Genomic DNA, 57,671 nt, shown 5'->3' with positions numbered 1-57,671 from the left:
TTGATGGACTACGACGAGGACGACTTCTACGACGGCGTCACTACCGGCGTCGGCGCGGCCACTGCGCTACAACACATGGCCGACTCCGACATTCAACTCTTCGTCTAGGAACCCGTCCGACTCGGTACGCGCCAGACGCGTTCGTTTTCGATCGCGGTGTTCCGACTTCGGTATCGTGAGTGGTGTTATTGTATGTCACGATTCTTGGTTCTGAATTAAAACCGATCGCGATTATGGACAGGACATCCCAATCACGTTCTATCCTTCCCACTTTGCATTCTGAAATAATTGATCGGGTAGATATTTAACGCATGAATTTCCAACCACTGTCTTATGCCAGTTCAGAGCGACATGACGTTGCTTTACATCGTGGCCGGATATCTGGCCGTAATGCTCGGCGTCGGTGTCTGGGCGTACGGCGAAACGGAGACGGCGGAGGACTTCATGGTTGCCGGTCGAAGCCTCGGCGCGGTCGTCATCGCCGGGACGCTGCTGGCGACGTGGATGGGGTCCGGGACGGTGACCGGCGGCGCGAACTCGATCGCGTACGATAACGGCCTGATTCCCGCGATCCTTATGGGGACGGCTTCCCTCATCGGTATCGGCGTTTTGAAGATGCTCGCACCGCGTATTCGGCGGTTCGACAAGCTCACGGTCCCCGAAATGATCGGGGAAGAGCTGGGCGACGAAGGGCGGATCATCAGCCTGCTCGTGATCGCGTTCGCGTACGTCGGGATCGTCTCCTACCAATTCATCGGTATCGGGTTCGTGTTGAACGTGACGACCGGGCTCTCGGTCATGCAAGGAACGCTCCTCGGAACGGTCCTCATCATCGCACTCGCGGCGATGGGCGGTCTCATGTCGGTCGCGTATACTGACGCGATCAGCGCGTTCCTGATGCTCGTGGGTCTCGTCATCGCGGTGCCGTTCGTGTTCTTCGAGGCCGGCGGCTGGTCGGGCATTACAGCGAACGTTCCCGCAACCCACCTCGATACGTTCGGGGACCTGTCGTTCGTCGAGTTTTTCGCACTCTGGGCACCGCCGCTCCTGTTGATCCTCGCCGACCAGAACATGTACCAGCGGATCATCGCCGGCGAAACCGACGACGGAACGAACGCGGGACTGATCGCCTGGTTCGTCGGCGCGATCGCGACGATGACGCTGGTCCCCCTGATCGCGTTCGCTTCGCGGGCGATGTTTCCCGAACTCGACCCGGGAATGGCCCTGATCGCGACGACGACCGCGCTCCCGACGTGGGTCGGCGGTATCCTTCTCGCCGCCGCGACGGCGTTTATTATCACGACCGGGAGCTCCTACCTGCTGTCGGCCTGTACGAACCTCTCCCAGGACCTCTACAAGGGGTTCGTTAATCCCGACGCGCCGGACGGCCGGATCTTCTGGCTGACGCGGGTCCTCGTGATCGTCCTCGGGCTCTTCGCGTTCGTCCTCGGCCAGTACTTCCCGACCATTCTCGAGGTCCAGATGTACTCGTACACGGCGTACGGGGCCGCGATCACGCCGCCGCTGCTTTCGATCTTCCTGTTCCGGGATCGGCTGACGAAAATCGGCGGGCTCACCGGGATGGTCACCGGTGCCGTGCTCGCGGTTTCCTGGGACACGGTTCTGGGCAGCCCGTACGGATTGGACGCGGTGATCGTCGCGGCACCGATCGGGTGCGTGCTCATCGTCCTCGTCAGTTACCTCACGAGCGCGCTGTCGTCGCCGTCGCCGACCCGGGCCTGAGCGTCCGCCGACGGACGGTCGGCCGTTTCGTCGATGGCTACAGCCCTCCGACCGTTCTTTCCGAGTGAGATCGGCTGTGTCCGAATCACGGCGTCCTGTTCGACATGCGGCTCTCGTTCACTGCTCACCGAGGCCGTGACCTCGACGAACTGTTCGCGCCGGCCAACGGCGGGCGCTGCGGTACCTCGACTCCGTCTCCTGGGACGGCTGTCCCCACTGTACGGGGTCTCTCGAGGAGGTGACGTTCGCCACGCCTCGCCTGGAGCCGGATGCCCGACTCGAAACGCTCAGGTGGGCCACTTCGACGATGGTGATGGCCGGTCTGTGCTGGCGGCAGTGTGGCGTCTCGGTCCGGCTTCCCACGTGCCACTACGCGCTGACGCGAACGTCCACCATCGCGTGCCTGCGCGATCACGACATCGACTACAGAACGTTCGAACTGGCGTACGGTTCACCCTCCCGGACTACGAGAGAGAAGTACTCGACGACGGCGTCGTGGGCCGATTCGCGAGCGGCGACGACCAACCCGACAGGGCGCTGAACACTCGATCGGACCGACGCACGTCGCTAACCGAGGAGCAGTGACCGTTCCGGGAAGACGCCTTCGAGGGGGCGAACGGATCAGTCGCTTCGTCGACCGATAGTGCGGATCGGGCGTTCATTCGCTAGTTTCCTATCAGGAGTGCGCTTGATACCCTGAACGCCGATTTTTCATAACCGCACCAGAATTTTTTATACCGAAATCGTCGGTACATCGAGTGGGTGTAACACCCATGACAGAATACGACATCGAAGAGGTCGACGACGAGGAAGCACCGGCGCTCCATCAGCATCACAAGGTCGTCGAATCCGACGACTGACGACCTTCGGACGATCCACGGGGACGCTACCGGGCGTCATCGGACGCCGGCGGCCGGCGGAATGACGTCGGCCCGGTAGCGCCCGTGGGTGTCCGATTTTCGGGACCGGACGAGAGAAACTGAACGATTCGACGATACGTATGAAGGTTAGAACGAACAACCTCGTGCAGTTCGACTGGAACGGACCCGCGGACGGTGGAATACGCGGGACCGTGTTCGTCGACGGAACGACGAACACGTACGAACTCGACGACATCGACGTCGTCGAACTCCTCGAGTACGCGTTGACGGCCCGTTCGAGGGACGACCTTCGAACGTTCGCTCGCGACTCCCTCGGGTGTGATACGACGGCGGCCGACGACCTCCTCGACACGCTGATCGAGACCGGATTCCTGCTGCCGGACGATCACGAGAACTTCGTCGCGTATCGGACGTGGATGGAAAAGGGCTGGCAACGGGCGCTTTTCTACCATCTCCGTACCCGGACGGCGAACGTCGAACGGCCGACGCCCCCTGACGACCGAGAGGGAACGACCCGGTGCGGCGAGTCCCTCGAGCCGCCGTCCGCGAGGGCTCGAGACGGGCCGCGTATCGACGTTCCCGACCCCGACGACCTCCCAGACGAGTCGTTTCGAGCGGTCGCGTTGCGGCGACGCACCCATCGAAACTTCAGCGGTACCGAGATGGACCTGACGACGCTCTCGACGGTCTTACACCACTCTTTCGAGCCGGTGAGAGCCGCCTTCGATCACCTCGAAGAAACGCCGCTCGCCGAAACCGAGCCTGGTGCGGTCCGGCGAGCGGGACTGCGCGTGTATCCCGTCGTCCAACGGTGTCGGGACGTTCCGCCTGGCGTCTACGAGTACGACATTCGAGAGCACGCCTTGTTCCGAATCCGCAAGTTCGATACCGTTGAAACGGCCGACGACGCGGTTACCGATGCTGCACACCGGCAGAATCACCACACGGATGCGGCCGTCTCGTTCGTTTTCGGTTCGGTATTCGACCACGATCAGCGGTGGTGTCCGAAATCCCGCGGGCTTCGGAACAGTTACCTTCACGTCTCGGAACACGCGCACCGACTCGTCCTCGTCGCGACGGCACTGCGATTGCGGAACTTCGTGACGCCGGCGCTCAAGGACGAGCGGATCGACGCGCTCGTTGGAGTCGACGGGGACGACGAGGCGATCACGTACCTGGTCGCGATCGGTGAGTGACATGCGGGGACGCGTTCGGAGTGATCCGCGATGAGGCGAGTCGTGGTCGTCGCCGGCGTCGGACAGGGACTGAGCGCCGCCATCGTTCGCGAGTTCGCCGATCACGGGTGGTCGGTCGGCTTACTCGCCCGGACCACCGATACGATCGACTCGCTCGCCCGGGAGATCGAAGACGATGAGACCGCGGCGATTCCCGTCCAGGCCGACGTGACCGACCCCGGGGACGTGGAACGGGCGTTCGACGAGATTCGGACGGAACTCGGAGCCGTCGACGCCCTCGTCAATCACGCAGCCACCGTTTATGCCGGGGGCGTTTCGGATGTCACCGCCCCACAGTTCGAGGAGATGTGGCGGGGGTGTGCCTTCGGCGCGTTCCTCTGTGCGCGGGCGGTCGTCCCGAACATGCGCGATCGGAACGACGGCACGATTATCTTCACCGGTGCCGACGCCGGAACGCGTGCTCGAGCGGACGCGGTCGGGTTCAGCAGCGCGAAGTTCGCCGTCCGTGGACTCGCCCAGGGACTGGCGAAAGAACTGGGTCCGGACGGGGTTCACGTCGCTCACGTCGTTCTCCACGGCGGAATGGATACGCCGCGTACCCGACGGGCGATGCCGGATATCGATCACTCGTCCCTTCTCGATCCGGAGGAAATCGCGACGACCTACCGGCACCTCGCCCGTCAACCGCCGCGCTCGCGGACGACCGAAGTCGACATCCGGTCGTACTGAGCCGCGTGTTACGGCCCGCGAACTCGAGTACTCGGTTACCCGGCTTCGGTGCCCGCTCCGTCCCCGGAGCCGGCGGACGGAACGACGTCCTTCGGGACGGGCGATTCGACGGCGACGAGGAGCCACAGTCCGACGAGCATCGCGACGTTCGTAACCGCGATCATGGTGATCGGAGACGTGACATCCGCTATCAGCCCGCCGAGAACCCTGAATCCGATCATAAACGCCATCGAGATCATCACGACCGTCGAGAGGATCGTCGCGCGGCCGATCGAATCGGCGTGGGCGTTCAAATACTGCTCCTGAAGCGGTTTACTGACGTTTCGAGCGACCCGACAGGCGAACAGGGCGGACAGCGCCACGAGCGGAGACAACGGGGCGACGACGAACAGGACGCCGACGCAAAGCGGCGCGCTCAAAAACCACCACCTGATCCCGACGATCCGTTCGAGAGTTCCCGAAAAGAACGTGATGGCGGCTGAGACGAGCGAAAACCCTGCGTAGAGCCAGCCGAGTTTGCTGATGTCGATACCGATGCCCGTCGCGATCGGTTGCGTAAACGTCGCGACGAGACCGAGGTACGCGGTAAACAGACCGCTGTAGACGACGAAGGACCTGAGACCCGGAGTCGACAGGAACTCGCGGACGACCGGGAGTGCGTCCAACGGCGTGAACGACTCGGCGTCGGCCCGGTCGCCGACCGATGTCGACAAGCCGAAGACGGCGACGATACTGCAGAGATAGAGCCCGGCGTTTCCGACGAACGGATAGAACCAGTTTCTCGTCGCCATCCACGCGCCGAGCAGGGCCGTACCGGCGCTCACCGCTAACTCGAGCGCCTTCGCCCGCCCCTGAACGGCGGTAAACGAATCGCCCTCCCCGGCTCGAGTCAACGTGTCGTACAACCAGGCGGAGGCGACTCCGGAGCGAAAGACGATGCCGACCGCCCACACGACGTACGCGACGAGAAAGCCGGCGAACGTTCCCGAGACCCCGAACGTAAGCATGGCGACGATCGTGAGCGCACTTCCGGCGACGAGCATGCTCCGTCGGCCCAGCCTGTCGCCGAGATAGCCCGCGGGCACTTCGCCGAGCAACGTCGTGAGCGTAAAGAGCGCGGTCAGGAGTCCGATCGCCGAATAGGACAGCCCGCGGTACCGAACGTATTCGATGATGACCGGGGCGATGAACCCTTGACTCATCGTCGCCCGATAGAAATAGTATCGGCGGACGTCGCTTCGAGCGCGTTCGACGGTATTCGCGAGCAGCGACTCGGCCAGCACGGGTGTCAGGGATCGGCGGACAGCGCAGCGTAGGCGAGCAGCGGTTCTTCGGCGTGGTCGACGCCGAAGCAGTCCTCGAGGTACTCGTCGTCGAATTTGAACCCGGCCATCGTCGACAACCCGTACGCTCGAGCGGTGATCCTGAGCGTCTCGAGGACGTGCCCGAGGTCGTGTAACAGGACGCGATACGTTCGCGGCTCGCGGTACCGCCACATGCTTCGTTCGACGACCGACGTACAGCCGATGAGAGCCGCCGGGTCGGAGTCGATACCCCACAGCAGGGGCTTTGTGAGGTCGGTGTCGGTCGGGAGCCGTTCCAGCGCGTGCTCCCGAACCGAATAGTGGTAGATGCCGGCGGGGAGATCCGTCGCTTCGAACACGGCCACGTACCCCTCTGTCGGGTGACGCGCGCCGCCCGACGGGACCGGCTTTCTGAGCTTCGGTCCCTGGTGTTCCGTCTGCAGTTTGCCCGTCTCTCCGAACGCGAAGTACAGGATCGCAGAGAGGGTCCGCGCGTCGAGCGCGCCCCGGGTCGAATCGGCGCGTCCGAACAGCGATGTCGACAGGGCGTCGGCGACGGACACCCGTTCGGCATCCTCGATCGGCGGTAACTCGATCCGCTCGTCGACGTCGTAATCCTTGTAGATCGCCGGCGGGTCCTCTCGCGCCCGGTACTCCCGCATGAGTTCGGTTTCCATTCCCTCGACGCCCTCGTACTCGGAGTTTTCGACTGCCTCGTCGATGAACGGATAGTCGCGGACGTACTCGTGATACGCCAGCGCGGCCCGCCAGCCGGTGGCCTCCCAGGAGGCGGTTCGACTTCCGTGCCGGTCTGCCGGACGGAGAAAGCCGGCGTCGATCAGGTCCGCGACGAGGTCGGCGGCGGCGTCCGCCGAGAGATCGAGCGTCTCCAGCAGCGTTTCCTCGAGGTCCTCTCTCGAGTACCGCCCGTCTATCTCGTCGAGACCACGAAGGATCTCGGCGCTCGAGAGTTCGAACGTTCGGGTGGCAAGCGGGTCAGCGGCCAGTAGCGACGGCTCCTCCGTCCGACCCGCCTGTTCGGTCGTCACGGACAGGAGTCCGTTTCGCGTATATTCGACTGTTCCTGTCATGGTTCCCCAGCCAACAATTAGTGCTATAACCCTTCTGGTGCAACTCTCACAACGGCGGCCGGGACGGTACTCGACGGAACGGACGGTCGCTAGGCGATCGGGTAGGAAACGCCGGTTACCACGCCGACGACCAGGCCGAAGGTGCTGATCGTCATCAGCGCGAAGTGCGGGGCAAACGCCTTCGCCGCGCGCCGTTTCGAGTCGGTCAACGCCGTCGCGACTTGCCAGGCGATCGCTCCGCTCCAGAGGACTGCGAGCCAGAGCCAGCCGGTGACGAAGAACGATACCCAGGCCGAAACGATCCCGGAACTCGCTCCCGGGGGGAGCGACAGAGGAATCCCGAGCCCCTGCGCGACGACGTTCACGGTATGGCCGCCGTTTTCCAACAGTCCCGCGATAACGAAGTCCCCGAGCGCCCACATTAGACCCAGCGGCGCGTAACTGAGTCCGAACTTCGTGAACGACGGTTCCCAGTCGAGGCCGCTCCAGTCGCTCGCCAACTTGTTGGCGACGGCGAACCCGACGAGTGCCACGACGACGCTCGCGAGATAGGCCGTCGTCGAGACGAGCAAGCCCGGCAACTGTCCACCGAGGGCGGTCAGGATGGCGCTGCCGAGGACGAAGTTGATCGGGATCGCACCCCAGATGACGAGTGCGATGATCGCTTCGTCGACCAGCGGGATCCGCTCGGTAATTACCTTGGCCCCGGGCCAGCGAACCCGGAGTTCCACGTCTTCGTCCGGCTGTTCCGACGTACACCTCATGCAGGCGGTACACCGGCGATCGGTGCTCAGATAGTCGCTCTTGTACTCGAGCGTGGCACATTTGACGCCGGTTTCCGTGTTCTGGGCGACCTCGAGCGGGGAGAACTTCGCGGTGACGCTCATCACGCCCGTGGCGGGGCAGACGTACCGACAGAACGCCTGTCGCTGGTAGACAAGACTCACGGCCACGGCGACGCCGACGATCGCGAGCCAGTAGTACGGAACGCGACGCGGCATATACGAGACGCCGAGGTCGGCCATCCCCCACCGCGCGAGGACGAACGTAAGCGTCGTCAGCGACAGGATCGAGAGCGACAGGCCGAACGCGACCCGCTTCGATCGTGTATACATCGGGAAATGGCGCTGGAGACCGAACCGCTGCGTGAACCGGACGATCGCTCCCAGCGGACAGAAGTAACACCAGATCCGGCCGAAAAAGAGGAGGCTAAGTATCATGATCGGGGCCCACCAGAACCCGAAGAACACGACGCTACCGAAGTTCCGCCCGGAATCCGTCGGTCCGACCGCAGCTCGGTAGAGCGCATAGAAGAACACCGCGACGGTGAGCAGGTTGACGGCGTGCTGTACGTTCTTGTTCGTAACGAGGTACCGGACGACCCTGTTTTTCGTGATCGTGATTCCCCGTTTCGAGGTGCGATCCGCTGTCATCGGCGGTTTTTTTCTCCGGACGAGTGTCAATCGTTTGGTGCGATACTCGAAGGAACTCGAGCGAACGGAGTGGTCCCCTCTCCGGCGACAGTTGCATGGACGAGCGAGGCGGTGTGAGTAGTGAAGCGGCGAGTGAGACGGCACGCGATCGACTTTTCTCCCCACTCCACGGGAATCGGTGTCGACGCAGCGGTGATCGCGGGCCCTGGACCTGGCCGGTGATCGATACGGAGCCAAACCAGAATTCTTACAAACACAGTTTCAGTAGAACAATTCAGCTTTCACATGGCCAGCATCGAACCGTTTGCACGGAGTGTCAGCCGCGACTGCCGCGGCGTATCGGTACCGTCGGCTGATCGAGCGTCCCGCGCCGGGGGGCGCTTTCGACGGAGTGACTCCCGTGACGACCGTCGAACCCGGCATTCGACGGGACGATACTGATGGACTGTTCACGTCGACGACTGCTCGCCGGCGTCGCCGGTGGGGGACTCGCGTCCCTCGCCGGGTGTGCGGGGGACAGAGCAGCCGACGAGACCGCATTTACGATCGGGCTCGCATCGGATCCGACCGACACCAGCCGGTACGACAACTGGGGCGGCATGGCTCCGTACTGGACGCGCGTCATCGAGCCGCTGGTCTGGGGCACCGACGACATGCAACCCAAACCGTGGCTCGCGACCGACTGGACCGCGACCGACGACACCACCTGGGTGTTCGACCTCCGGAAGGGCGTCCCCTTCCACAACGGCGAGGAACTGACCGCCGACGACGTCGTCCACACGTTCGAGGAAAACATCCTCACCGAGCGCGGCGACTTCGTCTACGGCTGGCTCCACCTCGAGCCGGGCAGCGTCACGAAGATCGACGACTACACCGTCGAATTCGAGACGACGGACCCGTTCCCCGGGTTCCCCGGAACGATCGCCCACAACATGATCGACATCCAGCACCCGGACGCCGATCGGCGGGCGGGGAAGATCATCGGCACCGGACCGTTCACCCTCGAGGAGGTCCGGCGCGGCCAGCACATCCGTGTCGAACGGTTCGCTGACTACTGGGGTGGCGACCCGACCCCGACGGCACTCACGTTCCGGGCGGCCGAAGACGAGACGACCCGAACCGACCTCCTCGAGAGCGGCGAGGTCGATCTAATCTATAACCCGTCAAAGGGACGTCTCCCGGCGCTTCGCGAGAGCGACGACGTTCGCGTCGACGCCCAGCAGTCCGCGGGGGCGATATCGGCCTGGATCAACATCCACCGCGAACCGACCGACGACGTGGATCTTCGGCGCGCACTCAATCACGCGATCTCCCAGGAAGAACTCGTCAGGACGGTGCTCGAGGGGGTCGGCGAACCCGCTCGCGGCCCGATTTCGCCGGTCATCGACTGGGTCGACGAGGACGAACTCCCGACCTACGAGCGCGATCAGGACGCCGCCCGCGAGTTCGTCGATCGGTCTGCCTATGACGGCGAGGAACTGACCTGTCTCGTCAGCGCCGACATGGACGACGGCAGGACGATCAGCCAGGTCCTCGAGTCCCAGTTCGACGAGATCGGTGTCGACGTCGCCATCGAACTGCTCGAGAACGCGTCCGTCAAAGATCGGACGGACCGCGGCGAGTTCCACCTCCAGGTCGGGAGTACGGGTTCGAACAGTCCCGGCGCGGACTACATCATGTGGGAGAACTTCCACACGATGGGCGTCGACAACAAGGACCTCTACGAGGCCGAGGGGACCGGGCTGTACAACCTCGGCGGCGAGGTCGACGACCTCATCGAGACCGGCTACCAGTCGTACGATCCGGCCGCAAAGCGCGACGCCTACGTCGAAGCCCAGCGGCGGATCATGGACGCGGCCGTCGTCGTCCCGCTGTTCTACCAGGAGTACGTCGTCGCCGCCGACGCCGCGGTAGAAGGCCTCGAACTCCACCCGATCGAACGGTTCGCCGAGTGGCGCGATCTGACGCGAACGGCCTGACGAAGAGATGATCGGCTACGATTACCTCGCGTCCCGGCTCGCGACGTCACTCGCCGTTACGTTCGGCGTCTCGGTCGTCACGTACGGCCTGATCTTCCTCACGCCCGGGGACCCGGCCGAGATCATTCTCTCCCAGCAACTCGACCGCCAGCCCTCGGCGGCCGAGATCGAGGCGTTCCGAGCGGAACACGGGCTGAACGATCCGGTCCCGGTTCAGTACCTGAACTGGCTGACTGACGTCTTCAGGGGCGATCTGGGGACCTCCTACTACAGCGACATGCCCGTCTCGACGCTCATTATCGAAGTGGTACCGTTTACCCTCGAGTTGGCCCTCGCCGCGATGCTCGTCGCGCTCGTGATTTCGATCCCCGCCGGCGTCGTCAGTGCCGTCAACCGCGGGTCTCCGATCGACCATGCGAGCCAACTGGGCGCGCTGCTCGGCGTTTCGATGCCGAACTTCTGGCTCGCGTACCTGTTGATCCTGCTGTTCCCGCTGACCCTCGGCGTTCTCCCGGTCGCCGGTGCCGGCAGTGTCGGCCATCTCGTGTTGCCGGCGATCACGCTCGGGTCCGGCATGGCCGCCGTCGTCACGCGGCTCGTCCGAAGCTCTATGCTCGAGGTCCTCGACGAAGCGTACGTCGACACCGCCCGTGCCAAGGGGTTGCGCGAGCGGATCGTCGTCTACAAACACGCGTTGCGAAACGCGCTCGTGCCGGTCGTGACGATCCTCGGGCTCCAACTGGGGACGCTGCTGAACGGGGCGGTCGTCGTCGAGATCATCTTCCAGCGGCCGGGGTTGGGTTCGTTGCTCGTCGACGCGGTGTTCGAACGCAACTACCCGGTGGTGCAAGCCGTCACCCTCGTCACCGCGATCGTCTTCGTCGCGACGAACCTGCTCGTCGATCTCACCTACCGGTATCTCGATCCCCGCGTCCAACTTGGAGGTGAGACGGCGTGATCGCCGCTCTCGATACCATCGTGACGGGCCTTCGACGCCGGTACCGGGCGGTCCGCACGTCCCGTGCGCTCGCGGCGTTTTTCGCGAACCCGCTCAACGTCGCGGGGCTCGCGATCGTCGTCACCCTGTCGATCGCCGCCGTACTCGGCCCCGTCGCCGCCCCGTACGACCCGGCGAGTCAGGACCTCGCGAACCGGTTACAGCCCCCGACGCTGGCCCATCCGATGGGAACCGATCAGCTCGGACGGGACGTCTTCTCGCGACTCCTGTACGGGGCCCGACTCTCGTTCGGTATCGCCGTCGCCGTCACCGCGATCAGGCTCGTCCTCGGGACGGCGATCGGTCTGCTCGCGGGCTACGCCGGTGGCTGGGTCGACGAGTTCCTGATGCGACTCGTCGACATCCAACTCGCGTTCCCGGGCCTGGTGCTCGCGCTCGTGGTCGCCGGCATCCTCGGCCCCAGCCTGCGAAACGTGATGCTCGCGCTCGCGGTCGTCGGCTGGGCCTCCTACGCCCGCCTCGTCCGCGGCAGCGTTCTCTCGACGAAAGAACGCGAGTTCGTCAAGGCCGCCAGGTTGATGGGCGTCTCCCGGATTCGCATCGCCGTCCGCCATCTCCTTCCGAACGTCGTCGGCCCTGTTATCGTCCTCGCCACCATGAATCTCGGGACGGTCATCCTCGGAACGGCCGGCCTCTCGTTTATCGGCCTCGGCGCACAGCCGCCGACGCCCGAGTGGGGAACGATGCTCTCGGCCGGCCGCCACCACCTCCGTGGGGCGTGGTGGCTCGCGAACGCCCCGGGTGCGGCGATCATGCTCACCGTCTTCGGGTTCAACCTGCTCGGCGACGGGCTCCGCGACGTACTCGATCCGAACCACGATACGACCCTCGAGAAACCAACGTGATCACGACGATGACAGCACAACCACCAAATTCCGCACTTCTCTCCGTCGAGAACCTCCACACGCGCTTTCGGACCAGTGAGGGCCCCGTCCACGCGGTCGAGGGCGTCTCGGTTACCGTCGACGAGGGTGAGATCGTCGGCCTGGTCGGCGAGAGCGGGAGCGGCAAGTCCGTGACCGCACGCTCGATCGTCGGCCTGCAGGACCCGGGCGAGATCGTCCGGGGATCGATCCACCTCGACGGCGTGGCCGTGACCGACGCGACGGACCGACAGCTCCGCCGGCTCCGGGGGGACACCGTCTCGATGGTGTTTCAGGACCCGACCGAGACGCTTAACCCCGTCTTCGACATCGGCGAGCAGATCGCCGAATCCCTCAAGGTCCACGATCAACTCGACTCCCAGTCCCTGCTCGAGTACCTCCACGTCCCGCCGTTCAGCAGCCGATCGGAGTGGCGCGAGTACCGCGAGCGGGCGATCGAACTCATGGCGCAGGTCGGCATCGCGAACCCCGAAGACCGCGTCGACGCCTACCCGCACGAACTCTCCGGCGGGCTACGCCAGCGGGCCGGCATGGCGATCGCTCTCGCATCCGATCCGGACCTGCTGATCGCCGACGAACCGACGACGGCGCTGGACGTGACCACGCAAGCACAACTCCTCGAGCGACTCCGGCGGCGCAACGCCCAGCGCGGAACGGCGATCCTGTTGATCACGCACGATCTGGGCGTCGTCGCCGACATCTGCGACCGCGTCGTCGTGATGTACGCCGGCGAGGTGATGGAAACCGGCCCGACCGACCGTATCCTCGAAGCCCCACGCCATCCGTACACGAAGGCGTTGCTCGAATGTCTCCCCCAGCGCGTCGATCGCGGCAGCCGCCTGCCGACGATCGAGGGATCGGTTCCCGAACCGACCGGCGACCGGACGGGCTGTTCGTTCGCGCCCCGGTGTGACCGGGCGACCGACGCCTGTCGGGACGGTGAGATCCCGACCGTCGATCTCGGCGACGCTCGCGGAACCGTAACCTGTGGCGAGTCGAGCGCGCTCGAGTCGCACGCCGCGCGTTCGGGGACGGCCACATCCGACGGAGCCCCCGAATCCGGTTCGGCGACCACCGGGAGCGCTCCCGGCGGCGGTCCGGACCGGTCGACAGCCCCGCTCGTCGAACTCGAGGGAGTTTCCAGACGCTACTCGCTCGCGAACGGGCCGATCGAACGCCTCCTCGGGACCGACGACACGCTCCGAGCCGTCGACGACGTCGACCTCGAAATCCGGGCCGGGGAGACGCTCGCGCTCGTCGGCGAGAGCGGCTGTGGCAAGTCCACGCTGGCCTCGCTGCTCACCGGCCTCGAGACACCGACGACCGGCACGGTTCGAATCGACGGCACGCCGGTGGGAACCGCCGCCGACCGCGATGCCGAGACCCTCGCCGACGTCGGCGTCGTGTTTCAGGACCCGCGCTCCAGTCTCAACCCCCGACTGACCGTCGAGCGGGCGATCGGCGAACCCCTACGGAGCAACGGCTGGGACCGGTCCCGTCGTCGGGAACGTGTTCAGGAGTTGCTCGAGCGCGTCGGCCTGGCGGACCGCCACGCGACGAGCTACCCGCACGAACTCTCGGGCGGCCAGGTCCAGCGCGTCGCCATCGCACGCGCGATCGCGCTCGATCCGTCGGTGGTCGTCCTCGACGAGCCCGTCTCCGCGCTCGACGCCTCCGTCCAGTCCCGTCTCCTCAACGTGCTCGCGGACCTCCAGGCCGACCTCGACCTCGCGTATCTGTTCATCTCACACGACCTGACTGTCGTCGAACACATCGCGGATCGCGTTGCGGTGATGTACCTCGGGGAACTGATGGAGGTCGGCCCCGCCGACCGCGTGTTCGACTGTCCGACCCACCCGTACACGAGGGCGCTGCTCGAGGCGATTCCGTCGCTCGACCCAGGCGGTTCGACGGGGACCTCGCTCGAAGGCGATCGTCCGAGCCCGGTCGATCCGCCGGGCGGGTGTGTCTTCCGGAACCGCTGTCCGATGGCCGAGCCGAAATGTGCGGAGACCGATCCCGACCAACGTCAGTTCGGGCCAGTACGCGCAAAATGCCATATCGTCCGTGAGTGACGACTGGACAGCGTCTCGCTAGACCGGTTCAACGAACGGGTCAGCCGCGTATTTAATTCGGCCCTATTATATAAATACAATAGTGTGAGTTTTATAATAGTAGCTGTTTTAGAGTTGGAGGCGTGGAACGATCGGATAAGCGTCGTTGCGGGTCACCATTGACGAAATGACTGTCGGGATCAACGACAACCAGTCTTGATGATATAATGCAATATTGAATAGATGTCTAGTTTTCAACAGTACGTTATCTAATTACTTCAGTACTGGTTCAATAGCCGTGCTTCTGCAGAAATTTCGCGAGAATCATAGTTACTCCGATGATTTTCGTATCGATTCGGGTACTGTACCGCATCTCTCGATTAGGCTGAATGATCAGGGGAACTATATCGACCGAAATCCGATCGAAAAGTGGTTTTACACGCTCAAAAAGCGGATCAACTGCTTCGATAACTCATTAATTGGTAGTCGAACAGGTGTGAGAGTATTGTCTAAATTGAACACTACTCGGGAAGTTTGATAGTCGACAGTATCAAAAAATGTGAATTTCATTTAATTATATTATAAATATTAGGCTGGGAGTTATTTCAGTCACCACGAGCGGTAACAGATGAACCGCACCTCCAATCCTTTGCCCGTTGGCGTAACTCAACTAACGAAACACGATGTATTGATAAGCAGATCATATATTTTGTCCGTAGTGTACGCTGTACACTTCCGTACGTGAGATGAAGGAAACCACGGGATACTATACTCCGCAGCAATTATACGCTAGCAATGGACCAACACGCTGCAGTTGAACCGGCACGTCTCCGAGTGGAAAACGTGGGAGGTATCGACGAATGCGAAGTCGAGTTCTCTCCCGGAGTTACGGTTCTGACAGGGCGAAACGCAACCAATCGAACATCCCTTCTAAAGGCGTTGAATAGTGTACTGGGCGGATCGGCAGCGACGTTGAAGAGCGATGCGGATGCGGGCAGTGTCGAGTTACAACTCGGCGAAACGAAATATTATAGACGATTCACGAGACGGAACGGGTCGGTCTCGGTCGACGGGGATCCCTTTACCGAAAACACCGACCTCGTCGACCTCTTTGCCGCGCTTCTCGAATCGAACCCAGCACGACGTGCGATCGATCAAGGAAGCAACCTTCGGGATATTATTATGCGTCCTGTGGATACCGAAGCGATCGAACAACGGATCAACGAACTTGAGCAAGAACGATCACGGCTCGGCAATCGCATCGCAGAGTTGTCCGAGGAAATCGAACACTTGCCCGCGCTCGAAGAGCGCCGAACGAAACTCCAGTCCGAACTCGCGGACTTGGACGACGAGATTCGTGATCTCCGCAAAACCGTCGATGAGCACGAACTCGACCCTGCCAATGCCGATGCCGCGAGGGAGGCCGTCACCGAACTCGAGGAAGTACGCCACGAACTCCAGCGGAAACGAGAACAAGCCGAGACACAGCGTGACAGTCTCAACGCGCTTCGAGAGGAACGGACCGAACTCCAGGACGAACTCTCGGAGTTGAAGGAAAAAACCCAGTCATTTTCCGATATTGACGATCGTCTGGATCGCCTCCAAACCAAAGAACGGTCACTCTCCGATACGATCTCCGACCTCTCCGCGATCGTTGAGTTCAATCAGAGCATTCTCTCCGGCGACATGAATCCGGTAACTCCGGACGAGGAACGGAAGGTGACTGCGAAACTCGATCCCGCAAGCGAATCCGTCGAGTGCTGGACGTGTGGGAGAACGGTCGAGAGAAACACGCTCGAGGAGAAACTCGACGAACTTCGAACGGTCGTCTCCGAGAAACACCAAGACCACCAGGAGATCACGGACGAGATCGAACAACTCCGACAGCAGCGAACGAAGCGGACGGAACACGAACAGCGACTGACATCGATCCGGCAGTCACTCACGGAAGTCGAGAGCGAAATCGAGCGCCAGGAAACGAAGTTACAGTCCCTCGAAGCGACGATCGAGGACCTGGCCGACGAGCAGGACGTCGCTCGAGAGCGCGTCGAGCGGACCGAAGAACTCCGGGACAGCGATCTCCTGGATTCGTACGAACGGTTGAGCCAACTGGAATACGAACGCGGGCAGCGGGAAACGGAACTCCGTGACGTAGCGGAGGAGATCGACCGACTCGAGGAACTGAAACAGGAAACTGCTCATCTCAAGGCCCAACAAGACGAAGTTCGCGACGAGCTCGAGTCCCAGCGCACGCAGATCACCGACCTCGAAACGGAGGCGATCGACGCGTTCAACGAACACATGAACGCCGTTCTCGAGTTGCTAGGATACGAGAACATCGAGCGAGTGTGGATTCAGCGCAAGGAGGGAGCGGAGTTTCACTCGAGTCGCGGGGGTTACCGCGGTGGCTCCGTGACGAAATTCGACCTCAACGTGGTTCGCGAGACCGAAACCGGGTCGGTGTACGAGGATTCGATCGAGAATTTCAGCGAGAGCGAACGCAACGTCGTGGGACTCGTCGTTGCGCTCGCTGGCTATCTCGTTCACGACGTGCATCAAGTGGTGCCAATGATGTCGCTCGATTCGCTCGAAGCGATCGATTCGGAACGGATCGCCGCGCTCGTCGATTACTTCAGCGACTATTCACCGTACTTGCTCGTGGCCCTACTACCGGAAGACGCGGCGGCGCTCGATGACACCTATACGCGGCTTCCGGCCGATCGCCTCTCTCCCTGACAGTGGGTCGAGCCTGTTTCCCCGTCGGCAGGATCACAGCGTCCCGCCATTCCTTTACAATACATTGTTCGTAAAGATCACCCCGAAACGTCCCGGCAACGGAACGACAGGACACGCTGGAATGCGATTTCGTGTATACCCCTACCATTCGGGTCCTCGGGCGGGCTGAGAAGAAACTCCCGGTAGTGCCGACGGACACACCCGTGACGACGATCAGGGTATGCCGTAACACCTATTGCTGATTGTCAGACACGTAATCATATGCGCATCATCATCGTCGGAGCCGGACGTACAGGGAGTGCCGTCATTGACCTGGCGACGGTAGACGGACACGATGTCGTCGTGATCGACGACGATCCCGATGTCATCGAAGCAGTCAGAAAGAAATTCGACTGTGACGTTCTCAATGCCGATGCGACTTCGTTCGATGTCCTCGAGAACGCGGGCGCGTCGAACGCGGACGCGGCTATCGCGACGACCTCCGACGACTCGACTAATCTCATGGTCACGATGCTCGCCGATAAACTCGGTGTCGAATCGTTGGTCTGTTCGGTCAACGATCCGGATAACATCGATGTGTTTCGCGAACTCGGCGTGAACATCGTCGAAAGTCCCCACGAACTCAATGGACGGTATCTCTATCGCGCGGTCCAACGGCCGGCGATCAAGGACTTCATGGAAGTCGGCGGCGGTGCGGAGGTGTTCGAAATCACGGTCTCGAAGGACGCGCCGATCACCGGGCGGACGCTCATCGAGGCGGATAGCGAGGGACTACTTCCCGAGGATACGATTCTGGTCGCGATCCAACGCGACGACGGACTACATATCCCTCGCGGCCAAACGAAAGTACTCGAAGGCGACTTGCTCACTGTCTTTTCGAGCGACGGAGCGACCGCTGAGATCGTGTCCCCGTTCACTGACGCGAGACCGGAACCATGACCGCTGGTCTATTTTCGGTCGCAAAATCCGCCAGATCCGTCTTCCGAACCCCCCACCTCATCGCAGACGAAACGCAGCCTGAACAGCGGAATCACACCCGAGCGTCGTGAGCACGTACGTGAAACAATCGGGTTGACCAAGGTGCATGGCCGGAATTAGACGCCTTGAACTGGCAGTACTGCTGCCCCAAAGCGAGACGATTGTCGAGTTCACACAACAGCTTACGGAGTCGACGGGAATCGGAGCAGTCACCACCAGTCTGCTACACGCGGAGCAGCGGGTTTGCTTCATCGCGGTCACGATCGAAGGCCACGATGTCGAGTACGAGAGCCTCCGCGACCGGATTCGAGAACGCGGTGGTGTCGCCCACGAATCCCTCGAAGTCAGCTATGGATCGCCCGTTCCCGAACCGAACGACAGTTACAACGTCGATCTCGAGTGGAAGGCCATCGAACACGAGCACGAACTCGAGCCGTGAAGTAGGATGGGACTGGGGGTTCAGCCCGCAGTCGATCAGTGGGGAGGGTTGTTGTAATCCCTCTAGCTTTTGGTCTCGTGCCCGCTAGCTGTATCTAATGAGTCAAGACGCAACACCCGACTGTTGTAAAGTCGGCCGGACGATCACCAGCTACGACCTCTTCGACTTCAACGCGGAACTACAGCGTCGGAGAACGACGGGCAGTAGTCTGCGAGGGTTGGCCGAATTCACGAACACACGCGTCGTCGAACGGGCACTCGAGGAGGCAAGCGTCGACCTCATCGGCGATCCGGCCGACATCTACGAGACGCTCACTGCTGACGAAATTCGACCGAGTCAGCGGAAGGGACTCGAATCGAAACTGCGACAACAGGATGTCGACGTGGAGCAACTCCGATCTGATTTCGTCTCTCACCAGACCATAAAGACGCATCTCAACGAGTGTCTTGAGATAGACACGAGTCGCGCTTCGACCGTCGACTTCGAGCGCGAACGCGGGACGATCGAATGGTCACAGGCGCGGTGTGAAAAGGTGATTACACAGTCGATCGACCGGTTACAGCAAGCCAACGAACTCCAAACCGGATCGCTCCACATCACACAGACGGTCCGTGTCACGTGTGCCGATTGCAATCGAACGTATAAGCTAAACGATCTTCTCGAGGAGCAGACGTGTGACTGTTACGACCGGGCGCGTCTCGGTAACAATACCGATTGAGCGACCCACGGCTAAAGCCTGGGTTTTCTTTTGGCTGTCGTATACTCCTGAAATCGTCCTCCGTACGCGGTCGATGGACCGTGGCCCTGCTGTATACTCGTCCAACCGGAATTCTCTTTATCTTCCCTCGTATGTCGTGTGATAATGAACGCTCACGAGTGGACTCGCGTCTTAGTGTCGATCCGACGATGACGGCGAAAACGGCGCATATCGCGACACGGATGATGGCGATGCGATTCGATCGATCGATCAATTCGATCTCCGACGCATGTCCGTTATGAGACGCGATTTCCAGTCGGATCCAGAGCAACTTCGTTCCGTTCTCCAGCGAACCGAGTCACTGCTGATCGTCTGCCACGACAACCCCGATCCCGATTCGATCGCGAGTGCGTTCGGATTACAGCGTGCTGCGGAGTTCGTCGGTGTTGATCGCATTGCGATCACGTTCGGCGGGGAAATATCCCACCAGCAGAATCGGGCAATGATCAACACGCTCAATATCGACCTGCACCACTTTGACGCCGTCTCTCTCGACGAGTTCGATCGACTCGCGTTCGTCGATCACAGCGTTCCGGGTCGAAACAATCCCATCCCCTCGGACACAGAGTTGGATATCGTTCTCGATCATCACGCTGTCGATGACGTTTCGGCTACGTACGTCGATCATCGGCCGGGCGTTGGCGCGACTGCGACGATCGTTTCGCGTTCTCTCTCCGCACTCCCGTTCGAGCCCGACGAACGGCTCGCAACGGCGCTTTTGTTCGCCATCCATCGGGAGACACTCGGATTCACACGCGGGACAACACCGGCCGAACACGAGATGGCCAGATATATTCATCCGATCGCGGATCACGATACGATCCAGACCTTACTGGACTCGGTTTTCACACCCGAGACGCTCAGCGGTATCGGCGAGGCGATCATCAACCGGGAAGTCCGTGGCTCCTGTCTCGTCTCGACCGTCGGCCGGACGACCGAACGCGATACCCTACCGCAGGCTGCGGACTATCTCCTGAAGTTAGAGGGCGTGAGTACGACGGTGGTATCCGGCATCGTCGACGATACCGCTCACCTCAGTGCCAGAACCAGAAACCCGCAGTTGGATATCGGATCGTTGATGACCGAGACGTTCGACGACATCGGGAGCGCTGGCGGACACAGCGAGATGGCAGGCGGACAGGTTCCACTCGGCCTGTTCGCCGCCAACCATTCGAACACCGATATCATCGACGAGATGACAGTCGAAGCAGTCCGTACACGAGTCTTCGACGCACTCGAAGAGTGGACGTAGACGATCGAGTTTCGACCTTGCGTGCCGACGGGTTATGGGAGCAGCCACACGACCCCGACGACGGCGATACCGGCTGTGATCGTCTGCGCACCGAGCACGAATTCGGACTCCTCGAGCAGTGAGCCGATGGTTGCTCCTGCTCCGAACAGTAACGTCAGTCCGATCAGGACAACGAGGCCGATCGCTCCCCGTATCCCGAAGAGCACTCCGTCGAGTGTATAGGGCCACGTCGTCGCTCCGATGCCGGCGAGGGTACCAAGAGCACGGATCGGTCCGATCCAGCCGGGACGGATACTGGCCTCCGCCGTCTCACGGAGTTGATCGGAGTGGGACGGAGCCTGTCGGTTCGGTTCCAGATCGTCGCCGACTGGCGAGCAGGCCGTCCAGAGGTGGCCGATAGCGAGGCCCGTTGCGACGGCGAGTCCGAGTCGAACGGCTCCCCGTCCGGTCAGTGGCCCTGCAGTCGTATAGAACCCGATAGCGAAACCGACGCCCGTGAGGAGACCGTGGACGCTCGCCGTGACGAACACGTATCGTCCGAACGGGTGCCTGTGTGCGACTGTGAACGGCTCGAACATGGATGGGCTCATCTGTTCCTCACGTCATCTGGCATCGCTCGTTCGGTGCCGAACGGATCTACCACACTCGAACGTCGGATTGTGGGACCGTTTCGAACGGCTATCCGACCGCGAGTATTACTCGCGGTCGGTAGCACATCGCTGGAGTTGTCCGTTCCGATTCCGCTACTCGAGTCGGCAGCGCTACTGGAAGTCATGTGCGGTGTAACTATCCGAGACAGGTGCTGAAACCCATGCATCATCCGTCGACGTGTCAGCGATGACGAACAGTGGTCCTGTCGCCGCCTCATCGACTGCACCCATGATTTCCGACTCGGTTCGGTCATCGCTGGACGCATTCCGAAGGATAGCAATAATCTCGACATGAGCTCGTTCGGCTTCGCGTCTCACGCCATCGATAACGGTTTTCGGACCGACGACTGCATCGTAGTCACCGTCACGTAATATCGCCCCAAGTTCGTCGGTCAGTGATGTCGCCGTAGTCATGTGCCGGACGTACTGTGAGAGCGCCGTCCGTTCGATCTCCTGGGGCCGACACGCAGTGTCATCTCGGTAGACGATATCGAGCGACGCCCTGTACTTGTGGGCGATCCCCCGACCGACGTTCGTGGCCAGTGGGACGTTCGCGAGTGGTTCGTCGACGGCGAGCAGCAGACGGTCCGGTTGCGATTGTGCTGAGACTAACTCGACTCCGTGGCCGCCGAGACGCGGGACATAGACCGGATCGTCCGCACGGGTCGAACTGGACACGATTACGTCACACGGGATGTGTTTCGAAGCGTTGTCGCGGGCAGGTCTGCCAGCTATTGGCATTCGGTGTCGCAAGATGATCTTCCCGACCGACTGATGCCTCTCGAGCGCGTCGATCGCCGTCTCGACTCGAGGTGCGACGAGTAAACTGGCCGTCACGGAGCGAAACTCGGGCGGGAGTTCCGCGACGACCTGCTCGAGTCGACGGCATTCGGGCTGAAGGTCAACCACCGAGCCAACGGTATCGACAGCGGTGGGGCGACCACACTCTGATCGGCTCCGGGTGCAGATCCCGACGAGGACGATGGGCTCGCGTCGTTCGATTGCGATCGCACTCGCGACTCGAAGCTGCCGAAGGGTCGCCGCTTCGTCGAGGGATTCGTCGATGGGGACCGGGACGACGATCCGGGATAAATCGTCGCGCCAGCCGAACGCCGTCTCCGGCAGTTGGTGATCGGCGGACTGTCTCGGACTGATACTCTCGATCGGGATCGAACGAGTATTGGTACTCATCGTCGTGTCTCAGTAGTTGATCAGTTTCGTCGGTGTTTCTCGTGACGATGCGTCGTGGCTTGGGCCTGTGGAAGTCATACCGGTTGTTCGTGCGGTCGGTACAGATCGCGTTTTGCAACGAGGTAAATCGCAGTGAGGGCCATGACCGTGACGACCGGAAGTGAGATCGGCGGGTGAACGGACGCACTGATCGCCCCGAGCACGGCGAGTCCGAGTCCGGCGTTCCACGCCCACGGTTTGAACTTCCAGAGTCCGACGGCGACGACCACGTAGCCGAGAGCCAACACGACGATCGTTCCGACTGGCACCAAGAGGTGTCGTGGAACTGCTCCCGTGGCAGCCAGATACAGGACGCTGCTGCTGTCGAGAAGGGCAATGATGACCCAAACGGTACAAATGACTTTGATACCGGTCGGTGGGGCTGAACGCTCCATACGGTTCCATTCAACCCGAACACAATAACTATTATGCGTCTTGCCGGCAGCAACGTCTCCGCTACAGAGGAGACGTCCTCCGACGGAGAGTACAGTTACCGGCCCGTTCTACGAGTCGAACTCGGCCCGATATTGAAGACCGCCGTCAGGCTATCGGTGCCGCCAAGGAGTTTACAATCTATTGAATGTAAAATAACGTTCCCTGTCACATAACGCTGGCGAGTTCCGACCGACTCGGACCGGATCCCATCCGCGATAAACGGAAATTGGGCTCTCCTACCGCTGGTCTTCTGTCGGAACGGGCAGCGGTATGGCGTTTCCCCTTCGATGAATCAGCCCGTCCGCCAGCGAGGGCGCGGTGTTGACGATCGCCCCGCGCACATGACCGGGCCGGCCGCTATTCAGGAGGAACCTCCCCCTGCCATTTGTGCATCAGCACCGAACACTGTGCTTCCGTGGCGATCTTGTCCGTTTTCCGTCCGAACAACGATTTCCTGAGCCACCACCCACGCGAGGTGCCAATGATCATGATGTCATGGCCGGTGGACAGCCGACCGAGTTCGGCGATGGCATCACTCGCTCTTGTGAGTTCGGTTTCGGCCTGCACGCCGTATTCGGCGAGTCGATCGACCGACTCCTCAAGGATGTCGCGCCCGGCTTGCTCGGAGCCGTCGCCGCCAGCGACGTAGGCAGTCGTCACCGACGCTCCGGTCCGCTGACTCATGATGGCGATCAGTTGCAGCCGACTCTCGTCCGGCGAGACGACCACTGGTACCAGTATCGACTCGATATCTGACGGGTCCCTGTCCGCACTGAAGACGATAACGTCGCAGTCCGCCTTTCGGAGCAGTTTGTCTACGAGACTCGAGACCGAGTCTTTGTTCGTCCAGCCGATCAGGATGGCATCCGCGTCGTACGCAGCCGCTTCTTCTAGGATGCCGCCGACCGCCGTTGAGCCGGTCCGGATCGTGCCGGTGCTCTCGATACCTTCCTCTCGGAGTGCATGTTGACTTTCCGCGACGCTTTCCGAGCCAGTGCGCCAGTTCTCCTGAGAGCTGACGAAACTCCGACCGGTCGTAACGTGAGTGAATCGAACGGTACCGATCCGCGGATCGACGAGCACACTCGAAAGTTCCGTGAGCATGTTCGGATCCGACTTGTCACCGACCGGGACGAGTACGTGTTCGTATCCAATGTGAGTCTTGGGTGTCATATGTGTGGGTCTAATCGTTCGGTCGCGATCCCGTGTGGTCGACCGCTAGTCTTCGAGTTCGTCATGGACCATGCGGTTGAGTTCGAGGACGTTTACCCGCTCGTGGCCGTATACTCCGAGCCATGGCTCCGCGGTCGCCTCGTCGATCATCCCGTACAGCCGGTCTTCGGAGATGCCGGTCTGATTGGCGACTCGAGGGACCTGATACTCGGCGGCCGCGGGTGAGATGTGTACGTCGTAGGCTGAGCCGGATTCGGCGACCAGATCAGCCGGGACCTCGTCATCCGGCGTCTCGTATCTCGAGATGTTTTCCAGCGTCGCACGAACGCGATCGGAGAGGGCGAGGTTCGTCGGCCCTAGATTTGCACTCCCCGAAGTCATCGCGTCGTAATCGGTCGACGACGGCCGCGACCAGAAGTACTCCGGGTCATCCGGGCCGAACTCCTGGCCGATCTGCTCGGAGCCGACGACAGTTCCGTTGTCGGTCACGGGACTCCCGGACGCCTGATGCGGGAAGACGGTCGCACCGATCGCCATCAGCGATCCCTGATAGACGAGTCCCAACAGCAGGAAACTCACGAGTAGGAGTCGCACCGAGACGGTGAGGTCGTCTCGGTTCATTATTGGAACACCCCCATAGCGACGAACAGGAGGTCGATACCTTTGATGAACACGAACGGTGCGATGAGACCGCCGAACCCGTAGACGACGAGGTTCTTCCGGAGCAGCGCGGAACCGCTCTGTGCCTCGTAGTCGACACCGCGAAGCGCGAGCGGGATGAGCAACGGAATGATGACAGCGTTGTACACCAGCGTCGCCACGACCGCGCTCTGTGGACTCGAGAGGTTTAAGATGTCCATGCCTGCGAGGCCGGGCAGTGCCGCCGCCAGTATCGCGGGCAGCAACACGAAGTACTTCGCGACATCGTTCGCAACGCTGAACGTTGTCAGCGCCCCGCGAGTCATCAGCAACTGCTTGCCGATCCCGACCACCTCGATGATCTTCGACGGATTCGAGTCGAGATCGACCATATTGCCGGCTTCTTTGGCGGCGTTCGTCCCCGCGTTCATCGCGAGTCCCACGTCCGCCTTCGCCAGCGCCGGGGCGTCGTTCGTCCCGTCGCCGGTCATGCCAACAAGCTTTCCTTCGGACTGTACTTCTTCGACCAGTTCGATCTTCTCTTCGGGGTCGAACTCGGCGTAGTGCCGGTCGATCCCGACCTGGTCAGCGACCCACTGCGCGGTTCGCGCGTTGTCGCCGGTCGCCATGATCGTCTCGACGCCCATTTTTTGAATCTCCGCGATCCGGTCCGCGATACCGGGCTTGAGTTCGTCCTGCAGTTCGATGATGCCGATGACCTCCCCGTCGACCGCGACGGCCAGCGGCGTACCACCACTCTCGCTGATACGGTTGGATACCTGTCGGAGCTTCCCGGGAACACTCGTGGCGTACGCTTCGACGGCATCGACTGCACCCTTTCGGACCTCGGTGCCGTCCGGAAGGTCGATCCCGCTCATCCGCGTCTCCGCGGAGAAGGGAACGAAGTCGTCTTCACTGAGTCGCTCACCTTCGAGGTCGGTCTCGACCCATCGGGGCGAGTCGATTGCCGCCCCGATATCGCCGGCGTCGCCGCCGTCGGCTCGAGCCTCTCCGTTCATCTTCTCGGCCAGTTCGATGATCGAGCGCCCTTCGGTCGTTTCGTCGTAGAGCGAGGACTGATAGCTCGCCCGAACGACCGCTTCGTCTGTCGTGTCGCCGAGCGCGTGGAACTCCTGTGCGACCCGTTCGCCGGTCGTGATGGTTCCTGTTTTGTCGAGGACGAGCGTATCGAGGTCGCCTGCGGCTTCGACGGCCCGACCGGACTTTGCGATCACGTTCCGTCGCGTCACGCGAGTCATCCCGGCCACGCGGATCGCTGCGAGCAACGCACCGATCGTCGTTGGCATGAGGGCAATGAGCAACGCGATGAGTTCCGCCACGTCGAGTCCGGAAAATCCAGTGACGAAACTCGCGAGATACTGCCCGAAGAAGTACATCGTACCGACTGCCACGACGAACACGAGCGTTAAGCCGGACAGGAGGATCGTCATCGCGATTTCGTTTGGCGTCTTCTGTCGCGTCGCGTCCTCGACGAGACCGATCATCTTATCGAGGAACGACTCGCCCGCTTCGGAGGTCACTTCGACCTTGATGCGGTCGGAGAGGACCTCCGTCCCCCCGACGACTGACGTTCGGTCGCCGCCGCTCTGCCGGATGACCGGGTCGGATTCACCGGTGATAGCCGACTCGTCGACGGACGCGCTGCCCTCGACGACCGTGCCGTCACGGGGAATCACATCACCTTCGTCGACGTAGACAATGTCACCCTGCTCAAGCGAGCCACCATCGACCGTTTCGTAGTCGTCGTCGGTGATGGCTTCGACGTCTACCCCTGTGTTCCGGAGTCGTTTCGCGTCCGTTTCGGTCTGTAATTCGCGAAGACTATCCGCGTGTGCCTCGCCCTCGAGTTCGGCGTACGCCTCCGCGTAGTTCGCAAACAGGACGGTCGCTGCAAGCAACACGGTGATAAGGCCGTAGTAGACCCTCGAACCGCCCGCATCGAACAGGGACGGGTACACCGTCAACAGCAACGCGATAACCGTCCCAACCTCGACCACGAACAGCACCGGGTTCTTTACCAGGTGTCGCGGATCGAGGCGTACTGCCGACTGCTTGATCGCCTCACGTTGTTGTGTCGTATCGATTGTTATCCGGATTTCGCTCATGTTACACTCCTCCGTTCAGGAAGACATCTGCACCACTGAAGAACTCGCCAATCGGACCGAACACCAGCGCCGGGAGGAACGTCAATGCACCGACGATGACGACGATTCCGATCAGCAGGACGAGGAACGCGGGGCTCTCCGTATCGAGCGATCCAATGCCCTCGGGACTGATCTTCTTCTCCGCGAGGTAGCCCGCGATCGCCAGTTGTGCTACGATCGGGACGTACCGCGCGAGCAATACCTGTAGTCCGTTGACGATGTTGTAATAGGGTGTATCGTCGGCAAGTCCCTCGAGACCGCTCCCGTTGTTCGCGGACGCCGAGAAGAACTCGTAGAGGATCTCGGAGAAACCACGGAACCCGGGGTTCGCGATCGCTTCAGTACCCAGCGACGACGTGACCGCATGTGCCTGTGGTATCAGTACGATGATCGGCAACCACAGAATCACCAGAAAGACGTATCGTATCTCCTGCCACTCCAACTTCTTGCCGAGGTACTGTGGTCGACGACCGATCATCAGCGCTCCGATGAAAGCGGTGACGATGACGAACATTAGGATGTTCAATAGCCCGGTCCCGACCCCGTTGCTGACGTTGTTTATCGCGAACGCGAACAGCAACGAGAACGTGCCCAGTGATGTCCAGCTATTGTGCATGCTGTTGACACCGCCGTTCGTCGTTGATGTCGTCGACAATCCCCAGATAGCGCTCCCGGTCGGACCGAAGCGGACTTCCTTGCTTTCCATATTGCCGACCGATTGGTCGACGGTCAGGCCATTGGATTCGACATCCATTGCCGGGTTCGCGCCCGTTTCACCGGCGATACCGACGCCGGCAAGGGCTGCGAAAATGAGGAAGAACGCCGCGACGAGAACGATCCCGTGGGTTCGCTTGCCGACCCATGCACCCCACGCATAGATGCCGGCGAACGTCCCGACCGGCATCGCCAACGTCAACACGAGGTTACTGAACGGCGTCGGATTCTCGAATGCCGTCGACGCGTTCGCGGCGTTGATCCCACCACCGTTCGTCCCGAACATCTTGATCGCCTCGATACCCGCGTGCGGACCGACGCGGATGTTCTGGATCCCCATCGTTAGCGTCTCCGCGGTCATCTGGCCGCTCAGGATGGTCTGTACGGCTCCCTGTGATATCAGGAGAACCGCGATGAAGGCCGAGATGGGAAGCAGGAACCGCACGGTTCCCTTGACGACGTTCACGTAGAAGTTACCCAACAACGGGTTCTCCTCGTTGTTGAATGCTCGAGCGAACGCGGGCATCAACCCGAGCCCGGTCGCCGGCGTCAGGAACATCGTGATACCGATCGCGAACGTGTGCGTGAACACCGACAGCGATTCGCCGCCGTAGTGTTGCTGGTTCGTGTTCGAGGTGAACGAACTCGCCGTGTGGAACGCGAGATCCCAGCTCTGGCCGTCGACGCCGACGTAGTTCATCGGCAAACCGTCCTGGAAGAACAGTACAACGTACAGCCAGACCCAGATCACGGCGTTGAACAGCACCACTGCCGCCGCGAATTGTTTCCAGTTCATCTCTCGAGTGGGGGTGATTCCAGCCACTCGATAGATGAAGCCCTCGATGCGTCCGAAGATTCCATCGAGCCGCTCCAGCCATTCGAAGTGTCTGGGGAGCGTGTGCGTGCTGTGCGCCTCGTCGCGGTAGATCCAGGCCAGGTACTCGCCGACCACGTAGATGAGGACGGCGGCGAGCCCGAAGAAGACCGCGTACTCAAGCAGTGGATGTGGGTTCGCCATGCTAGAACCTCGTCGGATAGAGCAGTACGTACGTGAGATACACTATCACGCCGATCGTTACGACTGCCAACAGCAGTTGTCCGATTGCCATGCGAGAGTGGGTGGTTGCTTAGGAGGACAAAAAGGTACCGGGACGAACCCAAATTTTTACAACACTTGTTTTGTAAAGTGTTGTTATATTTTCAGCACATACGAATAGAAGAAAATTGGGACGAGAACGAGCTTTACGGAATATACTTTGTAAAAATTAGATGTGTCTCAATCGCTCGCGTCATCCACGAGTCGTTTCCGTCGATAGTACAGCGATAAACTGCTATCGGACCGGCGCTCGACGACGAGAACGGGGTTTCTGGCCCGTTCTCGGACCGGACGTTCGACTGATCACCATCGGAACACTCGACGTCAGAGTCACCCCTGTCGTTACTCATCAATCGGCGAGCCGACGTACTCGATCAGTTCGGGGAGGTCGTCGCCGTATTCGCGATCCGCTCGAGCAGTCCCGGACGGAACGAAGTGACGGATATCGAGGCGAACATCGGCGGCGACGGCGATCGCTCGCACGGTCTCCGCCGCGAGAATCGTGTTCGGGCCGTACGCAACTGCGAGTAAAACCGCGTCGGTCTCACCCGGCGAAAGACCGGCTGCCGCCTTCGCTCCGCCGTCGTCCCAGTCACTGTCGATGGTCTCCGTAATAATAGAACAGTCCGTCCCCTGACGTATTTTGTCGACCGCTCGACGGGACAGACGACCCCCGCTACTGGACCGCGAGTCCAGTGCGAGTACGATCGCAGTGCAGTCGTGCCTCAAGCAGGTCCAGCGACCGGTCCATGCAGGTGCTTGTCCGAGCGCAACAACGCCGCCAACTGGGACAGTCCCAACCGCGTCGGCTCGCGTACGGATCCCCGCGATCGTTTCTCGAGCGGTTTGCAGCCACTCCGGGATCGGCTCGCGGACCGTCGTTCCATCGATAGCCGTCGCCGGCGGGAGGGCAGCCTACATACCGACCAGCAGAATCGAGTCGTTCTGATCGAGACCAATCGGAACCGCAACTCGGTCTCGAGCGGTTTGAATCGAATGTCGCGAACCGTGCTGTGCGTCCGGCATGTCGGCCTGGACCTGCCCGTCGACGATTTCGATTCCGATCCGAGTTTCAGTGATCATAGTGATCGCTGTGGTCCAGCGCTGTCGCCGGAATGACCGCTGCTGATCGCTGGACCGTTCCATCAAATGATACAGAACCAATAAGAAAATTATCCCGCTGTGTCGGGTCTGAACACGGCACCGACGGCCGTTTCTCACATGCACCGACCGATGTAGTGATCCCAAGCGGTCAGCGGTAGAGATCGAACCGACGGAAAACCGCCCCGAGTAAGACGGCGACCGGAATGATTTCCAGTCTTCCGACCCACATATTGACGATCAGCATCGCTTTCGCCGTTTCAGGCATGGTTGGTCCGGTGATCCCGGAATCGAGGCCGACATTGCTCTGGGCGCTCATCACGTCGAAGGGAACGTATTCTAACGGATGCGTCGCTGAAGGACTCGCAAAAGGACGGCGATGCCGATCATAAGGAAGACGATCCACAGGAAGAACACGACCGCCGCTTCCGTGTACTCCCGCTCGATCTGGTCCCGGTCCAGCGTTCGTTTTCCGAGCTGGACGTGTCGTACCGCAGTATCAGGGACAAAGACGCTGCTGATCTGCCACAGTGTCCCCTTGACGAGCGTGATGACGCGGATGAGTTTGAGCCCGCTAACCGTCGAGCCGGCCGCCCCACCGGTGAGCATCCCGAGACACGTCACCAGCACCGGTCCCGCCGTCCAGACCCGTTCCGCTCCTGCACCGACCGTGGCCGTTCCGAAACCCGTGTTCGAGGTCGCGGAGACGAACTGGAACAGCGAGACGCGAAATGCCTCCTCGAGCGTGCTATACCTTCCGTTGAGCGCCAATACCGTGGTTAGTGCGAGCGAGCCGAGGCCGAACCAGAGGAACACCCATCGAGTCTGGAGATCCGCATAGAAGTTCCGTAACTCGCCTTTGACGATCAGGTAGTGAATCGGGAACGCGATACTCCCCACCACCATCACAGGAACGACCGCATACTCGATAAGTGGGCGGCCGTAGTGGCCGATTGAGTCGGCGTGGACGGAGAACCCTCCCGTTGCGATTCCGGTCATTCCGTGATTGATCGCATCCCACAACGGCATGCCGACGATGGCGAACAGCGCGATCGACGCAAGGGTCAGGCCGAGGTAGATCCGCCAGATTTCAATCACTGTATTGATGATACTTGGATGGGTCTTCTCGGACCGAGCCTCGCTCTCGTAGAGTGTCAGCGAACCGCTCCCCGGGCGTGCGAGAATGGCAACCGTGAGAACGATCACTCCGACGCCACCGATCCACTCGGTGAACGATCGCCACCAGTGTAGCGAACGGGGCAACTTCTCTTCGACTGCAGCCATCGTCAGGCCAGTTCCTGTAAACCCGCTTATACTCTCGAAAACCGCGTCGAGTGGGTCGAGGAAGATCATGGTTGTCTAGTCTGTCGGTGGCGTATTCGTCCACGCCGGCAACGGATCGAGGGAAATCGTCCACGCGATAAGCAGGAACGGTAACCCGCCGAGAACCCCGATCATCGCCCAGGCACCCGCCGCCGTAATCATCGCCTCGAGCTTTCGAGGCGACGGTCCGCCGACAAACCACCGTGCAAGACCGATACCGATCCCGGCCATTATCGCAGCCGAAACGGCGAACGCAGGCACGGCGTAGAATTCCCGGTTAACGATCGCAACCACGATCGAGACGACCGCCATGAGCGAAACAACCTGCAAGATCCGGCCGACGTCCCGACCGATCGTATCGTGTCGAACATTCATGTCGAATTGCCAGTGAATGCCGTGACAGCATCTGACAGTGTCGCATCGTCAGTGAATACTGTCACGTTGTCTCCTGCACGAACGGTCGTTTCCCCTCGTGGGGCCCGTATATCACCATTCCGTTGAAGCGCAACAACGAGACAGCCATCCGGAAGAACACCCGATTCGTGCGATTCATTGAGGATTTGACCGTTCATCGGTGCGTCTTGGCTGACAGTTAATTCCACGAGTTCGGTTTCGTCGTCGAGATCGATGAAATCACTCACACCGGGATAGCGAACGGAGTGATAGAGATATTCCGCAATGAGCCGTTGTGGATTCTCGATCAATGTGACACCGGTTTTTTCGAATACTGGTAGGTTTTCCGGATCGTGGACGACACTAACTAAGTTCGGAACACCGTGTTCCTGTGCGAGTAACATGACCATGATGTTCGTTGCACCGATATCTGTCGTACTAATAACCGCGTCTGCACGATCGATATCGGCGTCTTTCAGCACGCTATTGTTCGTTGCATCCCCGTTAAGCACGAGACAGTCGTGTTCCGAGGAGACGGCGGATGCACGTTGTGGGTCTTTTTCGATGACAACGACATTGTTTCGGTCCTTAACTGCCATATCTATCAGATTCGATCCAATACTGCCCGCACCAATGATAATTATATACATACTGTGTCACCCATGATTCGAAGCTGTGACTCGTGATTTCGACGTACTCGGTGCAGTGCCGAGACGAACACTTGCCCTTCGTTCGCGGAAGTTGGTTGATTCATCTCAGTCACGTCAGTAGCGTCCGCATCGACGCGGCACGCTTGGTGCTCTCAGACCTTGCCAGCGATGGCACGAGCGAGAGGGAGCGGAGTTCGCAATCGACTCCCTGCACAGTAGCGGATCACGACCCCGAACTCGCCCGCGCTGCCACTTTGCAAAGTGGACAGTCGTCCACAGGTTTTTAATTCATACTCATAAGCCTATCTAAACTCGCGACGGCGCTGTCCGTGTCGATTACCTCGGTTCACATCATGAAACGACCGTTTCCACGATGCGGTTGCAGATACGGTCCCAAACGGGCCGCGTTCGGAGGGCAGTATTCAGATAAGCTGACTCCATGCGAAGACGAATGATCACAACCACTCATCAACAGTTTTTGCGTTAGCGTTACCAAAACAGGTGAAATATGGTACAATTCATTATTTTATCCTTCTAAAAGATATGTTTGACACTGGTTCGGTTTCCATGACATTCGTATCTGAACTCGAGGCCGTATCGAGGACGCTGTTCACATAAGGTCTGAAAAGTGGGGCGATCAGAGTTTTAGGAGTTTATCCACGAATTCAGCCGCCTCACCGGCTCTGGTAGCGGCGTTCAACTAGATTTTGTGGAGCGAGAAGCGACATCGCACGAACTGATACGATTGAGTATCCAGTTCCATTTGCCAGAGCCATCACTTTCGAATACTGTTTTTCTTTGGAGAATTTCGGTGTCAAGTGTCGAGATCAACAGTCCATAATTGGGTACAGAAAGCCAATCTACAGTCAACAGACGAGAAACAATCGGACCACGTTGCGCTCGACGAAACGGAGATCCAACTCGACGATCAGCGCTACTGACTATATGCTGCTGTTGCTCCCGAAGCGAACGAATTTCCACACATCAAACTCTATTCTACGTACAACCGATCTTACTGAGATGTTTCTGAAGGAGAAACACGATGTCCAAGACTCCGTGTTTCTCATCGATTCAGCCTCATGGCTCAAAGCTGTACTCCATCATCTTGGACTCCGATTTTGATACGAAAAACATAGAACTCGGTACGCCGTCAAACATCCATCTCAAGTGATAAAACGGTGTACCTTTCCGTTTAGAAACTGTTTCAGAAACGCCGACCCAGCAACCGCTGAAACATGGTTGCAGAGCTACGCATACTGCTGGAACCAGCGAGTCTGAACAATGTTGTATCGAGAGCAAGCATCTTGAAGTGAGGCTGTTCTATCGACGAAAAACGCAGCGTCATCGGCATCGTGTGTCTCGCATAGTTCAGCGAAGAACGTGTGAGCGAAAACGTCTTTTCTCATTATAGTACTGTTTGTATAGAGAAAACAATTTATTTTAGAAGCGGCTGCGACGGATATCCAATATCGCTCAACATCAAGTTGGATCACTGTCTCGTCGACCGCAACGTGATCCGGGCTTCGTCCGTCTTCCGGCTGTAGATCGCCTTTGTGAGCCCAGTTGTGAACAATTGGATATGTTCATCCAATATTGAGCATTTCAAAAATAAAAATATTTAAAATTATAATTTATCATAGTGGAAAATGTGAAACTTCATCGTCAGTTTCGTAGTTGCTTCTCGCTCCACGAATCCAATCCGGTCAGGTGGATGTAACCGCTGAGACTACCGTCTTCCGGCATAGACACTCAGAAAACGCTACGCCTCATTCTTCGATCCTAATCTGAACACAGACCATAGTACTTGCCAGTCAGACTATTAAAATTAAACAAGCACATCCCATTATAGAGGTGTTATAATATTCTAACTAATTCTTTACCCAAGCGAACAGCGACCATCACGAACCCACCCGCTAATCGACTCGTCCGTTTCGGAAAACCGGACGGCTTAATCGGGAGACCTGCCAACGAATACTATGGTTCGTCGAAGCGTTTTGTTCTCGCCCGGTAACAAACCAGAGCTCATGCGGAAAGCGACCGAGAGCGAGGCCGATGTCGTCGTCTTCGACCTCGAGGACGCAGTTGCACCGGCGGACAAGCAGGATGCACGCGAGGCCGTCCGCGAAGTGCTCGCCGAGATCGACTTCGACTCTGAGCGGGAGATTTGCGTTCGTGTGAACCCGATCGGAACGTCGGCTGCCGCCGATCTCGAGGCGATCCTCCAGGGGACACCCCCGGACAGCCTGATGCTTCCGAAAACGGAGTCAGCCGCTGACATCCAAACGGCCGACCGGCTCCTCGCGGAACACGACGCTTCGATCCCGGTTCTGTCGCTCATCGAATCCGCAGCGGGCGTCCTCCGGGCCGATGCGATCGCAGCGGCCGATGCGACTGCTGCGCTGTTGTTCGGGGCCGAGGATCTCGCGGCCGATATCGGCGCGACGCGGACGAGCGAGGGAACGGAGGTGTTGTACGCCCGCGAACGGACCGTGCTCGCGGCCAGCGCCGCCGAGATCGACGCCATCGACATCGTCTATACCGACTACGCGGACACGGACGGCCTCCGCGAGGAGACGGCGTTCGCCGCACAGCTCGGGTACGACGGCAAAATGGCGATCCATCCCGATCAAGTGCCGGTCATCAACGACGCCTTCACGCCCAGTGACGAGGACATCGAGTGGGCGGAGCGCGTCCTCGATGCCCGCGATCGGACCGCTGCGGGCGTGTTCGAAGTCGACGGGGAAATGATCGATGCGCCACTCATCGCACAGGCCGAACGCATCCTCGAGCGCGCCGGACGGTCGACGTGACCGATCCGGGAGCGAAGCGACGCCCCGTTGTTACCGCGCGTCCCTGATCCCCGCGAGCGCGTCGGGATTCTCGATACTGCTCATGTCGCCCAGGTCCTCGCCGGTGTAGAGCGCCTCGACGGCACGCCGAACGATCTTGCCGGACTGCGTTTTGGGAAGTTGGTCGACGAACAGTACCTCTCGCGGGCGGAACGGCTTCCCGAGTTCTTCGCCGACCTGCGCGCGCAGTTCCTCGCGGAGGTCGTCGGTCTNCGAACAGTACCTCTCGCGGGCGGAACGGCTTCCCGAGTTCTTCGCCGACCTGCGCGCGCAGTTCCTCGCGGAGGTCGTCGGTCTCCTCGGAGCCGTCCTCGAGAACGACGTAGGCGACGACGGCGGTGCCGGTGGTGTCGTCGGGTGCGCCGATGGAGGCGGCCTGGGTGACGGCTTCGTGGTCGATGAGCGCACCCTCGACCTCGGCGGGGCCGACCTTGCGGCCGGCGACGTTGAGGGCGTCGTCGGCGCGGCCGTGGAGGAACCAGAAGCCGTCGTCGTCCGTCTGGGCCCAGTCGCCGTGGTCCCACAGNCGTTGAGGGCGTCGTCGGCGCGGCCGTGGAGGAACCAGAAGCCGTCGTCGTCCGTCTGGGCCCAGTCGCCGTGGTCCCACAGGTCGTCGAACGTCGACCAGTACTCCTCGAGATAGCGCTCGTCGCCCGACCACAGGGATTTGGTCATGGAGGGACAGGAGTCGCGGGCGACGAGATAGCCGCGTTCGGTGTCCGCTTTGACGGAGTTGCCCTCGCGGTCGACGATGTCGATGTCCATGCCGAGGCCGGGGCCGCCGNCAGGAGTCGCGGGCGACGAGATAGCCGCGTTCGGTGTCCGCTTTGACGGAGTTGCCCTCGCGGTCGACGATGTCGATGTCCATGCCGAGGCCGGGGCCGCCGAGCGTACAGGGTTTCAGCGGCTGGATGGGCAGGGGCATCAGGAAACAGCCACAGATCTCGGTGCCGCCGGAGATGTTGATGATCGGAGCCTCACCGTTGCCCACGTTCTCGTGGAACCAGTGCCAGGACTCGGGGTCCCAGGGCTCGCCCGTCGAGCCCAGAACGCGCAGCGAGGAGAGATCGTGGCCCTCGAGCCAGTCGTCGCCGTGTTTGCGTAGCGCGCGGATCGCGGTCGGCGAGATGCCGAACTGGGTGAGCTNCCCAGAACGCGCAGCGAGGAGAGATCGTGGCCCTCGAGCCAGTCGTCGCCGTGTTTGCGTAGCGCGCGGATCGCGGTCGGCGAGATGCCGAACTGGGTGAGCTTGTGGCGGTCGATCATGGACCAGAAGCGATCCGGCTCGGGGTAGTCGGGCGCGCCCTCGTACATGAAGACGGTGCCGCCGAACGTGTGGGTCCCGATCACCGTCCACGGCCCCATCATCCAGCCGATGTCCGACACCCAGAAGAACCGNTCCATCCCGAAGTGGACCTCCTTGGCGGGCTGAACGAGTGCGCCGGCGTGGGTGTGGACGATTCCCTTCGGCTTGCCGGTGGTGCCCGACGAGTACAGCAGCATCGATTCCTGTGCACTCGGGAACGACGTCGTCTCGTACGTGTCGTCCTGGGACGTGACGGCCTCGTGCCAGTGTTCGTCGCGACCCTCGTTCCAGGGAGTGTCCTCGGCCTCGGCGAGACCCAGTCGATCGTAGACGATAGTGGTGTCGACGTGGCCGACCGCTGCGATGGCCTCGTCGGCGGCCTCCTTGAGGCGGACCTCGCTCCCGCGGCGGTAGAAGCCGTCGGCGGTGAACAGGATCGAACACGCCGAGTCCGCGATCCGAGTCGCCGTCGCATCGACGCCGAACCCGGAGAAGATCGGCACCGCGATTGCACCGATCTTGAAACAGCCATAGAGGATCGAGATCACCTCTGGCACCATCGGCATGTAGAGACCGACGGTGTCACCAGTGCCGACGCCGCGTTCCTCGAGCGCGTTCGCGACCCGATTCGACTGGCGGTGAAGATCGTGGTAGGTAACCTCGCGAACCTCGCCGTCTTCGCCCTCCCAGAGGCAGGCAACGTCGTCACGCGTCTCGCTGTCGACCGCGTGACGGTCCACGACGTTGTGGGCGATGTTGAGTTCGCCGCCGGGGTACCAGTCGGTGAACTGTGGCCCCTCGCTGTCGTCTCTGACCTCGTCGTAGGTCTCGTCGAACTCGATCCCGAGGTAATCGATGATCTCGTCCCAGAACCACTCGACGCCGGATTCCGGAACGCCGTCGATGTCGGTCGTCGTTCGTTCGACGAGTACCTCGTAGTCGTCGATCCCGTACTCCTGCATGAACTGCCGGACGTTCGTCGATTCGACGAACTCCTGGCTCGGTTCGTGTGCGATGTCGTCGATCTCCGATAGCTCTGTCATTCGTCGTTTATTTCCGCAGTGGAACTGCTGGTTGGCGGGCGATACGTCGATGCGAGTGGCGTCGGCCGATGGGAACACGTATTCCCTCGCCGATCGTTGCCGGGCCTATGAAGGCCGTCGTCCGAGCGAACTTCGACGACAGCGTCACCGCCTACGACGCCTACGAGCAGCGAACCGGTCGGTTCACCGCACTCGCAGAGCTGCTGGCCGCCGAGTTGTCGGCTCGAGTCGACGGCCCGTTCGAGTCCGTCCTCGACGCCGGTGCCGGCACGGGCGCGAGTACACGCGTTTTCGCCGAGCGGGCACAGCGCACAGTCGCACTGGACATCAGCCGCGAGATGCTGCGTGAACTCGAGGCCGCGCCGCGGGTGCAGGCGGACTTCGATCACGTGCCGTTCGTCGACGGCTCGTTCGACGGCGTCGCGTTTACCGCGTCGCTCTTTCTCGGTCCCGAGCCGACGGTCGCAACGCGGGAAGCGGCCCGGGTCCTGCGTCCGGGCGGGGTCGTCGGTGCCGTCGCGCCGCTTGGCTGGGTCGACGCCGACGGAACGGACGTCTTCGCGGACCTCGAGCGGGAATCGCGATCGCCGACGGGTGCCGACGCGGTCAAGACGGCGCTCGCCGACGAGTTCACCGTCACGACGGGGACGTGGCGGTTCGCGACGACGGCCGCCGACGTGCGGCGGTTCCACGCGATTCCGGCGATGGCGGCGCGCCTCTACCCGAAACTCGCCGCCGAGGAGCGCGTCGCGACGGCGCGGGATCTGCTTGGCGGCCTCGAGGGTACCGTCGAACAGCGGTGGCGATGGATCGTCGGCGTCGTCGACTGATGGTCCCCCGGCGTTCACGCCGAGGGGGATGTCAGTCGGCGTGGTCGCGTTTCAGCGAGAGCGCGGTCCGGTCGAACTCACAGACCAGCGGTTCCTCGGGATCGTTCACTTTGAACACTTCGACGTGCATGGTGACGATGCCGCGCTCGCCGTCGCTGGTCTCTCGTTTGTCGGTGACCGTCGACTGGACCCGGATCGTATCGCCGTGATAGACCGGGGTCGGATGCTCGACGTTGTCGTACGAGAGGTTCGCGACGATCGTGCCGTCGGTGGTATCGGGGATCGTGAGCCCGACGGCCAGGCTCATGGTGTAGAGCCCGTTGACCAGCCGCCCGTCGAACTGCGTCTCCGACGCGAACTCGGCGTCGAGATGCAACGGCTGCTGGTTCATCGTCATGTCACAGAACTGCTGGTTGTCGCGCTCGCTGATCGTCCGTCGCTTCTCGTGTTCGATGGTCTCGCCGACCTCGAACTCCTCGTAGTAGCGTCCTGTCATTGATGGTTGTGAAACGTTCGAAAGGTGATCAGAGGACGGTGCCGTGTTTCTTGTCGGGCAGGTCCTTCTCGACGGTCTCGTAGAAGGCAAACCGCGCCTCGAGTTCCTCCCGCAAGTCGCTCGGCGGGACGATTTCGTCGATGACGACCTCGCTGGCCATCCGGTGGACGTCGATATCCTCGCGGTACTCCTCGCGGAGTTCCTGCTCCATCCGCTTGCGCTCCTCCTCGTCGTCGATCTCTGCGAGTTTGCGTGCGTAGACCGCGTTGATTGCCGCTTCGGGGCCCATGATAGCGATTTCGCCCGACGGAAGCCCGATGACGCTCTCGGGGTCGTAGGCAGGGCCGGACATCGCGTAGATGCCCGCGCCGTAGGCCTTGCGGACGACCACCGACTGTTTCGGCACCGTCGCCGAGGAGGTCGCGTAGATCATCTTCTTGCCCTGCTCTAGGATCCCGTCTTTCTCGACCTGCGACCCGGCCATGAAGCCGGGCGTATCACAGAGGTACAGCAGCGGAATGTCGTAGGCGTCACAGGTCCAGATGAATTCGGCGGCCTTCTCGGCGGCGTCAGGGAAGATCGCGCCCGCCCGATGGGCCGGCTGGTTGGCGACGATCCCGATCGGCCGGCCGTCGATCCGGGCGAAGGCGGTGATGATCTCCGGGCCGTACTCGGACCGCAACTCGAGCGTCGACCCCGCGTCGACGATCCGGTCGATAACATCGAACATGTCGTAGCCCTTGTTGGGTTCCTGGGGGACGACGGCGTCGATGCCATCGGGTGAGGCGGCAGGTGCCTGCCCGTCCGTTCGGGGCGGAGTCTCGTCGCTGTTGTTCGGGAGGTAGCCGATGAGTTGGGCGACCAGTTCGCGGGCGTGTTCCTCGTCTTCGGCGATGAGGTCCGCACTCCCGGAGTGCTGTGCGTGGACGTCCGGACCGCCCAGTTCCTGCAGATCGATCTGTTCCCCGGTGACCATCTCGACCATACGCGGGCTGGCGATGGCCATCGCGCTCACGTCCCGGACCATGACCGTGAAGTCCGCGAAGACGGGGGTGTAGGCTGCGCCGGCGATACAGGGACCGTAAAGCACGCAGATCTGGGGCACCCGACCGGAGAGCATCGAGTGGTTATAGTAGTACTTCCCGATGCCCTCGCGGTTGGCGAAGAAGCCGGTCTGCTGGTCGATCCGCCCGCCCGAGGAGTCCATCAGGTACAACACCGGCTTGCCCGTCTTCAGGGCGCGCTGTTGCATTCGCAGGAACTTCTCGACGCCCTTTGCGGCCATGCTGCCGCGCTTGACCGTGTAATCGTTGGCCATGAAGTGGACGTCTCGCCCCTCGAACTCGGCAGCACCCGTAATCAGACCGTCGGCCGGCAACCGGTCGTCGTCGTCCTCGTCGGTGTTCGCACCGTCCGGATGCCAGTCGTCGAACGCCGCGAACTTGCCGTCCTCGAAGAGACAGTCGTCGCCGAACCAGAGGTCGATCCGGTCGCGGACGAACAGTTTCCCCTGGTCCGGCAGTTGGGCTTTGTACTTCTCCGGACCGCCCGCGAGGATGTCGTCGATCTCGTCCCGCAGCGTCTCCTCGCGCGCCGTCGGGCCGAGTTCCGAGTCCGGGTCAGCCTCGGCCGTCGCGTCGGTCCCGCCGTCGTAGGACGCGCTGCCGATCTCCTCGCCGCCGTCGGTGACGACGGTGATGTCGTCTCGGTACTGCGACGCCATCGCCTCGGCGATCGCCTGTGCCTCCGCGTCGGTCGTGTCCGTTGAAATTCGAATTCGCATCGGTGTTACTCCAGTGTCACGAGCGTATCGCCCATGTCGACGGAATCGCCCGCCGTGATCGGGACCGACTCGACCGTCCCGTCGGTGGCGGCGACGACATCGTTCTCCATTTTCATCGCCTCGAGCACGCAGACGACATCGCCGGCGGCGACCTCGTCACCCTCCTCGACGGCGACGGAGAGGATCGTGCCCTGCATCTCCGCGGTGATGGCGTCGGCGGTCGCAACCTCGGCGGTATCCGTCGTTGCGGCTCCGCCACTGGACCCGCCGCCGGTGTCGGCACTCCCGGCCGTCGACCGCGGGAGCGCATCCTCGATGACGACATCGAATCGCTTGCCGTCGACCTCGACGGTGACTTCGCTGGTCGTCGATCCCGTACCATCGCCGTCGGCGGCCGCTGCGGGACCCCAGCGCTCGACGGCCGACTCGAGCGCGTCGGCCTCGAGTTCGCGGTCGAGGTACTTCGTCGTGTGATCGCCCGAGACGAAGGTCTCGTCGTCGAGCATCAGCCGGTGGAACGGGATCGTCGTGTGGACGCCGTCGACGGCGAAGTGCTCGAGCGCGCGTTTCGAGCGCTCGAGGCAGTGTTCGCGGTCGTCGCCACTGACGATCAGTTTCCCGATCATCGAGTCGTAGTCGCCGCCGATCTCGTCGCCCTGTGCGACCGCGTGATCGAGGCGAATCCCGATGCTCGTCGGCGGCCGGTAGGTCGTCAGTTGCCCTGGAGTGGGCGCGAAGTCGGCGGCCGGGTTCTCGGCGTTGATCCGGTACTCGATCGCGTGGCCGTCGATCTCGACATCGTCCTGGGCGAAGGCAAGTGCCTCGCCGGCGGCGACTCGCAGCTGCCAGCGGACGATGTCGATCCCGGTCACCTCCTCGCTGACGGTGTGTTCGACCTGGATGCGGGTGTTCACCTCCATGAAGTAGAACTCGCCGTTCTCGACGAGGAATTCGACCGTCCCCGCGTTCGTGTACCCGGCTTCGCGGACGCCCTGCCGGGCGGCCTCGCCGATTTCGTCACGCAGATCGGCGTCGAGCGCCGGACTCGGGGCCTCCTCGATGACCTTCTGGTGGCGACGCTGGAGCGAACAGTCGCGTTCGCCGAGGTGGCGGACGGAACCGTGCCGGTCCGCGAGCACCTGGACCTCGATGTGTTTGGGTGCCTCGAGGTACTTCTCGACGTAGACCGAGTCGTTCCCGAAGTAGGCCTCGCCCTCGCGGCGGGCGCTCTCGAGGGCGTCGTCGACTTCGGCCTCGCTGCGGACGATCTTCATGCCGCGGCCGCCGCCGCCGCCTTCGGCCTTGATCGCGATCGGATAGCCGAACTCCTCGCCGAGCGCTCGCACCTCGTCGGCGTCGTCGACCGGTTCGGTCGTCCCGGGGACGACCGGGACGCCGGCGTCCTGCATGACGGTTCGGGCCTTCGTCTTCTCGCCGAGGGTCTCCATGGCGTCGCTGGGTGGGCCGACCCACGTGACGTCCGGCGTCTCCTCGACGCGGCGGGCGAAGTCGGCGTTTTCCGCGAGGAACCCGTAGCCGGGGTGGATCGCATCCGCGCCGGTTCGCTCGGCGACATCGATGAGTTCCTCCTGATCGAGGTACGATTCACTGGCCGGCGGCGGGCCGACGTTGTACGCTTCGTCGGCGTAATCGACGTGGCCGCCGTTGCGGTCGGCATCGCTGTAGACGGCGACCGTTTCACAGCCCAGTTCCTCGCAGGCAGCCATGACGCGCACCGCGATTTCGCCGCGGTTCGCGACGAGAACTTTGTCGAACATGGTCAGTAGGATTTGGGGAAGCCGAGTTCCTGGCCGATGTGGTTGTAGGCCATCTGCTGGGAGACCGGCGCGAGTCTCGTAAGGTTGATCTCACGCCACCAGCGCTCGACATCGTACTCCGTGGCGTAGCCCCAGCCGCCAAACGCCTGCATCGACTGCTTGACGGCCTCGATGCCGGCCTCGACGGCCGTCGCCTTCGCGACGTTCGTCTCGTAGCCACACTCCTCGCCCTGATCGTAGAGCCAGGCGGCTTTCTCGCGCATGAGCGACGCCGTTTCCATCCGCGCGTAGGCCTGCGTGATCGGGAACGAGACGGCTTGATGACTCCCGATCGGTGCGTCGAACACCTCGCGGTCGGTGGCGTACTCGATGGCCGTGTTCGCGGCCAGCTTTCCGATCCCCGTGCCGGCCGCGGCGAAGCCGATGCGCTCGGGGTTCAACATATCGACGAGCGCCCACCAGCCCTCGTCTTCCTCGCCCAACAGGTTCTCCTCGGGCACGCGGACGTCCTCGAGGAACACTTCGCACGACTTCGAGTAGTTGATCCCGTGTTTGGAGATCGGTGAGACGTCGATGCCGGGCGCGTCCATGTCGACGATAAAGAGGCTGATACCGTCGGTCCCCCGGTCGACCTCCGCGAGCGGCGTCGTCCGGGTGACGATGATCATGTTGTCCGCCCGGTCGGAGAAGGTAATCCACGCCTTCTGCCCGTTGAGGACGTACTCGTCGCCGTCTTTCTCCGCTCGCGTGGCGACGTTCAGCGTGTTCGTTCCCGCCTCGGGCTCGGTGATCCCGATCGAGAAGTTCCGCTCCCCGGCCGCGATGTCGGGGAGATACCGCTCCTTCTGGGCCTCGGTGCCGTTCTCGCGGATGCCGACGGCTGCCATGCCGGCGGTGAGCACCAGATACCAGGTGCCGGCCATGCCACAACCCTCGGCACAGAGCGTCTCCATCGCCAGCCCCATCTCCTGCATGCCCATCCCGGCACCGTCGTACTCCTCCGGGATCAACAGGCCGTGGAAGCCGGCATCCGCGAGTTCGTCCCAGAACCCCTGGCCGAACTCGCCGGCTTCCTCTTTCTCTCGCCAATACTCCGGTCCGTATTCGGCTGCGACCGCTTCCGCGGTCGACTGAATCATCGAACGTTCGTTGGTAGCTTCGAAATTCATTCTGTGGTTTGTCGGATTGTATATTCGTGATCGATCGTCTCGAGAGACAGTCGCTTACGTCGATGTCTCGGTCTCTTCGGCTGCATCGTCCTGCAGTTCGGTTCGGCGGATCTTCCCAGTGACCGTCTTCGGTAACTCCTCGCGGAACTCGATCTCCCGGGGGTACTCGTGGGCCGACAACTCGTCGCGCACGTGGGTCTTGATGTCTTCCTCGAGGTCCGCGGTGGGTGTCGTCCCCTCGCTGGGCACGATGTACGCCTTTACGATGTTCCCACGTTCCTGGTGTGGCTTCGGGACGACGGCGGCCTCGGCGACGGCCTCGTGTTCGCCGAGCGAACTCTCGACCTCGAAGGGGCCGATCCGATAACCCGACGACAGGATGACGTCGTCCGCACGCCCCTCGAACCAGAAGTAGCCGTCCTCGTCCTTGTGTGCGAGGTCCCCCGAGAGGTACCACTCCCCGTCCGGTCCGTCGACGAAACACGACGCGGTCTTCTCGGGTTTGTTCCAGTACTCGTCGAAGAAGCAAGGGTAGTCCCCGCGCTGGGCGATCTCGCCCGTTTCACCGGGCTCGAGGACGGCACCGGTTTCGGGGTCGACGATGTCGGCCTCGATGCCAGGGAGCGGCTTGCCCATCGAGCCGGGCCGCAGCTCCATCGTCGGGTAGTTGTTGATGATCATGTTGCCCGTTTCCGTCTGACCGTACGTGTCGAGGATGGTGACGCCGAGTTCGTCCTCACCCCAGTCGACGACGCCGGCGCTGAGCGGCTCGCCGATCGAGAGCGCGTGGCGCAGGTCGAGGTCGACATCGGCGAGGACGGACTCGTTCTCGCGGAGCATCCGATAGGCCGTCGGGACCGAGAACAAGACGGTGATCGGATACTCGTCGAGCAGAGCCGCCCACGTTTCGGGGTCGAACTCGCCCTCGTAGGTGAACAGCGAGGCCCCCCAGAACCAGGCACCCAGGGTGTTGATCACGCCGGTCAGCCAGCCCAGATCGCCCGTACTCCAGTAGAGGTCGCCGGGCTGGAGATCGACGGCGTACCGCTGGGTCGCCGCCACGCCGGCCACCCAGCGCTGTTTGTGGCGGACGCCCTTCGCCAACCCGGTCGTCCCCGACGTGTAATAGAGCAACGCGTCGTCCTCGCCGCCGGTTTCGGCGGCGTCGTACGCCGTGCTCGCTCCGTCGAGTGCCGTGTTGAAGACGACATCGTCCGCGGGTGCGCCGCCACCGCGGTCGACCGTGATGACGTGTTCGACCGTCGGCGCGTCCGCGAGGGCGTCCGCGACCGTCTCGCGGTTGTCGGTCGTCGTCACGACAACGTTCGCATCGCAGTCGTCGAGCCGGTAGGAGATGCCGTCCGGTCCGAACCGCTCGTTGACGCTCCCCCAGACGGCCCCCCGCTTCAGCGTCCCAACCATCGCCACGTAGTGTTCGGGAATCCGTGGCATATACGAGAACACGCGGTCACCCTGTTCGACGCCCAGCCCCTCGAGGACGTTCGCGAACTGGCTCGAGCGGTCGGCCAACTCCCGGAAGGTCAGCTTCGTCAACTCCCCGTCGGTCCCAACCTGATAGAGTGCGACCGTCTCGCGTTCGGTCGCGTGCCGATCGGCGACCTCGTGTGCGATGTTGAGCTCCCCTGGTGCGTCCCAGTCGGCTTCCGCGTAGATGTCGTCCCACGAGAATTGCTCCCGTTCGGCCTCGTAGTCGGACAGGTTGTGGCTGGACACCATACACCGCCCCGCAATTCCCTCACCATATATATCTGTACCGGTAAATTCTGCATTGAGAATAGCATAACACTATACATGATAGTATCTATTTGGGGGCTCTTTTGCGATACCGTCTTGCGTAAACGTATCTGTTTACAGTATATGAGAGTACAGATATGTCAGATCGAAAGTGTTCGGCTTCGCGTCCGGCTCTCAGCTCTCGTCGCGTTCGTCGTCGCTTTCCGCGTCGTGACGGCTGTTCCAGGCCTGTCGAGCAACGTCACGAACGGATTCCGGGAACGACTGTTCGAACGCGACTCGCGGGGCGATGTAGGAATCCTCCCAGCGGGGGTCCCAGGCCGCGTTCACGTACAACCGAGAGCCGGTTTCCCCGTCCTGACGGTATCGGGGCCGCTTCGCCGCCGGCGCGGCCGATTCGCTGAAGACCCAGTCTCGAGACGGGTGCGCTTTCACCCAGATATCGCCGAGGACGCGCCCGAGGTCCCGCGGCGAGACGTCCTCGTCGACGATAACGACGGTATCGAACAGCGACGAGAACGTAAAGAGGATGTTGGCGAGTTGCCACTCGAAGCCGGCATAGAGGACATCCGTGGCGACGAAGCAGATTCCGAGTTCGGTCTCCGCAGGCAACAGTACCCACTCGACGGGCGAGATCCCCCAGTAATCGTTGACCCGGTGGTACAGCGACGCTGCCGCCGAGACCCCGGTGAGTTGTACGTCGTCCGCGAGCGGCCGTCCGACGGGGGCAAACGGGAGCACCGGGTCGTCGGTCGCGATCACTCGCTCGATAGAGAGAGCCAACGGCGTGCTCGCGACGACGTGCTCCCACGCCTCCTGCCGGTCCGACTGGAAGTCGGGGTGTCGATCCTCGACCGTCGTCTCGATGACCAGTTCCGTCGCACTCGGGACGAGACCGCCGTTCGTCGGGACGAGCGGGACGTTGTCCGCGACGCCACAGTCCTGTACCGGATGTTCGATACATCCCGTGACGGCGAGCAGATAGGCGGTCGTAAGCGCCGCCGGCGGCACGCCGAGAGCGATCGAAAGCGTTCCACCGTCGTCCAGCAGCGACGAGACCGCGGCGGGCGTGTACACGCCGAGCGTGTCGTCGCTGATGACGGACCCGTAGATCGGTGCCCAGTGCGATCCGTCGGCCGTCGAGACCGACACGATTCCCAGAGTCAGCGAGGGCCAGACGTCGTCGGTTCCCCGCGGCAAATTCAACTCCTGGACGCCGTCGACGGTGCGTGAAGCAGCCTGGCCCGCGTACGTCGGTTCCACACCAGCAGCCGGACCAAGGGCCGTGATCGTTTCCAACAGGGTCACGAACGGCGCGTCGGGATCGAGTCCGAGACCCAAGGCGAGCCGCGACCACGGGTAGGAGTCCCGGTGTCGCATCTGATCGGGACCGCTGAACGTCCCGCTGGCGAGGTCGACACCGTCGGCTCGTTCGTATCGGAGCGCCGGCCCGCTTGCGCGGAGCGCTTCCGCCGCGACCACGTCTACAGGGACATCAGCAGGTTCGTCGAGGGTCACGAGGTCATCGTCGCCCGCCAACCCCCGTAGGTACTGTGCGAACGGAATCATCGTGACTCACCGGTTCGCTCCTCGAGGAGGTCGAACGGTGCCGGCGAGACACCCGCCTCGACGAGGCGTTGCTGCGCTCGCTTTCGCAGCAATTCGTCTTCGGGACCGTCCGCCGCCGGCCGGTCGCTGGTCGCGTCGATGTACGCCTTCGCGGTCTTGGCTTTCGAAGTTCCGACATCGGCGCTGCCCTTCTCGTCGGGGGTCTGGTAGATGTTGAGGGGGACTTTCGGCATCCGCTCGACGCCGAACTGGTGAAAGTCCGCGTCCGGATCGGCCTCGAGCGCGATCGCCGTCAGTACGGCCCGCGGGTCGAGCGGATCGGTGTCGGCGTCGACGAACACGAAGAAATCGATGTGAAGCATCCCCCAGGTCGTAAACACGAAGTTCGCCAGTTCGTGCAGGGAGCCCGGATAGGGACGGTCCGTCGCGATGACCCAGACGGTCCGAGAGGTAAAGCGCCACGGGACGGCCATCGTGACGTCGAAGCCGGCCGCGCGAAGGCCGAGGGTCGCGTCGGGGCCGGCCGCAGCGGTCTGGAGCGTGCTGCTCGAGTTCTGGCCGTATCCGACCCCGGTTCCTTCGACGCAAAACGGCACCCGCGGCTCGGTGCGGCGGGTTATCGCGTCGACCGCGAACACCGGCATGGACCGCCGCGGCCCGTTCATGTACCCGAAGTAATCGCCGAACGGCCCCTCGTCGAGTCGCTCGCCCGGAAGCACCCGCCCCTCGAGGACGAGTTCCGCCGTCGCCGGGACGTAGAGGTCGTTCGTCTCGCACGCGACGAGGTCGACCGGGCCGTCCTTCAAGCCGCCCGCGAAGGCCGCTTCGCTCCGGCCGGTCGGAATCCACATCTCCGTGCTACACTGGACGGCCGGTTCAGCGCCGAGGACGACCGCGACCGGCATCGGTTCCTCGCGCGGTTCGTAGTCGTAGTAGTAGAGGTTCGGTGCCTGTTCGCCCGCCAGAAACAACAGGCTCGCGAGGGCGTCGTCGTGGATCATCATCCGATGGTTCGACCAGTGTCCCCACTGGGTCTCCGGGTCCGGCGCGACGACGGTGTGGAGGTTGGAATAGCGCCCGCCATCGCCCTGATGGAGATACGGCCAGGGGATCGACAACAGGTCGACATCCGCCCCGGTATCGACGACGGCCTTACAGGGGGCTGCGTCGCGGTCGACGACCCGCGGCTCCCGGGGTGATCGAAGCCGATCCACGACCGCTTCGTAGTACGCTGCACCGGACAGCCCGGACGGCAGCCCGAACGCCTGGGCGAGGTGGTCCCACGGTCGACACCGCGGGCCACGATACGGGTCGCCGACGAGCGACGCGTCGATCGCGGTCTCCCCGATCGACTCGAAAACCGGTACCTCACCGTCCGAACGGTTCGCAAGCGTCGTGATCGCGCTCACCTCGAGATCCCACGATCTGTCGTCGCCGAAGGAGACGAGAGCAGCCGCATCGTCGAGAGACTGGAGGAACTCCCGGAACGACGGCCCCGTCATGACTCGTGCTCCGAGCGGGCGCGTCGGAGCGGATCGTCCTCGAACTCCGTCCGAACGTTCTCGTATGCATCCAGCAAGGCGGGCTGAGTCTCCGCGAGATACTGAAACGATAGTTCCCGAAGGGCCTCGGCAGTTGAATCGTACTGCCCTGATTCGACGAGATACCGCAACACCACTTTGAGATCGTCGGATCGCGTGTTAACGATGTTCGAGGTCGTTTCTTGATCGCTCGCGAGTCGACGAAGGAGGTCCTCGTTGATACCCGCGGAATCGATCTCGTCAATAAGTTCGATATAGCGCTCCTTACTGACGTTTTCGTGTGGTCCAGCGACGACGGTCAGCGGGGACGGATCGGTGAGATCGTCGGGTTCGCGAGCGATCCGGACTCGAGCCTCGAAGATACGCTTCGTCTCCGCATCGGTTATCTGGAGTGTCGTTTCTGTGCGCTCGTCGTCGGGCAGATGCTCTTCTGCTGTGATGTAGTGGTTCGACATGGCCTCCACGTTGTCGTTTCCGCGGCCCGCGTCTCGCGGTTGCACGAGCCAGTACGCGTTGCTATTCTCGTTCTCCCCCTAAAGAGGATAGGTTCGTCCGATCGCGGAGTCGGACCGTCCGGGCCCACCTCCCGTGGCTGCGCCGGAATAGCCGGAGGGCGGGTGACACGGAACGCAACGGTACGTGGGATAGAAATATGATCACAGCCCGAATTGGGACGGATAGATGCCGACTGACGAGACGGACGACGACGCGGAGCGATCATGGATAGACCGACTCATCGACCTCGTATGGATTCTGCCGTAACCGTACACCACGCCGAGGTCACCGTACGCATCGGTCACCCGATCCGATGCCAGTGACACGCGTCGTGTTCATCGCGGGAGCAACGATCATTTGATGAGTATCCCGAAAGTGTTTGAAAGTGATGGATTAGAAAACAAATCCCATATATGATTGGTTCCAACACGTATCGGTTTCTATGTATTCCGGCTCGAGACCGGCCCCATGACGATAAAGTACCGCCGTGAGAACGATGCTAGAGCAACGAAAAGCACGGCGGCTGTCGCCCGCTGTGGTCTCGCGACTGATCCAGAGTCGGTAATGTCGGCCGTTTTAGCCGGTATAAGTATCGATCCGGCCTCCCCTGTGGATCGCACTGGTAGCCGGTTGGGTCCCGCTGTCGGCCGACTCTCGGCTCCGTTCTCGAGTCAGTGAATGCACCCGCTCGAGACGAACCTCTATGGAATAGAGAGTATCTCTAGAGCCGATTATTTAACGAAAATAGAAATGCTCGCCACGGTTTCGAGTCGTGTTCGCTGCCACACCGACGGCAGTGAGTCACCGTTCGGAACTGTCGATCGACCCCGGCGGCAAAAGTTTACACACATACGAATGTAACTCCACGGCGGACGGGAGACACGCGGACGGGAGCACGGGAGCGTCCGACTCGCTCGAAACGATCTGTCGACCTACCCCGCGGACCATGCTACTCCGCCGGGGGTTCCCTCACCGACGCTGTTACTCGTTCCGACAGTGCCGAATCGCATGTCTATGGGGCGTGTATGTCTGTCATCGGCCGATTTGTCGTCTACGATCCGTTCACCGCTCGAGAGCCGTTTCAACTCCTCCGAAACGTCATGTCCCCACTGGCTCGGGAGGGAACCGTCTACTCATCACGTTCGGAAGCGTTGCGTGATCGTTCGGTGGACTCGCCCGCTGGTGCCATTTTTTCAGTCCCACACCGAATCCACGACCTCGAACTCCCCCTCCTCGGCGTGGGACGATCCTCGAAGAACTCTTCGACAGAGCCGAACGTTTACTATGGCCGCAACGAAACGGGCTCGTAATGACGGGCACATCGAACCGGTCGGTCGAACGGGCGTTCAGGATCGTCGACGAACTCGCGGCAAACGGGAGCGGGCGGGTCTCCGAGCTGGCGGAGCGCCTCGATATGCCCGTCAGTACCGTACACAACTACCTCCAGGCGCTCGTCTCGACGGGCTACGTCGCCGTCGAGGACAAGGAATACGCGACGACGACACGGTTTCTCGAGGTCGGGCACCGACAGCGCCACCGGCTGGAAGTGTTCAAGGCCGTCAGCGACGAACTCCAGGATATCGCGGCGGAAACGGGCGAACACGTCACGCTGCTGGTCGAGGAAAACGACCAGTGCGTGATCGTCGCGGTACAGGAAGGACCCGACGCGGTCAATCTGTTCGCGTACCCCGGCGCGAGAATGCCGCTTCACGCGGCAGCCCCCGGGAAAGCGATCCTCGCACACATGCCCGACGACCGCGTTCGGGAGATCATCGACCGCCAGGGACTCGTCGAGATGACGAAGCGAACGATCACGGACCCCGACGTGCTCTTCGACCAACTCGAGCGGATCAGAGAACAGGGGTACGCCGTCGACGAGGGCGAACGAATCGCGGGTATGGTCTGTATCTCCGCGCCGGTACTCGACAAGGGAGACCGTATCCGCGGTGCGATCTGCGTCTGTGGCCCCCAAAGCCGCATCGACGAGGCGAGGCGCGAGGAGATCGCCGAGATCGTCCAGCGGGCGGCGAACGTGACACAGGTCAACCTCGATTACGTCTGATCGGGACCGGCCACACGTGTCGCCGTCCGAACGCGGCCGACCGAGGCCCGCAATGCCGACGGTGGCCGCCGGCAACCTATCGGCCGACGAAGTCGGGCTCGCCGTCGCCGAAGAACGCCTCGAGTCCGCGTTCGTAGTCGTCCGTTCGTGTCGCGCCCGCGATTGCGTCCGTCTCCGCCGCGAGCTGGCGCTCGAGCGAGCGGTCGTAGCTGTCGGTCAGCAGTTGCGTCGTCGTCCCGAACGCGTGGGTCGGTCCGTCGGCCAGGTCGGCGGCCACGTCGGCCAGCCGGTCGTCGAACTCGTCGGCGGGAACGACCTCAGTTGCCAGCCCCAGTTCGCGGGCCTCTTCGGGGCCGATGGGCTCGTCTCGGAGGACGATCTCCTTGGCGGTCCGGAGACCGACCAGTCGCGGCAGGAAGAACGTCGCGCCACCGTCACCGGTCAGTCCGATGCCCGGATACGCGAACGTGAGCGTCGCGTCCTCGCCGAGGACGAGCAGGTCGGGGAACAGCGTGAGACTGAACCCGATCCCGGCGGCGATCCCGTTGACGCCACCGACGACCGGCGTTTTCGCACGGTGGAACTGGACGATGGCTTCGTGGGCCCGCCCGGCTAGCTCCCGAATATGTGCCGCGTCGGAGTCGTCACCCGAGAGGGCGGTGAGATCGGCTCCCGAGCCGAAGAAATCGCCCGCGTGCGTGAGCACGATACACCGCGTGTCCGGGTCCTCGCCGAGGGTCGTCGCCACCGAAACCAGTTCGTTCGCCATCTCGAGGGTCAGCGCGTTTCGCCCGGCCGTGCTATCGAGCGTCACCGTTGCAACGCCGTCGTCGTGCTCGATCGAGAGGTTGTCGTATGCGACCATCGATCTGGCGTTCGCGGCCGTCTCGCTTAACGGTTTGCGCTTTGCATCGGACCCGGCCGGTTCTGGGGAAGCCGATCTAGACCGCGTCGGTCAGATCGAGGGGGTCGTCGACGAACAGCTGCGGCTCCATCTCCGCGAGGTCGTCGGCCACGAGCGGCTCGAATCCCATCTGGTCGAGGACATCCGTATCGGGATCGAGCCCCGGCGCGACCTCGGTGAGTACGAGGCCGTCCGCAGTGAGTTCGAAAACGGCGCGCTCGGTCACGTAGACGACCGGCTGCTCGGTTTCGACGGCGTACTCGCCGCTGAACGTGATCTGCTCGACCGACTCGACGAACTTCGGGCTCGTTCCCTCGCGTTCGATCGCGAGCGTCCCGTTTCCGGTCGCGATCTCGAGGCCGTCGGTCGTCAAGGTTCCACAGAAGACGACCTTGTCGGCGTTCTGGGTGATGTTGATGAACCCGCCACAGCCGGGCAGTTGCGAGCCGAACCGGCTGACGTTGATGTTGCCCGTGGCATCCGCCTGTGCCATGCCCAGGAAGCCGATGTCGAGTCCGCCGCCGTCGTAGAAATCGAACTGCTGGGGCGAGGAGACGAGCGCCTCGTGATTGACCGCGGTCCCGAAGCTGATCCCGCCGGACGCGGCACCGCCGACGGGTCCCGACTCGACGGTCTGGGTAATCTCGTCGTCGACGCCGCCGTCGGCCGCGACGGCCGGCACGAGTTCCGGGACGCCGACCCCGAGATTGATAACCGAATCCGGCTCGAGTTCCATCGCGGCGCGGCGGGCGATGATCGCGCGGGCATCGAGCGGACGGGCATCGCTCTCGTCGTCAGCCGGTCGCTTGATCTCGCCGCTGTAGGCCGGGTTGTAGTCCTCGGCGTACGTCTGCTGGTGGTGGCTCGGCGGCGCTTCGACGATGGAATCGACCAGCGCGCCGGGGACGGCCACGTCGCGAGCGGTGAGCGTTCCCGAAGCCGTGACGCGCTCGACCTGTGCGATCACCGTCCCACCGGAGTTGTGGGCTGCCTGAGCCATCGCCAGCGCGTTCGAATCGAGCGCTTCCCGCTCCATGGTGACGTTCCCGTCTTCGTCGGCCGTGGTCCCCCGGATGAGCGCCACATCGATCGGCACCGAGCGATAGTAGAGGTACTCCTCGCCGTCGAGAGTCACGAGATCGACGAGGTCCTCGTCGGTGACGTCGTTTGCCTTCGCTCCCTCCTGTCGCGGATCGACGAACGTCCCCAGCCCGACGTGGGTGATCGTCCCGGGTTTGCCCGCAGCGGTGTCGCGAAGCATGTGATCCATCACGCCGAACGGCAGGTTGTAGGCCTCGATCTCGTTCGCGACGATTCGCTCCATCAGGTCGGGGGTAAAGCCCCAGTGGCTCGCGATCGTCCGCTCGAGCATCCCGTCCTGAACGAGGTGTGACAGGCCACGCCCCTGTCGGTCGCCCTCCGCGGCCGGATGATACAAGGTGAGCGAGCCGGGCTGGCCGGTTTCGGCGTACCGCTCGCCGAGCGCTTCGAGGACGTACTCGGGGAGTCCGACGGCGACGAAGCCGCCGATGCCGATCGTATCGCCGTCGTCGATGCGTTCGATAGCCGCCTCTCTGGACTGCCGAACTGTCATACCTACTCCTCGCAAGGGACGCTATTTTTAGTTACCTATCGCCGGCTCTCGAGCCGCCGCATCGACCGAAACACCGGTCTCGGAGCGTGCGCTCGGGGAGTCGATAACCCGCTGTTGCTGTTGCGCACCGAGCGGAGACGCTGGACTGTCGCTCGATCGGACGGCTCGGGACGGTGACCAGCGGAATCGTACGCTTTACTATCCCGCTCACGAAAGTCCACGTATGGAGTTGACGAACGAACAGCAACTCATACGGGACACGGTTCGAGAGTTCGTCGAGACCGACGTTCTCGAGGGGATCGACGAGCACGATGCGGACCAGACCTTTCCGGAAGACGTCTGGGACGGGCTCGCGGAGCTCGATCTGACCGGGCTGACGGTTCCCGAAGAGTACGGCGGGTTCGACGCCGACGAAGTGACGTACAGCATCGTCAACGAAGAACTGGGGCGGGGACATCTGGCGGTCGCGACGGCCCTGTCAGTCCACTGTCTGGCGACATCGTGTATCCGCCAGTTCGGAACGCAGGAGCACAAAGACGAGTGGCTGCCCGAGATGGTCGACGGCCGCCCGGTCGGCGCGTTCGCGCTGTCCGAGCCCGACGCCGGCTCGAACCCGGCGGAGATGAGCACCGAGGCCCGACTCGAGGACGGCGAGTACGTCATCAACGGGAAGAAACAGTGGATCACGAACGGCAAGCGGGCGGGCGTCGTCGTCCTGTTCGCGAAGACCGATCGCGACGATCCCGACACCGTGACGCAGTTCCTGGTGCCAAAAGACGCGCCGGGGCTGGAAGTCGGCAAGAAGGAGGACAAACTCGGACTGCGCGCCAGCGACACGACAACGTTGCTCTTCGACGACGTACGCATCCCGGAAGCGAACCGGCTGACGGAGGTCGGCGACGGACTGAAGGCCGCGTTCTCGATCCTGACAGGCGGTCGGATCGCGATCGCCAGCCAGGCCGTCGGCGTCGCTCAGGCCGCCCTCGACGCCGCCGTGAGCTACGCCAACGAACGCGAACAGTTCGGGGAGCCGATCATCGAGCATCAGGCGATCGCCCACAAGCTCGCGGACATGCAGACCGACGTACAGGCCGCACGGCTGCTGACCCGCGACGCCGCCCGAAAGAACGACGACGGACTCGATCCGCAGGCGGCAAGCATGGCCAAGTACTTCGCGAGCGAGACGGCAGTCGATGTCGCGAACGAAGCGGTGCAGGTCCACGGGGGCTACGGCTACACCAAGGACTTCGACGTCGAACGCTACTACCGGGACGCCAAGATCACCACGATCTACGAGGGGACCTCGGAAATACAGAAGGAAGTCATCTCACGCCACCTGTCGGAGTAGCGTTACTCGTACTCGTAGAATCCGACGCCCGTTTTCTTGCCGAGGTCGCCGGCCTCGACCTTCCGTTTGAGGAGGTAGGCGGGCTTGTACCGGTCACCGAGTTCCTCGTGGAGCGTCTCGGACGCGTGGAGACAGACGTCGAGGCCGATGTGATCCGCCAGCGTCAGCGGTCCCATCGGGACGTTCGTACCCAGTTCCATCCCCGTATCGATATCCTCCTTCGAGGCGACGCCCTCGTCGTAGGCGCGAATCCCTTCGTTGATCCACGGCATCAGGATGCGGTTCGTGACGAAGCCGGGCTTGTCGTCGGCTTCCCACGTCGTCTTCCCCAGTTCTTCGGCGAACGCGTGTGCCAGGTCGGTGACTTCGTCGGTCGTCTTCTCGCCGACGACGATCTCGACGCCCTCCATGATCGGCACCGGATTCATGAAGTGCAGGCCGACGACGGCGTCCGGCCGCTCGGTCGCGCTCGCGATCGACGTGATCGAGAGCGTGCTCGTGTTCGTCGCGAGGACGGCATCGTCGCGACAGATCGCGTCGAGGTCGGCGAACACGTCGCGCTTGACCTCGAGGTCCTCGAGTGCCGCCTCGACCACAATGTCACAGTCCGCGAGGTCGTCAAGGACGGTCGTGCCGGTGATTCGATCGCGAACGTCGGCGGCTTCCGTGTCGGTCAGTTGCTCTCTGGCGACGAGCCGGTCGAGACTGTCCGCGATCGTCTCGAAGCCGTTGTCGACGTACTCCTGTTCGATATCACGCATCACAACGTCGTAGCCCGCGGTTGCGGCGACCTGTGCGATACCGCTGCCCATCGTCCCCGCGCCGACGACGCCGACGCGGTCGATCGTCTCTAGCTGTGGAGCCATCGTTCGGTGATGCTCGGACGGTCGTAGTAAAGCTCCCGACTCTCGTCAGCGGCGACGACTGTGGTCGCGCACCGATGATCGCCGTTCGACACAGCGATATCTCACGACTGGACGCACACGACGGTGTCCGTGCCGAGGCCGAAGTTCGACGACCGACCGGACGATCAGTTCTATCCGGCCGCGTGAGGCGACGCTGTCCCCGTTACAAGCCGTGTTTGTGCTGCTCTTTCTCGCGGAGTTCGACGCGGCGGATCTTCCCGCTCGAGGTCTTGGGGAGTTCCGCGGTGAACTCGATCCGGCGGGGGTACTTGTAGGGAGCCGTCTCTTCCTTCATGAACGTCTGGAGATCGTCTTTCAGTTCCGGACTCGCCTCGTAGCCGTCAGCGAGGATCACGTAGGCTTTGACGACGCTGCCGCGCTCCTCGTGGGGACTATCGACGACGGCGGCCTCGGCGACGGCGTCGTGGCTGACGAGCGCGTCCTCAACCTCGAAGGGGCCGATCCGATAGCCCGACGAGATGATGATGTCGTCGGCCCGACCCTCGAAGAAGAAATAGCCGTCCTCGTCGCGGGAGGCGAGATCGCCCGTCCGATAGTACTCCCCGGAGAACGTCTCCGCGTCGAGATGGGGCTTCTCGTAGTAGCCATCGAAGATCGCCGGTGAGTCGACCGGGACCGCGATCTCACCGATCTCGCCCGTCTCGACTTCCTCGTCGTCGTCGACATCGATGATCGTCGCGCCGACGCCGGGCGTCGGCTTACCCATGCTCCCGGGCTTGATATCGATCCCGGGATAGTTCGTCACCAGGGCGACGGTCTCGGTCTGACCGTACCCGTCCCGTGGGGTGACGCCCCAGGCGTCTCGAATGCGCTCGATCGGGTCGCGATTGAGCGGTTCGCCCGCCGAGAGCGTATCGTTGAGATCGACATCATAGCTCTCGAGGTCGGCGTTGGCGAGCATCCGGTACTGGGTCGGAACGGCACAGAGCTTGGTGACGCCCTCCGACGACAACAGTTCGAGGAAGGTGTCGGGCTCGAACGCGCCGTCGTAGATGAGCTGCGTCGCACCGGTCGTCAGCCCGACGCCGACCGGACTCCAGAACCACTTTGCCCAGCCGGTCCCGGTCGTCGCCCACAGCAGTTCGTCCTCGAGATCGGTTTCCTCGTCGATCCCCCACCAGTAGGGCGCGTTGATCCGATTGAAACAGTACTGCCAGCGGTGTTTGTGCAAGACCGGCTTCGGCTGGCCGGTCGTCCCGCTGGTGTAGTTGATCGACATCGGATCGTCGGCGGAGAGGTCGGGACCGTCGTACTCGGTCGACTGGCCGTCGATCACCGACCGGAACGTCGTCCACTGGTCGCCGTCGTCGTCTCTCCCATCGCCGTCGAGAACGATCACCCGCTCGAGGGGCGTCTCCGCGAGGATCGGTTCGACCATGTCGGTCAGCGACTCGTGGACGACGATCGTCGACGCGTTACAGTCGGTCGCCCGAAATTCGATGTCCTTCGACCGCAGCATCGACGAGCAGGGAACCAGCAGGGACCCGGTCGCGAGAGCGCCGAGTTGGACGGCGAACGCGTCGGGATGTCGCGGGAAGAGGTGCATAACGCGGTCGCCGGACCCGATGCCGAGTGCCTCGAGTCCGTTCGCGAAGCGGTTCATGCCGTCGCGGAGGGCGGCGTACGTCCGCTCCTCGCGGGCCCCGTCCTCGTCGAGAAAGCGGACGGCGACGCGGTCGCCGAACGATTCGGCGTGGTCGGCAACGACTGCGGGGATCGCGTACGATTCCGGAACGTCCCATTCGAAGCTCCCGACCGCATCCTTGTAATCTACTCCCATGGGTGGTCAATCATACCATACCGTCTTTAGTGTTTTGTCGTTCCAGATCGCATTGCCGGAACGGACTGGTCTCGGGGCGGTTCAACCGCCGAAAGCGCCGCTCGGCAATCGGGACGGAATCGATCCAAGCGGCCGGTAGCGACTCCCGCTCCCACCGGGGCCGGGTCACGCGGTCGACAGCAAGACTTTAGAACACTGGCAGAGATATTCACACTCATGTTTGACACTCAAGAGCTCGACGATATCCGCGAGCGGCGAGCGGAGTGGAAAGCGGAAACGCTCGAGCCGACGCTCGACGCTCACGGCGAGCGAAAGGAGCGGTTCGCGACGGTTTCGAACCACGAGGTCGATCGGCTCTACACGCCAGCGGACATCGCCGATCTCGATTTCGACGACGATC

At 62.2% G+C, this 57,671-nt stretch carries 42 protein-coding genes and 4 pseudogenes (1 of these 46 running past the window's edge); 19 read left to right on the top strand and 27 right to left on the bottom strand.

Annotation, left to right across the window (positions count from 1 at the left end; genetic code table 11):
* The 4 genes from C487_RS18835 to C487_RS18820 form a co-directional block, all read left to right on the top strand.
* Positions 1 to 108, top strand: the 3' portion of a protein-coding gene (locus tag C487_RS18835) for a DsrE/DsrF/DrsH-like family protein (RefSeq protein ID WP_006187444.1). It extends 474 nt beyond the left edge of the window; only the last 108 of its 582 coding nucleotides appear in the window; the start codon falls outside the window, past its left edge; it ends in the stop codon at positions 106 to 108.
* Between the two features lie 225 nt (positions 109 to 333).
* On the top strand, positions 334 to 1,743 hold the full coding sequence (locus tag C487_RS18830; RefSeq protein ID WP_006187443.1) for a sodium:solute symporter family protein: 1,410 nt from the start codon (positions 334 to 336) through the stop codon (positions 1,741 to 1,743).
* A 1,000-nt stretch (positions 1,744 to 2,743) separates the two neighbouring features.
* Positions 2,744 to 3,820, top strand: coding sequence for a nitroreductase family protein (locus tag C487_RS18825; protein WP_006187442.1), 1,077 nt, complete (start codon positions 2,744 to 2,746; stop codon positions 3,818 to 3,820).
* Positions 3,821 to 3,850: 30 nt separating this feature from the next.
* The gene (locus tag C487_RS18820; protein WP_006187441.1) at positions 3,851 to 4,549 is read left to right on the top strand and encodes an SDR family NAD(P)-dependent oxidoreductase; all 699 of its coding nucleotides are present in this window, start codon (positions 3,851 to 3,853) and stop codon (positions 4,547 to 4,549) included.
* 35 nt (positions 4,550 to 4,584) lie between these two features.
* Here C487_RS18820 and C487_RS18815 read toward each other — a convergent pair whose 3' ends face one another.
* From C487_RS18815 to C487_RS18805, 3 genes are all read right to left on the bottom strand, one after another.
* Positions 4,585 to 5,832 carry an MFS transporter gene (locus C487_RS18815; RefSeq protein WP_006187440.1) on the bottom strand — a complete coding sequence of 416 codons (1,248 nt, stop codon included), beginning with the start codon at positions 5,830 to 5,832 and terminating at the stop codon, positions 4,585 to 4,587.
* 5 nt (positions 5,833 to 5,837) lie between these two features.
* Complete coding sequence (locus C487_RS18810; protein ID WP_049908292.1) at positions 5,838 to 6,944, bottom strand: SagB/ThcOx family dehydrogenase; 1,107 nt, start codon at positions 6,942 to 6,944, stop codon at positions 5,838 to 5,840.
* 89 nt (positions 6,945 to 7,033) lie between these two features.
* Positions 7,034 to 8,377 (bottom strand): 4Fe-4S binding protein, encoded by a 1,344-nt coding sequence (locus tag C487_RS18805; RefSeq protein WP_006187438.1) that lies wholly within the window; start codon positions 8,375 to 8,377, stop codon positions 7,034 to 7,036.
* A 440-nt stretch (positions 8,378 to 8,817) separates the two neighbouring features.
* Between C487_RS18805 and C487_RS18800 the strand changes: the two genes are divergently transcribed.
* From C487_RS18800 to C487_RS18760, 9 genes are all read left to right on the top strand, one after another.
* Positions 8,818 to 10,356, top strand: coding sequence for an ABC transporter substrate-binding protein (locus C487_RS18800; RefSeq protein WP_006187437.1), 1,539 nt, complete (start codon positions 8,818 to 8,820; stop codon positions 10,354 to 10,356).
* 7 nt (positions 10,357 to 10,363) lie between these two features.
* Positions 10,364 to 11,314 (top strand): nickel ABC transporter permease, encoded by a 951-nt coding sequence (gene nikB / locus C487_RS18795; RefSeq protein ID WP_006187436.1) that lies wholly within the window; start codon positions 10,364 to 10,366, stop codon positions 11,312 to 11,314.
* Positions 11,311 to 12,219 (top strand): nickel transporter permease, encoded by a 909-nt coding sequence (nikC, locus tag C487_RS18790; RefSeq protein WP_006187435.1) that lies wholly within the window; start codon positions 11,311 to 11,313, stop codon positions 12,217 to 12,219. The genes nikB and nikC overlap by 4 nt, the downstream gene beginning before the upstream one ends.
* Positions 12,220 to 12,227: 8 nt before the next feature.
* The gene (locus C487_RS18785) at positions 12,228 to 14,333 is read left to right on the top strand and encodes an ABC transporter ATP-binding protein (protein WP_049908297.1); all 2,106 of its coding nucleotides are present in this window, start codon (positions 12,228 to 12,230) and stop codon (positions 14,331 to 14,333) included.
* A 774-nt stretch (positions 14,334 to 15,107) separates the two neighbouring features.
* Positions 15,108 to 17,048 carry an archaea-specific SMC-related protein gene (locus C487_RS18780; protein WP_083864678.1) on the top strand — a complete coding sequence of 647 codons (1,941 nt, stop codon included), beginning with the start codon at positions 15,108 to 15,110 and terminating at the stop codon, positions 17,046 to 17,048.
* Positions 17,049 to 17,309: 261 nt separating this feature from the next.
* Entirely contained in the window at positions 17,310 to 17,987 is a 678-nt protein-coding gene (locus tag C487_RS18775) for a potassium channel family protein (protein WP_006187432.1), read from the top strand.
* Between the two features lie 145 nt (positions 17,988 to 18,132).
* A complete protein-coding gene (locus tag C487_RS18770) occupies positions 18,133 to 18,465 on the top strand; it encodes a DUF211 domain-containing protein (protein WP_006187431.1) in 333 nt (110 codons plus the stop codon).
* Positions 18,466 to 18,562: 97 nt separating this feature from the next.
* Entirely contained in the window at positions 18,563 to 19,183 is a 621-nt protein-coding gene (gene rdfA / locus C487_RS18765) for a rod-determining factor RdfA (protein ID WP_006187430.1), read from the top strand.
* 277 nt (positions 19,184 to 19,460) lie between these two features.
* On the top strand, positions 19,461 to 20,474 hold the full coding sequence (locus C487_RS18760; protein ID WP_006187429.1) for a DHH family phosphoesterase: 1,014 nt from the start codon (positions 19,461 to 19,463) through the stop codon (positions 20,472 to 20,474).
* Between the two features lie 32 nt (positions 20,475 to 20,506).
* Here C487_RS18760 and C487_RS18755 read toward each other — a convergent pair whose 3' ends face one another.
* From C487_RS18755 to C487_RS18710, 11 genes and pseudogenes are all read right to left on the bottom strand, one after another.
* Positions 20,507 to 21,064 carry a hypothetical protein gene (locus tag C487_RS18755; protein WP_152422548.1) on the bottom strand — a complete coding sequence of 186 codons (558 nt, stop codon included), beginning with the start codon at positions 21,062 to 21,064 and terminating at the stop codon, positions 20,507 to 20,509.
* A 171-nt stretch (positions 21,065 to 21,235) separates the two neighbouring features.
* Complete coding sequence (locus C487_RS20865) at positions 21,236 to 22,315, bottom strand: DUF7556 family protein (protein ID WP_006187427.1); 1,080 nt, start codon at positions 22,313 to 22,315, stop codon at positions 21,236 to 21,238.
* Positions 22,316 to 22,389: 74 nt separating this feature from the next.
* Positions 22,390 to 22,749, bottom strand: a complete 360-nt coding sequence (locus C487_RS18745; RefSeq protein ID WP_006187426.1) for a hypothetical protein — start codon at positions 22,747 to 22,749, stop codon at positions 22,390 to 22,392.
* Between the two features lie 397 nt (positions 22,750 to 23,146).
* On the bottom strand, positions 23,147 to 23,962 hold the full coding sequence (locus tag C487_RS18740; RefSeq protein WP_006187425.1) for a universal stress protein: 816 nt from the start codon (positions 23,960 to 23,962) through the stop codon (positions 23,147 to 23,149).
* A 45-nt stretch (positions 23,963 to 24,007) separates the two neighbouring features.
* Positions 24,008 to 24,583: a potassium-transporting ATPase subunit C gene (locus C487_RS18735; protein WP_006187424.1), complete on the bottom strand. Its 576-nt coding sequence runs from the start codon at positions 24,581 to 24,583 to the stop codon at positions 24,008 to 24,010.
* Positions 24,583 to 26,727 (bottom strand): potassium-transporting ATPase subunit KdpB, encoded by a 2,145-nt coding sequence (gene kdpB / locus C487_RS18730; protein WP_006187423.1) that lies wholly within the window; start codon positions 26,725 to 26,727, stop codon positions 24,583 to 24,585. The genes C487_RS18735 and kdpB overlap by 1 nt, the downstream gene beginning before the upstream one ends.
* Before the next feature lies 1 nt (position 26,728).
* A complete protein-coding gene (kdpA, locus tag C487_RS18725) occupies positions 26,729 to 28,498 on the bottom strand; it encodes a potassium-transporting ATPase subunit KdpA (RefSeq protein ID WP_006187422.1) in 1,770 nt (589 codons plus the stop codon).
* A gap of 1 nt (position 28,499) precedes the next feature.
* Positions 28,500 to 28,589, bottom strand: a complete 90-nt coding sequence (locus C487_RS19910; RefSeq protein WP_083864676.1) for a potassium-transporting ATPase subunit F — start codon at positions 28,587 to 28,589, stop codon at positions 28,500 to 28,502.
* A 329-nt stretch (positions 28,590 to 28,918) separates the two neighbouring features.
* Positions 28,919 to 29,305, bottom strand: coding sequence for a hypothetical protein (locus C487_RS18720; protein WP_006187421.1), 387 nt, complete (start codon positions 29,303 to 29,305; stop codon positions 28,919 to 28,921).
* Positions 29,306 to 29,828: 523 nt separating this feature from the next.
* Positions 29,829 to 31,375: pseudogene (locus C487_RS18715) on the bottom strand (TrkH family potassium uptake protein).
* Positions 31,372 to 32,043 carry a potassium channel family protein gene (locus C487_RS18710; protein WP_049908289.1) on the bottom strand — a complete coding sequence of 224 codons (672 nt, stop codon included), beginning with the start codon at positions 32,041 to 32,043 and terminating at the stop codon, positions 31,372 to 31,374. The pseudogene C487_RS18715 and the gene C487_RS18710 overlap by 4 nt, the downstream one beginning before the upstream one ends.
* Positions 32,044 to 32,698: 655 nt before the next feature.
* Between C487_RS18710 and C487_RS19905 the strand changes: the two are divergent.
* Both C487_RS19905 and C487_RS18705 read left to right on the top strand, forming a co-directional pair.
* Positions 32,699 to 33,321, top strand: a pseudogene (locus C487_RS19905) (IS6 family transposase).
* A 698-nt stretch (positions 33,322 to 34,019) separates the two neighbouring features.
* Positions 34,020 to 34,853 (top strand): HpcH/HpaI aldolase/citrate lyase family protein, encoded by an 834-nt coding sequence (locus tag C487_RS18705; RefSeq protein WP_006187419.1) that lies wholly within the window; start codon positions 34,020 to 34,022, stop codon positions 34,851 to 34,853.
* A 30-nt stretch (positions 34,854 to 34,883) separates the two neighbouring features.
* Here the strand turns inward: C487_RS18705 and C487_RS22125 are convergent.
* A pseudogene (locus C487_RS22125) lies at positions 34,884 to 37,241 on the bottom strand (AMP-binding protein).
* A gap of 107 nt (positions 37,242 to 37,348) precedes the next feature.
* Between C487_RS22125 and C487_RS18690 the strand changes: the two are divergent.
* Positions 37,349 to 38,071, top strand: coding sequence for a class I SAM-dependent methyltransferase (locus C487_RS18690; protein ID WP_006187418.1), 723 nt, complete (start codon positions 37,349 to 37,351; stop codon positions 38,069 to 38,071).
* Between the two features lie 31 nt (positions 38,072 to 38,102).
* Here C487_RS18690 and C487_RS18685 read toward each other — a convergent pair whose 3' ends face one another.
* The 8 genes from C487_RS18685 to C487_RS18650 all read right to left on the bottom strand — a co-directional run bounded on the left by C487_RS18685 (position 38,103) and on the right by C487_RS18650 (position 48,617).
* The gene (locus tag C487_RS18685) at positions 38,103 to 38,567 is read right to left on the bottom strand and encodes a MaoC family dehydratase (RefSeq protein WP_006187417.1); all 465 of its coding nucleotides are present in this window, start codon (positions 38,565 to 38,567) and stop codon (positions 38,103 to 38,105) included.
* Between the two features lie 28 nt (positions 38,568 to 38,595).
* Complete coding sequence (locus C487_RS18680; RefSeq protein ID WP_006187416.1) at positions 38,596 to 40,350, bottom strand: acyl-CoA carboxylase subunit beta; 1,755 nt, start codon at positions 40,348 to 40,350, stop codon at positions 38,596 to 38,598.
* 5 nt (positions 40,351 to 40,355) lie between these two features.
* A complete protein-coding gene (locus C487_RS18675) occupies positions 40,356 to 42,128 on the bottom strand; it encodes an acetyl/propionyl/methylcrotonyl-CoA carboxylase subunit alpha (RefSeq protein ID WP_006187415.1) in 1,773 nt (590 codons plus the stop codon).
* A gap of 2 nt (positions 42,129 to 42,130) precedes the next feature.
* Positions 42,131 to 43,297, bottom strand: coding sequence for an acyl-CoA dehydrogenase family protein (locus tag C487_RS18670; RefSeq protein WP_006187414.1), 1,167 nt, complete (start codon positions 43,295 to 43,297; stop codon positions 42,131 to 42,133).
* 54 nt (positions 43,298 to 43,351) lie between these two features.
* Entirely contained in the window at positions 43,352 to 45,034 is a 1,683-nt protein-coding gene (locus tag C487_RS18665) for an acyl-CoA synthetase (RefSeq protein ID WP_006187413.1), read from the bottom strand.
* Positions 45,035 to 45,226: 192 nt separating this feature from the next.
* On the bottom strand, positions 45,227 to 46,621 hold the full coding sequence (locus C487_RS18660; RefSeq protein ID WP_006187412.1) for a UbiD family decarboxylase: 1,395 nt from the start codon (positions 46,619 to 46,621) through the stop codon (positions 45,227 to 45,229).
* The gene (locus C487_RS18655; RefSeq protein WP_006187411.1) at positions 46,618 to 48,123 is read right to left on the bottom strand and encodes a UbiD family decarboxylase; all 1,506 of its coding nucleotides are present in this window, start codon (positions 48,121 to 48,123) and stop codon (positions 46,618 to 46,620) included. The genes C487_RS18660 and C487_RS18655 overlap by 4 nt, the downstream gene beginning before the upstream one ends.
* A complete protein-coding gene (locus C487_RS18650) occupies positions 48,120 to 48,617 on the bottom strand; it encodes a hypothetical protein (RefSeq protein ID WP_049908286.1) in 498 nt (165 codons plus the stop codon). Before C487_RS18650 ends, C487_RS18655 begins: the two co-directional genes overlap by 4 nt.
* Positions 48,618 to 49,966: 1,349 nt before the next feature.
* Here C487_RS18650 and C487_RS18640 point away from each other — a divergent pair.
* On the top strand, positions 49,967 to 50,719 hold the full coding sequence (locus tag C487_RS18640; protein WP_006187408.1) for an IclR family transcriptional regulator: 753 nt from the start codon (positions 49,967 to 49,969) through the stop codon (positions 50,717 to 50,719).
* A gap of 76 nt (positions 50,720 to 50,795) precedes the next feature.
* On the opposite strand, the gene C487_RS18635 is transcribed toward C487_RS18640, so the two are convergent.
* A complete protein-coding gene (locus C487_RS18635) occupies positions 50,796 to 51,584 on the bottom strand; it encodes an enoyl-CoA hydratase/isomerase family protein (RefSeq protein ID WP_006187407.1) in 789 nt (262 codons plus the stop codon).
* A 76-nt stretch (positions 51,585 to 51,660) separates the two neighbouring features.
* Positions 51,661 to 53,217, bottom strand: coding sequence for an acyl CoA:acetate/3-ketoacid CoA transferase (locus C487_RS18630; RefSeq protein WP_006187406.1), 1,557 nt, complete (start codon positions 53,215 to 53,217; stop codon positions 51,661 to 51,663).
* Between the two features lie 223 nt (positions 53,218 to 53,440).
* On the opposite strand from C487_RS18630, the gene C487_RS18625 reads away from it, so the two are divergent.
* Positions 53,441 to 54,565 carry an acyl-CoA dehydrogenase family protein gene (locus C487_RS18625; protein ID WP_006187405.1) on the top strand — a complete coding sequence of 375 codons (1,125 nt, stop codon included), beginning with the start codon at positions 53,441 to 53,443 and terminating at the stop codon, positions 54,563 to 54,565.
* A 2-nt stretch (positions 54,566 to 54,567) separates the two neighbouring features.
* Here C487_RS18625 and C487_RS18620 read toward each other — a convergent pair whose 3' ends face one another.
* Both C487_RS18620 and C487_RS18615 read right to left on the bottom strand, forming a co-directional pair.
* Entirely contained in the window at positions 54,568 to 55,431 is an 864-nt protein-coding gene (locus C487_RS18620) for a 3-hydroxyacyl-CoA dehydrogenase family protein (RefSeq protein WP_006187404.1), read from the bottom strand.
* 202 nt (positions 55,432 to 55,633) lie between these two features.
* Positions 55,634 to 57,271 (bottom strand): acyl-CoA synthetase, encoded by a 1,638-nt coding sequence (locus C487_RS18615; protein WP_006187403.1) that lies wholly within the window; start codon positions 57,269 to 57,271, stop codon positions 55,634 to 55,636.
* A 216-nt stretch (positions 57,272 to 57,487) separates the two neighbouring features.
* Here C487_RS18615 and C487_RS18610 point away from each other — a divergent pair.
* Positions 57,488 to 57,671, top strand: a pseudogene (locus C487_RS18610) (methylmalonyl-CoA mutase); the annotation flags it as partial.

The sequence above is a fragment of the Natrinema pallidum DSM 3751 genome (assembly GCF_000337615.1).
In the GTDB taxonomy this organism is placed as follows: Archaea; Halobacteriota; Halobacteria; order Halobacteriales; family Natrialbaceae; genus Natrinema; species Natrinema pallidum.
The sequence above is the reverse complement of the archived record's forward strand: the minus strand, read 5'-3'. Positions and strand labels throughout refer to the sequence as shown.

Excerpts from the sequence above, each read along its gene's own strand:
- C487_RS18670 (WP_006187414.1), bottom strand. The coding sequence starts at position 43,297 with ATGAATTTCGAAGCTACCAACGAACGTTCGATGATTCAGTCGACCGCG.
- C487_RS20865 (WP_006187427.1), bottom strand. The coding sequence starts at position 22,315 with ATGAGTACCAATACTCGTTCGATCCCGATCGAGAGTATCAGTCCGAGA.
- C487_RS18775 (WP_006187432.1), top strand. The coding sequence starts at position 17,310 with ATGCGCATCATCATCGTCGGAGCCGGACGTACAGGGAGTGCCGTCATT.
- C487_RS18735 (WP_006187424.1), bottom strand. The coding sequence starts at position 24,583 with ATGAACCGAGACGACCTCACCGTCTCGGTGCGACTCCTACTCGTGAGT.
- C487_RS18705 (WP_006187419.1), top strand. The coding sequence starts at position 34,020 with ATGGTTCGTCGAAGCGTTTTGTTCTCGCCCGGTAACAAACCAGAGCTC.
- C487_RS18625 (WP_006187405.1), top strand. The coding sequence starts at position 53,441 with ATGGAGTTGACGAACGAACAGCAACTCATACGGGACACGGTTCGAGAG.
- C487_RS18685 (WP_006187417.1), bottom strand. The coding sequence starts at position 38,567 with ATGACAGGACGCTACTACGAGGAGTTCGAGGTCGGCGAGACCATCGAA.
- rdfA (WP_006187430.1), top strand. The coding sequence starts at position 18,563 with ATGAGTCAAGACGCAACACCCGACTGTTGTAAAGTCGGCCGGACGATC.
- C487_RS18760 (WP_006187429.1), top strand. The coding sequence starts at position 19,461 with ATGAGACGCGATTTCCAGTCGGATCCAGAGCAACTTCGTTCCGTTCTC.
- kdpB (WP_006187423.1), bottom strand. The coding sequence starts at position 26,727 with ATGAGCGAAATCCGGATAACAATCGATACGACACAACAACGTGAGGCG.
- C487_RS18780 (WP_083864678.1), top strand. The coding sequence starts at position 15,108 with ATGGACCAACACGCTGCAGTTGAACCGGCACGTCTCCGAGTGGAAAAC.
- C487_RS18655 (WP_006187411.1), bottom strand. The coding sequence starts at position 48,123 with ATGACGGGGCCGTCGTTCCGGGAGTTCCTCCAGTCTCTCGACGATGCG.
- C487_RS18740 (WP_006187425.1), bottom strand. The coding sequence starts at position 23,962 with ATGACACCCAAGACTCACATTGGATACGAACACGTACTCGTCCCGGTC.
- C487_RS18805 (WP_006187438.1), bottom strand. The coding sequence starts at position 8,377 with ATGACAGCGGATCGCACCTCGAAACGGGGAATCACGATCACGAAAAAC.
- C487_RS18785 (WP_049908297.1), top strand. The coding sequence starts at position 12,228 with ATGACAGCACAACCACCAAATTCCGCACTTCTCTCCGTCGAGAACCTC.
- C487_RS18745 (WP_006187426.1), bottom strand. The coding sequence starts at position 22,749 with ATGGAGCGTTCAGCCCCACCGACCGGTATCAAAGTCATTTGTACCGTT.
- C487_RS18690 (WP_006187418.1), top strand. The coding sequence starts at position 37,349 with ATGAAGGCCGTCGTCCGAGCGAACTTCGACGACAGCGTCACCGCCTAC.
- C487_RS18830 (WP_006187443.1), top strand. The coding sequence starts at position 334 with ATGCCAGTTCAGAGCGACATGACGTTGCTTTACATCGTGGCCGGATAT.
- C487_RS18825 (WP_006187442.1), top strand. The coding sequence starts at position 2,744 with ATGAAGGTTAGAACGAACAACCTCGTGCAGTTCGACTGGAACGGACCC.
- C487_RS18755 (WP_152422548.1), bottom strand. The coding sequence starts at position 21,064 with ATGAGCCCATCCATGTTCGAGCCGTTCACAGTCGCACACAGGCACCCG.
- C487_RS18615 (WP_006187403.1), bottom strand. The coding sequence starts at position 57,271 with ATGGGAGTAGATTACAAGGATGCGGTCGGGAGCTTCGAATGGGACGTT.
- C487_RS18800 (WP_006187437.1), top strand. The coding sequence starts at position 8,818 with ATGGACTGTTCACGTCGACGACTGCTCGCCGGCGTCGCCGGTGGGGGA.
- C487_RS18635 (WP_006187407.1), bottom strand. The coding sequence starts at position 51,584 with ATGGTCGCATACGACAACCTCTCGATCGAGCACGACGACGGCGTTGCA.
- C487_RS18620 (WP_006187404.1), bottom strand. The coding sequence starts at position 55,431 with ATGGCTCCACAGCTAGAGACGATCGACCGCGTCGGCGTCGTCGGCGCG.
- C487_RS18650 (WP_049908286.1), bottom strand. The coding sequence starts at position 48,617 with ATGTCGAACCACTACATCACAGCAGAAGAGCATCTGCCCGACGACGAG.
- C487_RS18640 (WP_006187408.1), top strand. The coding sequence starts at position 49,967 with ATGACGGGCACATCGAACCGGTCGGTCGAACGGGCGTTCAGGATCGTC.
- nikB (WP_006187436.1), top strand. The coding sequence starts at position 10,364 with ATGATCGGCTACGATTACCTCGCGTCCCGGCTCGCGACGTCACTCGCC.
- C487_RS18630 (WP_006187406.1), bottom strand. The coding sequence starts at position 53,217 with ATGACAGTTCGGCAGTCCAGAGAGGCGGCTATCGAACGCATCGACGAC.
- C487_RS18710 (WP_049908289.1), bottom strand. The coding sequence starts at position 32,043 with ATGTATATAATTATCATTGGTGCGGGCAGTATTGGATCGAATCTGATA.
- C487_RS18665 (WP_006187413.1), bottom strand. The coding sequence starts at position 45,034 with ATGGTGTCCAGCCACAACCTGTCCGACTACGAGGCCGAACGGGAGCAA.
- C487_RS18820 (WP_006187441.1), top strand. The coding sequence starts at position 3,851 with ATGAGGCGAGTCGTGGTCGTCGCCGGCGTCGGACAGGGACTGAGCGCC.
- kdpA (WP_006187422.1), bottom strand. The coding sequence starts at position 28,498 with ATGGCGAACCCACATCCACTGCTTGAGTACGCGGTCTTCTTCGGGCTC.
- C487_RS18660 (WP_006187412.1), bottom strand. The coding sequence starts at position 46,621 with ATGATTCCGTTCGCACAGTACCTACGGGGGTTGGCGGGCGACGATGAC.
- C487_RS18810 (WP_049908292.1), bottom strand. The coding sequence starts at position 6,944 with ATGACAGGAACAGTCGAATATACGCGAAACGGACTCCTGTCCGTGACG.
- C487_RS18675 (WP_006187415.1), bottom strand. The coding sequence starts at position 42,128 with ATGTTCGACAAAGTTCTCGTCGCGAACCGCGGCGAAATCGCGGTGCGC.
- C487_RS18680 (WP_006187416.1), bottom strand. The coding sequence starts at position 40,350 with ATGCGAATTCGAATTTCAACGGACACGACCGACGCGGAGGCACAGGCG.
- C487_RS19910 (WP_083864676.1), bottom strand. The coding sequence starts at position 28,589 with ATGGCAATCGGACAACTGCTGTTGGCAGTCGTAACGATCGGCGTGATA.
- C487_RS18770 (WP_006187431.1), top strand. The coding sequence starts at position 18,133 with ATGGCCGGAATTAGACGCCTTGAACTGGCAGTACTGCTGCCCCAAAGC.